The sequence below is a fragment of the Paenibacillus oralis genome (assembly GCF_003863965.1).
In the GTDB taxonomy this organism is placed as follows: Bacteria; Bacillota; Bacilli; order Paenibacillales; family Paenibacillaceae; genus Fontibacillus; species Fontibacillus oralis.
This window is the reverse complement of the sequence record NZ_RRCN01000001.1, coordinates 6,574,797-6,631,887: the sequence shown is the minus strand read 5'-3', so window position 1 is coordinate 6,631,887 and position 57,091 is coordinate 6,574,797. Positions and strand designations below refer to the sequence as shown.

Annotated in this window: 56 protein-coding genes and 4 tRNA genes (1 of these 60 running past the window's edge); 44 read left to right on the top strand and 16 right to left on the bottom strand. The window is 52.8% G+C overall.

The window, feature by feature from the left end; genetic code table 11:
* From EHV15_RS29650 to pyrE, 8 genes are all read left to right on the top strand, one after another.
* On the top strand, positions 1 to 1,143 hold the 3' portion of the coding sequence (locus EHV15_RS29650) for an LL-diaminopimelate aminotransferase (protein WP_128634416.1). 111 nt of this gene lie to the left of the window's left edge; 1,143 of the gene's 1,254 nt are visible here — the last part of the coding sequence; its start codon lies off the left edge, out of view; its stop codon occupies positions 1,141 to 1,143.
* A gap of 1,161 nt (positions 1,144 to 2,304) precedes the next feature.
* Positions 2,305 to 2,850 (top strand): bifunctional pyr operon transcriptional regulator/uracil phosphoribosyltransferase PyrR, encoded by a 546-nt coding sequence (gene pyrR / locus EHV15_RS29645; RefSeq protein WP_128634414.1) that lies wholly within the window; start codon positions 2,305 to 2,307, stop codon positions 2,848 to 2,850.
* Between the two features lies 1 nt (position 2,851).
* On the top strand, positions 2,852 to 3,763 hold the full coding sequence (locus tag EHV15_RS29640; protein WP_128634412.1) for an aspartate carbamoyltransferase catalytic subunit: 912 nt from the start codon (positions 2,852 to 2,854) through the stop codon (positions 3,761 to 3,763).
* Between the two features lie 76 nt (positions 3,764 to 3,839).
* Positions 3,840 to 5,132, top strand: coding sequence for a dihydroorotase (locus EHV15_RS29635; RefSeq protein ID WP_128634410.1), 1,293 nt, complete (start codon positions 3,840 to 3,842; stop codon positions 5,130 to 5,132).
* 167 nt (positions 5,133 to 5,299) lie between these two features.
* Complete coding sequence (carA, locus tag EHV15_RS29630) at positions 5,300 to 6,436, top strand: glutamine-hydrolyzing carbamoyl-phosphate synthase small subunit (RefSeq protein ID WP_128634409.1); 1,137 nt, start codon at positions 5,300 to 5,302, stop codon at positions 6,434 to 6,436.
* Positions 6,437 to 6,440: 4 nt separating this feature from the next.
* Positions 6,441 to 9,653: a carbamoyl-phosphate synthase large subunit gene (gene carB / locus EHV15_RS29625; RefSeq protein WP_128634407.1), complete on the top strand. Its 3,213-nt coding sequence runs from the start codon at positions 6,441 to 6,443 to the stop codon at positions 9,651 to 9,653.
* A 93-nt stretch (positions 9,654 to 9,746) separates the two neighbouring features.
* A complete protein-coding gene (gene pyrF, locus EHV15_RS29620; protein WP_128634405.1) occupies positions 9,747 to 10,475 on the top strand; it encodes an orotidine-5'-phosphate decarboxylase in 729 nt (242 codons plus the stop codon).
* A gap of 2 nt (positions 10,476 to 10,477) precedes the next feature.
* Positions 10,478 to 11,119, top strand: coding sequence for an orotate phosphoribosyltransferase (pyrE, locus tag EHV15_RS29615; protein ID WP_128634403.1), 642 nt, complete (start codon positions 10,478 to 10,480; stop codon positions 11,117 to 11,119).
* Positions 11,120 to 11,325: 206 nt separating this feature from the next.
* Here pyrE and EHV15_RS29610 read toward each other — a convergent pair whose 3' ends face one another.
* Entirely contained in the window at positions 11,326 to 12,924 is a 1,599-nt protein-coding gene (locus EHV15_RS29610; RefSeq protein ID WP_128634401.1) for an S-layer homology domain-containing protein, read from the bottom strand.
* Between the two features lie 239 nt (positions 12,925 to 13,163).
* Between EHV15_RS29610 and EHV15_RS29605 the strand changes: the two genes are divergently transcribed.
* The 10 genes from EHV15_RS29605 (at position 13,164) to EHV15_RS29565 (ending at position 23,624) form a co-directional block, all read left to right on the top strand.
* Entirely contained in the window at positions 13,164 to 14,012 is an 849-nt protein-coding gene (locus EHV15_RS29605) for an ABC transporter ATP-binding protein (RefSeq protein WP_128634400.1), read from the top strand.
* Positions 13,975 to 15,063 (top strand): efflux RND transporter periplasmic adaptor subunit, encoded by a 1,089-nt coding sequence (locus tag EHV15_RS29600; protein WP_128634398.1) that lies wholly within the window; start codon positions 13,975 to 13,977, stop codon positions 15,061 to 15,063. The genes EHV15_RS29605 and EHV15_RS29600 overlap by 38 nt, the downstream gene beginning before the upstream one ends.
* Entirely contained in the window at positions 15,063 to 17,966 is a 2,904-nt protein-coding gene (locus tag EHV15_RS29595; RefSeq protein ID WP_128634396.1) for an ABC transporter permease, read from the top strand. The genes EHV15_RS29600 and EHV15_RS29595 overlap by 1 nt, the downstream gene beginning before the upstream one ends.
* 3 nt (positions 17,967 to 17,969) lie before the next feature.
* A complete protein-coding gene (locus tag EHV15_RS29590) occupies positions 17,970 to 18,854 on the top strand; it encodes an ABC transporter ATP-binding protein (protein WP_128634395.1) in 885 nt (294 codons plus the stop codon).
* A gap of 1 nt (position 18,855) precedes the next feature.
* Entirely contained in the window at positions 18,856 to 20,370 is a 1,515-nt protein-coding gene (locus EHV15_RS29585; protein WP_425464455.1) for an ABC transporter substrate-binding protein, read from the top strand.
* A gap of 137 nt (positions 20,371 to 20,507) precedes the next feature.
* The gene (locus EHV15_RS36720; protein ID WP_170180026.1) at positions 20,508 to 20,672 is read left to right on the top strand and encodes a hypothetical protein; all 165 of its coding nucleotides are present in this window, start codon (positions 20,508 to 20,510) and stop codon (positions 20,670 to 20,672) included.
* Between the two features lie 104 nt (positions 20,673 to 20,776).
* Positions 20,777 to 22,216, top strand: coding sequence for an ABC transporter substrate-binding protein (locus tag EHV15_RS29580; RefSeq protein WP_128634394.1), 1,440 nt, complete (start codon positions 20,777 to 20,779; stop codon positions 22,214 to 22,216).
* Positions 22,217 to 22,314: 98 nt separating this feature from the next.
* Positions 22,315 to 22,388, top strand: a tRNA-Met gene (locus EHV15_RS29575).
* A 12-nt stretch (positions 22,389 to 22,400) separates the two neighbouring features.
* Positions 22,401 to 22,474, top strand: a tRNA-Ile gene (locus tag EHV15_RS29570).
* Positions 22,475 to 23,168: 694 nt separating this feature from the next.
* The gene (locus EHV15_RS29565) at positions 23,169 to 23,624 is read left to right on the top strand and encodes a GNAT family N-acetyltransferase (RefSeq protein WP_128634392.1); all 456 of its coding nucleotides are present in this window, start codon (positions 23,169 to 23,171) and stop codon (positions 23,622 to 23,624) included.
* A gap of 120 nt (positions 23,625 to 23,744) precedes the next feature.
* Here the strand turns inward: EHV15_RS29565 and EHV15_RS29560 are convergent, their stop codons facing one another.
* A complete protein-coding gene (locus EHV15_RS29560) occupies positions 23,745 to 23,903 on the bottom strand; it encodes an aspartyl-phosphate phosphatase Spo0E family protein (RefSeq protein ID WP_218571253.1) in 159 nt (52 codons plus the stop codon).
* Between the two features lie 190 nt (positions 23,904 to 24,093).
* Positions 24,094 to 24,288: a hypothetical protein gene (locus EHV15_RS29555; RefSeq protein WP_128634390.1), complete on the bottom strand. Its 195-nt coding sequence runs from the start codon at positions 24,286 to 24,288 to the stop codon at positions 24,094 to 24,096.
* A 178-nt stretch (positions 24,289 to 24,466) separates the two neighbouring features.
* Here EHV15_RS29555 and EHV15_RS29550 point away from each other — a divergent pair.
* The 5 genes from EHV15_RS29550 (at position 24,467) to EHV15_RS29530 (ending at position 29,053) form a co-directional block, all read left to right on the top strand.
* A tRNA-Leu gene (locus tag EHV15_RS29550) sits at positions 24,467 to 24,552 on the top strand.
* Positions 24,553 to 24,865: 313 nt separating this feature from the next.
* On the top strand, positions 24,866 to 27,145 hold the full coding sequence (locus tag EHV15_RS29545) for an Ig-like domain-containing protein (RefSeq protein WP_128634389.1): 2,280 nt from the start codon (positions 24,866 to 24,868) through the stop codon (positions 27,143 to 27,145).
* Positions 27,146 to 27,326: 181 nt separating this feature from the next.
* Positions 27,327 to 28,286 carry a ComEC/Rec2 family competence protein gene (locus EHV15_RS29540; protein ID WP_178075988.1) on the top strand — a complete coding sequence of 320 codons (960 nt, stop codon included), beginning with the start codon at positions 27,327 to 27,329 and terminating at the stop codon, positions 28,284 to 28,286.
* A gap of 6 nt (positions 28,287 to 28,292) precedes the next feature.
* On the top strand, positions 28,293 to 28,505 hold the full coding sequence (locus EHV15_RS29535; protein WP_128634388.1) for a DUF3006 domain-containing protein: 213 nt from the start codon (positions 28,293 to 28,295) through the stop codon (positions 28,503 to 28,505).
* Positions 28,506 to 28,531: 26 nt separating this feature from the next.
* Positions 28,532 to 29,053 carry a DinB family protein gene (locus tag EHV15_RS29530; protein ID WP_128634387.1) on the top strand — a complete coding sequence of 174 codons (522 nt, stop codon included), beginning with the start codon at positions 28,532 to 28,534 and terminating at the stop codon, positions 29,051 to 29,053.
* A 129-nt stretch (positions 29,054 to 29,182) separates the two neighbouring features.
* Here the strand turns inward: EHV15_RS29530 and manA are convergent, their stop codons facing one another.
* Entirely contained in the window at positions 29,183 to 30,124 is a 942-nt protein-coding gene (gene manA / locus EHV15_RS29525) for a mannose-6-phosphate isomerase, class I (protein WP_128634386.1), read from the bottom strand.
* Between the two features lie 116 nt (positions 30,125 to 30,240).
* On the opposite strand from manA, the gene EHV15_RS29520 reads away from it, so the two are divergent.
* A complete protein-coding gene (locus EHV15_RS29520) occupies positions 30,241 to 31,287 on the top strand; it encodes a LacI family DNA-binding transcriptional regulator (RefSeq protein WP_128634385.1) in 1,047 nt (348 codons plus the stop codon).
* A 54-nt stretch (positions 31,288 to 31,341) separates the two neighbouring features.
* Here EHV15_RS29520 and EHV15_RS29515 read toward each other — a convergent pair whose 3' ends face one another.
* On the bottom strand, positions 31,342 to 31,959 hold the full coding sequence (locus tag EHV15_RS29515; RefSeq protein ID WP_128634384.1) for a superoxide dismutase: 618 nt from the start codon (positions 31,957 to 31,959) through the stop codon (positions 31,342 to 31,344).
* Positions 31,960 to 32,150: 191 nt separating this feature from the next.
* Between EHV15_RS29515 and EHV15_RS29510 the strand changes: the two genes are divergently transcribed.
* The gene (locus EHV15_RS29510; protein ID WP_128634383.1) at positions 32,151 to 32,402 is read left to right on the top strand and encodes a YuzB family protein; all 252 of its coding nucleotides are present in this window, start codon (positions 32,151 to 32,153) and stop codon (positions 32,400 to 32,402) included.
* Positions 32,403 to 32,461: 59 nt separating this feature from the next.
* Here EHV15_RS29510 and EHV15_RS29505 read toward each other — a convergent pair whose 3' ends face one another.
* From EHV15_RS29505 to EHV15_RS29495, 3 genes are all read right to left on the bottom strand, one after another.
* On the bottom strand, positions 32,462 to 33,112 hold the full coding sequence (locus EHV15_RS29505) for a helix-turn-helix transcriptional regulator (protein ID WP_128634382.1): 651 nt from the start codon (positions 33,110 to 33,112) through the stop codon (positions 32,462 to 32,464).
* Between the two features lie 26 nt (positions 33,113 to 33,138).
* Positions 33,139 to 34,032 (bottom strand): oxygen-dependent tRNA uridine(34) hydroxylase TrhO, encoded by an 894-nt coding sequence (gene trhO / locus EHV15_RS29500; RefSeq protein WP_128634381.1) that lies wholly within the window; start codon positions 34,030 to 34,032, stop codon positions 33,139 to 33,141.
* Positions 34,033 to 34,346: 314 nt separating this feature from the next.
* The gene (locus EHV15_RS29495; protein WP_128635605.1) at positions 34,347 to 35,111 is read right to left on the bottom strand and encodes a polysaccharide deacetylase family protein; all 765 of its coding nucleotides are present in this window, start codon (positions 35,109 to 35,111) and stop codon (positions 34,347 to 34,349) included.
* Between the two features lie 121 nt (positions 35,112 to 35,232).
* Here EHV15_RS29495 and EHV15_RS29490 point away from each other — a divergent pair, with 121 nt between their 5' ends.
* Positions 35,233 to 35,664, top strand: coding sequence for a hypothetical protein (locus EHV15_RS29490; protein ID WP_128634380.1), 432 nt, complete (start codon positions 35,233 to 35,235; stop codon positions 35,662 to 35,664).
* A 57-nt stretch (positions 35,665 to 35,721) separates the two neighbouring features.
* On the top strand, positions 35,722 to 35,940 hold the full coding sequence (locus tag EHV15_RS29485; RefSeq protein ID WP_128634379.1) for a hypothetical protein: 219 nt from the start codon (positions 35,722 to 35,724) through the stop codon (positions 35,938 to 35,940).
* Positions 35,941 to 36,291: 351 nt separating this feature from the next.
* On the opposite strand, the gene EHV15_RS29480 is transcribed toward EHV15_RS29485, so the two are convergent.
* A complete protein-coding gene (locus tag EHV15_RS29480) occupies positions 36,292 to 36,588 on the bottom strand; it encodes a hypothetical protein (RefSeq protein WP_128634378.1) in 297 nt (98 codons plus the stop codon).
* 273 nt (positions 36,589 to 36,861) lie between these two features.
* Here EHV15_RS29480 and EHV15_RS29475 point away from each other — a divergent pair, with 273 nt between their 5' ends.
* On the top strand, positions 36,862 to 37,239 hold the full coding sequence (locus tag EHV15_RS29475) for a tyrosine-type recombinase/integrase (RefSeq protein WP_128634377.1): 378 nt from the start codon (positions 36,862 to 36,864) through the stop codon (positions 37,237 to 37,239).
* Positions 37,240 to 37,288: 49 nt separating this feature from the next.
* Here the strand turns inward: EHV15_RS29475 and EHV15_RS29470 are convergent.
* Positions 37,289 to 37,361: transfer RNA gene (locus tag EHV15_RS29470), tRNA-Val, on the bottom strand.
* 141 nt (positions 37,362 to 37,502) lie between these two features.
* Here EHV15_RS29470 and EHV15_RS29465 point away from each other — a divergent pair.
* From EHV15_RS29465 to EHV15_RS29455, 3 genes are all read left to right on the top strand, one after another.
* Positions 37,503 to 37,736, top strand: coding sequence for a hypothetical protein (locus EHV15_RS29465; RefSeq protein ID WP_128634376.1), 234 nt, complete (start codon positions 37,503 to 37,505; stop codon positions 37,734 to 37,736).
* A gap of 123 nt (positions 37,737 to 37,859) precedes the next feature.
* Positions 37,860 to 38,312 (top strand): GNAT family N-acetyltransferase, encoded by a 453-nt coding sequence (locus tag EHV15_RS29460; RefSeq protein ID WP_246061822.1) that lies wholly within the window; start codon positions 37,860 to 37,862, stop codon positions 38,310 to 38,312.
* A gap of 59 nt (positions 38,313 to 38,371) precedes the next feature.
* A complete protein-coding gene (locus EHV15_RS29455; RefSeq protein WP_128634374.1) occupies positions 38,372 to 38,611 on the top strand; it encodes a DUF3892 domain-containing protein in 240 nt (79 codons plus the stop codon).
* A 45-nt stretch (positions 38,612 to 38,656) separates the two neighbouring features.
* Here the strand turns inward: EHV15_RS29455 and EHV15_RS29450 are convergent, their stop codons facing one another.
* Positions 38,657 to 39,394 (bottom strand): MBL fold metallo-hydrolase, encoded by a 738-nt coding sequence (locus EHV15_RS29450; protein WP_128634373.1) that lies wholly within the window; start codon positions 39,392 to 39,394, stop codon positions 38,657 to 38,659.
* A 208-nt stretch (positions 39,395 to 39,602) separates the two neighbouring features.
* Between EHV15_RS29450 and EHV15_RS29445 the strand changes: the two genes are divergently transcribed.
* Both EHV15_RS29445 and EHV15_RS29440 read left to right on the top strand, forming a co-directional pair.
* On the top strand, positions 39,603 to 40,157 hold the full coding sequence (locus EHV15_RS29445) for a copper amine oxidase (protein WP_128635604.1): 555 nt from the start codon (positions 39,603 to 39,605) through the stop codon (positions 40,155 to 40,157).
* A 111-nt stretch (positions 40,158 to 40,268) separates the two neighbouring features.
* Positions 40,269 to 40,592, top strand: a complete 324-nt coding sequence (locus EHV15_RS29440; protein WP_128634372.1) for a DUF1292 domain-containing protein — start codon at positions 40,269 to 40,271, stop codon at positions 40,590 to 40,592.
* A 71-nt stretch (positions 40,593 to 40,663) separates the two neighbouring features.
* Here EHV15_RS29440 and EHV15_RS29435 read toward each other — a convergent pair whose 3' ends face one another.
* Positions 40,664 to 42,139, bottom strand: coding sequence for an aminotransferase class I/II-fold pyridoxal phosphate-dependent enzyme (locus EHV15_RS29435; protein ID WP_128634371.1), 1,476 nt, complete (start codon positions 42,137 to 42,139; stop codon positions 40,664 to 40,666).
* A 188-nt stretch (positions 42,140 to 42,327) separates the two neighbouring features.
* On the opposite strand from EHV15_RS29435, the gene EHV15_RS29430 reads away from it, so the two are divergent.
* Positions 42,328 to 43,590: an MFS transporter gene (locus EHV15_RS29430; RefSeq protein ID WP_128634370.1), complete on the top strand. Its 1,263-nt coding sequence runs from the start codon at positions 42,328 to 42,330 to the stop codon at positions 43,588 to 43,590.
* 35 nt (positions 43,591 to 43,625) lie between these two features.
* On the opposite strand, the gene EHV15_RS29425 is transcribed toward EHV15_RS29430, so the two are convergent.
* A complete protein-coding gene (locus tag EHV15_RS29425; RefSeq protein ID WP_128634369.1) occupies positions 43,626 to 44,249 on the bottom strand; it encodes a YktB family protein in 624 nt (207 codons plus the stop codon).
* Positions 44,250 to 44,552: 303 nt separating this feature from the next.
* Between EHV15_RS29425 and EHV15_RS29420 the strand changes: the two genes are divergently transcribed.
* The 6 genes from EHV15_RS29420 to ptsP all read left to right on the top strand — a co-directional run bounded on the left by EHV15_RS29420 (position 44,553) and on the right by ptsP (position 51,133).
* Positions 44,553 to 45,149, top strand: coding sequence for a hypothetical protein (locus tag EHV15_RS29420; protein WP_128634368.1), 597 nt, complete (start codon positions 44,553 to 44,555; stop codon positions 45,147 to 45,149).
* Positions 45,150 to 45,308: 159 nt separating this feature from the next.
* Positions 45,309 to 46,718: an NADP-dependent phosphogluconate dehydrogenase gene (gene gndA, locus EHV15_RS29415; protein WP_128634367.1), complete on the top strand. Its 1,410-nt coding sequence runs from the start codon at positions 45,309 to 45,311 to the stop codon at positions 46,716 to 46,718.
* 168 nt (positions 46,719 to 46,886) lie between these two features.
* Positions 46,887 to 47,402 (top strand): shikimate kinase, encoded by a 516-nt coding sequence (locus tag EHV15_RS29410; RefSeq protein ID WP_128634366.1) that lies wholly within the window; start codon positions 46,887 to 46,889, stop codon positions 47,400 to 47,402.
* Between the two features lie 28 nt (positions 47,403 to 47,430).
* Entirely contained in the window at positions 47,431 to 48,723 is a 1,293-nt protein-coding gene (aroA, locus tag EHV15_RS29405; protein ID WP_128634365.1) for a 3-phosphoshikimate 1-carboxyvinyltransferase, read from the top strand.
* 64 nt (positions 48,724 to 48,787) lie between these two features.
* Complete coding sequence (locus EHV15_RS29400) at positions 48,788 to 49,216, top strand: CoA-binding protein (protein WP_128634364.1); 429 nt, start codon at positions 48,788 to 48,790, stop codon at positions 49,214 to 49,216.
* A gap of 174 nt (positions 49,217 to 49,390) precedes the next feature.
* Positions 49,391 to 51,133 (top strand): phosphoenolpyruvate--protein phosphotransferase, encoded by a 1,743-nt coding sequence (ptsP, locus tag EHV15_RS29395; RefSeq protein ID WP_128634363.1) that lies wholly within the window; start codon positions 49,391 to 49,393, stop codon positions 51,131 to 51,133.
* A 276-nt stretch (positions 51,134 to 51,409) separates the two neighbouring features.
* Here ptsP and EHV15_RS29390 read toward each other — a convergent pair whose 3' ends face one another.
* Positions 51,410 to 51,937: a type 1 glutamine amidotransferase domain-containing protein gene (locus tag EHV15_RS29390; protein ID WP_128635603.1), complete on the bottom strand. Its 528-nt coding sequence runs from the start codon at positions 51,935 to 51,937 to the stop codon at positions 51,410 to 51,412.
* A 223-nt stretch (positions 51,938 to 52,160) separates the two neighbouring features.
* Here EHV15_RS29390 and EHV15_RS29385 point away from each other — a divergent pair, with 223 nt between their 5' ends.
* From EHV15_RS29385 to EHV15_RS29370, 4 genes are all read left to right on the top strand, one after another.
* Positions 52,161 to 52,595 carry a hypothetical protein gene (locus EHV15_RS29385; RefSeq protein WP_128634362.1) on the top strand — a complete coding sequence of 145 codons (435 nt, stop codon included), beginning with the start codon at positions 52,161 to 52,163 and terminating at the stop codon, positions 52,593 to 52,595.
* 117 nt (positions 52,596 to 52,712) lie between these two features.
* A complete protein-coding gene (gene ytxJ, locus EHV15_RS29380) occupies positions 52,713 to 53,057 on the top strand; it encodes a bacillithiol system redox-active protein YtxJ (protein WP_128634361.1) in 345 nt (114 codons plus the stop codon).
* 108 nt (positions 53,058 to 53,165) lie between these two features.
* Complete coding sequence (ccpA, locus tag EHV15_RS29375) at positions 53,166 to 54,170, top strand: catabolite control protein A (protein ID WP_128634360.1); 1,005 nt, start codon at positions 53,166 to 53,168, stop codon at positions 54,168 to 54,170.
* A 124-nt stretch (positions 54,171 to 54,294) separates the two neighbouring features.
* Positions 54,295 to 54,999, top strand: coding sequence for a 5'-methylthioadenosine/adenosylhomocysteine nucleosidase (locus EHV15_RS29370; protein ID WP_128634359.1), 705 nt, complete (start codon positions 54,295 to 54,297; stop codon positions 54,997 to 54,999).
* Here EHV15_RS29370 and EHV15_RS29365 read toward each other — a convergent pair.
* Complete coding sequence (locus EHV15_RS29365; protein ID WP_128634358.1) at positions 54,994 to 56,172, bottom strand: acetoin utilization protein AcuC; 1,179 nt, start codon at positions 56,170 to 56,172, stop codon at positions 54,994 to 54,996. The genes EHV15_RS29370 and EHV15_RS29365 overlap by 6 nt on opposite strands.
* Before the next feature lie 31 nt (positions 56,173 to 56,203).
* The gene (locus tag EHV15_RS29360; RefSeq protein WP_128634357.1) at positions 56,204 to 56,836 is read right to left on the bottom strand and encodes a GNAT family N-acetyltransferase; all 633 of its coding nucleotides are present in this window, start codon (positions 56,834 to 56,836) and stop codon (positions 56,204 to 56,206) included.
* Positions 56,837 to 57,091: the final 255 nt, after the last annotated feature.

The window sequence follows — 57,091 nt, the reverse complement described above, 5'->3', positions numbered from 1 at the left end:
CGCGCCAAAGCGGCGGCCAAAAAAGATTTTCCCGATGTTGAGCTGATTGACATGGGGGTCGGCGAACCCGACGATATGGCCGATTCCGGTATTGTCGCCAAACTGGCGGAAGAAGCGGCCAAACGCGAAAACCGCGGCTATGCGGACAACGGGATTCCTGAATTCAAGGAAGCCGCGGCGAAATATTTGCGCGATGTATTTGGCGTGGAAGGCATCGATCCGGCTACGGAGGTCGTGCATTCGATCGGCTCCAAGCCGGCAATCGCAATGCTGCCTTCCTGCTTTATCAACCCGGGGGATATTACGATTATGACCGTCCCGGGCTATCCGATCATCGGTACGCATACCAAATATTTGGGCGGCGAGGTATACACGGTACCTTTGACGGAAGAAAACCACTTTCTGCCGGATCTTGAGGCGATTCCGGAAGAGGTGGCCCGCAAGGCGAAGCTGTTGTATTTGAACTACCCGAACAACCCGACCGGAGCGAGCGCAACGCCGGAATTTTTTGCCAAAGTGGTGGAATGGGCGAAGAAATATCATGTGGTCGTCGTGCATGACGCTCCTTACGCAGCCTTGACTTATGACGGGCTCAAACCGTTTAGCTTCCTGTCCGTGCCGGGCGCGAAGGACGTAGGCGTGGAGCTGCACTCCTTGTCCAAGTCGTACAATATGACGGGCTGGAGAATCGGTTTTGTCGCCGGCAACCCGCTGGTCGTCAAAGCCTTCAGCGACGTGAAGGACAACAACGATTCCGGGCAGTTTATCGCCATTCAAAAGGCGGCGGCTTACGGTTTGGGGCATCCGGAAATCACCGAAAAAATCGCCGCGAAATATTCGCGCCGCCACAATCTGCTGGTTAACGCGCTGAATGAACTGGGCTTTAAAGCGAAGAAGCCGCAGGGTTCGTTCTTCCTGTACGTGCAGGCGCCGAAGGGCGTGGAAGGCGGTCCGACTTTTGCGACGGCGGAAGACTTCTCGCAATTTTTGATCCGCGAGAAGTTGATTTCGACGGTGCCTTGGGACGACGTCGGCCATTACATCCGTTTCTCGGTGACGTTTATCGCCGACGGCGAAGAGGAAGAGCGCCGCGTGATCTCGGAAATTAAACGCCGGTTGGGCGATTTGAAGTTTATTTTTTAAATTAATTTGAATTGTGCAGGGCTGGCCAAGAAATGTTCTTGGCCGGCCTTTTTTTATTAAATTTACGGTACGGTAGAGGAAAACTATGCAGGTAGAGAGGGAAGGAGAAGAGAATCTGAAGGCTAAGGGACACCAGAGCCGCTATTTGAGGAAAAACCGAGGATTGCAAAATGTAACGGACACAGATGACTCTATTTACCTCGAATCGGCCCGGGTAAACTGGTTTAGAGCGAGGGTATAGTGTGAAGAGTTTACGGCCTGCCTTTATTTCGCCCGTTCGGATAGCGGGCAACAGTGTACTCGACCGGCTTGGCGCTGACCATTAATTGCAAATCATACAACTAACTTCACATCCATTTACCCAATCATTCGTTTAATTGCATTTCGTACACTTATTTCCTCGTTTTTAGCCTCATTTTTCGAAATATAGCGGAGTAATTGCAGGTTTTACACTTATTCAAGTGCTATGGCAGCATTTCCGGATAAGTAACTGTACATTTTGCAACTATTCCATTCAACAGTGGACCAAGAAAGCTGGAACAGGAAGCAGGTGCCCCAGGTAAGGCGATCGCTGTCCCACAACTGCCGGATCTGTCCATGAAATCGCCTCGAATACCAGGAAAAACTTTCTCCTTTGATCCAATGTCAACTCCGGGTCGTGACAGCCGCTTCGCCCAGTTACATCAATGCTTATTTGCCAATTTCATGCTGCGAAAGTTGAGTTATAAGTTCTCAGCGGAGCTGGCGGCGGGAATGCCATCCCAAAAATTCGGTTGTATAAATATAAATAAGAATGTATAATTATTAACAGCGATATGCAGCCGTACTCCCGCTAAGGAAGATTCGGATGGCTCCATTGTGTGCAAGGTGTGAACGGTTTCCAGGCAGAGTGTCTTGACAGGCTAACCTCGTTCTGTCATAATTCATGTAAACCAATAGCACCTTTAATTCAGTCCCGTGAGGCTGGCAAGGTAACGTGAATGGGGAATTAGGGCCGACCTGCGCTCATTTTCATAAGGTCTGATATGCCCAAACCCCCGTGACAGTCATGGTTTAACTGTGGCTAAAAACTCCTTGCCTGAATCAGGCAAGGAGTTTTTTTATGCGCCGATCACGGAACGAACACGGGTGACCATCAATCGTCCCAAGGAGGTCAAAGCTGTGAGCATCGAAAGTCATATCATTATGGATGAGCAGGCGATTCGGAGGGCACTTACCAGAATTGCGCATGAAATTTTGGAACGAAACAAAGGGATCGAAGGTTTGGTGCTGGCCGGCATCAAAACGCGCGGGGTATATCTCGCCAAGCGGCTGGCCGAGCGGCTGGAAAGCATCGAAGGATCGGCGATTCAATGGGGTGAGCTTGACGTGACGTCCTACCGGGACGACAACACCGATACGGTGCGGGGAGCCAAACAAGCTACATTCCCGGTATCGATTCAAGGTAAAAAAGTCATTTTGTTCGACGATGTTCTCTATACGGGCCGCACGATCCGGGCCGCGATGGACGCGATCATGGACTGCGGACGGCCGGAGTCGATCCAACTGGCGGTTCTCGCCGACCGGGGTCATCGGGAGCTGCCGATCCGGGCCGATTATATCGGGAAAAACGTGCCTACATCGCGCACGGAAGAAATCGAAGTGCTGCTTCAAGAACACGACGGAAGCGATCTTGTCCGCATCCTGTACCAGCGGGAGGGGAACTGATATGACGCTGACGACGGCGGCGGTAAAGGAACGCAGCTTGCTGGGGCTCAAAAACCTGAGCGCTGCGGAGATTTCCTCGATTCTGGACCGGGCGGCCTACTGGGACGCCAAAGCAGAGAAAGTGATTCCGGCCCTGCAGGACCGTTTCATAGCCAATATGTTTTTTGAAAACAGCACGCGGACCCGCTTTTCCTTCGAAATGGCGGAGAAAAGACTGGGCGCGCAGGTGCTTAACTTCGCGGCGGCGGTCTCCAGCGTGGAAAAAGGCGAGTCGATCTACGACACCGTCCGCACGCTGGAATCGATGGGCATCGACGCTGGTGTCATCCGGCTCAAGCCGATCGGCATGCTCGAAGGGATCGCGGAAAAAATCGGGGTGCCGCTCGTCAATGCCGGCGACGGAAACAACGAGCACCCGACGCAAGCGCTGCTCGATCTTTATACGATGAAGGCCCATTTTAGGGAGTTGAAGGGGCTTAAGGTATCGATCATCGGCGACATCAAACATAGCCGGGTCGCCCGCTCCAACCTGTGGGCCTTGCAAAAATTCGGCGCCGAAGTGAAGCTGTGCGCGCCTGAAAATATGCAGGCTCCGGACCTTGAAGCCTACGCTCCTTACGTGTCGATGGAGGAAGCGCTCAGCGGCGACGTTGTCATGATGCTCCGGGTTCAGCTGGAGCGCCATGCGGACGGCATCTTGAATTCGGCCGCGGAGTACCGGCTCCATTACGGTTTGACGGAAGCGAGGGCGGCCAAACTGTCGCCGCACGCGCTGATCATGCACCCGGCTCCGGTGAACCGGGGCGTGGAAATCGACGATGCGGTCGTGGAGCATCCGCAGTCGCGCATCTTTAAGCAAATGCAAAACGGCGTGCCAATCCGTATGGCTGTCCTGGAACGGGCCTTGCGGTAAGGCCGTGCGGGTAAATAAAGCGCCGCAGCAGCTGTCCTATTCCAAAATCGTACGAAAGAGCGGAGGATGAACATTCATGCGACTTGTTATCATAAATGCCAATATCCTAAATGCCGATGGAGAGCTAAAGTTGTCCCGAATCACCGTCCGGAATGGAATGATCGAAAGTATTGCCGTTAACGAGGCCGGGGAGGCTGCAGCGGCCGATCCGGAAACGCGGGTGATCGACGCCGGCGGCAAGCTGGTTGCCCCGGGCTTTATCGACATGCACGTGCACTTGCGCGAACCGGGCTTCGAGCATAAAGAAACGATCGAAACGGGCTCCCGTTCGGCGGCCAAAGGCGGATTCACCACGATTGCCTGCATGCCGAACACGAGACCGGTGACCGACAATCCCGAAACGGTGAAGTTCGTGAAGCAAAAAGCGGGCGAAGCGGGACTGGTCAACGTGCTGCCGTATGCGGCGATCACCAAAAGCGAGCTGGGCCGCGAGCTGACCGACTTTGCCGCCCTGAAGGAAGCCGGCGCGATCGGCTTCACCGACGACGGCGTCGGCGTGCAGAGCGCGCAGATGATGAAGGACGCGATGAAGCTGGCGGCGTCGCTGGATATTCCGGTTATCGCCCACTGCGAGGATAACTCGCTGGTGGAAGGGGCGCCGGTCGCCGAAGGGGAGTTCGCCAAACGGCACGGCCTGAAAGGCATCCCGAACGAATCGGAGGCGATCCATGTCGGGCGCGATATTTTGCTGGCGGAAGCGACCGGTGTTCACTACCACGTCTGCCATGTCAGCACGGAGCAGTCGATCCGCCTGATCCGGCAGGCCAAAGAGATTGGCATCAACGTGACCGCCGAGGTATGCCCGCATCATCTGATCCTGTCGGACGATGACATTCCAGGGCTGGACGCCAACTGGAAAATGAATCCGCCGCTGCGCTCCCGCCGGGACGTGGAGGCTTGCATCGCCGCGCTGGAGGACGGAACGATCGACATCATCGTCACCGACCATGCGCCGCATAGCGAGGAAGAGAAGGCCAAGGGCATGCAGCTTGCGCCGTTTGGCATCGTCGGTTTTGAAACGGCGTTCCCGCTGCTGTACACCAAATTTGTGTCCGAGGGCCGCTGGACTTTGGGGATGCTGGTGCAGCGCATGACCGCAGGTCCGGCGAAGGTGTTCGGGCTTCAGGCCGGCCGCCTCGCTCCCGGCGCTCCCGCCGATCTGACGATCGTCGATTTGGAGGAGGAGCGGGCTGTCGACCCGTCCGCGTTCGCCTCGAAAGGGCGCAACACCCCGTTTGCCGGGTGGAAGCTGAAGGGCTGGCCGGTGGCAACGATCGTGGGCGGAAACCTGGTTTGGTCTGAGGCATAAGTCTGAGACACCAGCCCAATCATGGACGGTGTGTTGAATTCTAGTAATTAAGCTGGCTGTTAATGATAAATCAACATGATGAACTTCTAAAAGCGGTGTTCAAAAAGTCGGGATTTCAGCACTTTTTGAACCACCTCTAAAAGTTGAGCGTAAAGGAGTGCTACAGGATGCAGGCAAGATTGTTGTTGGAAGACGGCACGCTGTTTACCGGAACCTCATTCGGGGCGGAAGGCGAAAAAACGGGCGAGGTCGTTTTTAATACGGGAATTACGGGATATCAAGAGGTTTTGTCTGATCCGTCCTACTGCGGACAAATCGTCACCATGACCTATCCGCTGATCGGGAACTACGGCATCTCGCGGGATGATTTCGAATCGATCGTCCCGTCGATCCACGGGTTCGTGGTGCGCCGGTACGAGCCGACGCCAAGCAACTGGCGGGCGCAGTACAACCTGGGCGATTTGCTTAAGGAATACGGGATTCCCGGCATTGCCGACATCGATACCCGCATGCTGACGCGTATCATCCGCCATCAGGGGACGATGAGGGGGATACTGACCACCTCCTCGAAATCGGTGGAAGAGCTTAAGGAAATGATGCTGGCGACCAGCATCGACGAGCTGCGCAATCAGGTGGCACAAACCTCGACGAAGCATGTCTACAGCAGCCCGGGCTCGAAGGAACGTATCGTGCTCGTGGACTTCGGCGCCAAGAGCGGCATTTTGCGCGAGCTCAACAAACGGGATTGCGATGTGGTCATCGTGCCGCACGACACGACCGCGGAGGAAATCCGCCGCCTGCATCCCGACGGCATACAGCTGTCCAACGGTCCCGGGGACCCGAAAGACGTGCCTTACGCGGCGAAAATGATCTCCGAGCTGCTCGGCGAATACCCGATTTTCGGCATCTGCCTGGGCCATCAGCTGTTCGCCCTGGCGTGCGGAGCCGATACGGAAAAGCTGAAATTCGGCCATCGCGGCGGCAACCATCCGGTTAAAGAGCTGGAATCGGGCCGCTGCTACATCACCTCCCAAAACCACGGGTACACGGTAACGGAATCGTCCTTGAACGGAACAGACCTGGAAGTAACGCACATCAACAATAACGACAAAACGGTCGAAGGCTTGAAGCATAAACAATATCCGGCTTTTTCGGTGCAATACCATCCGGAGGCCGCTCCCGGACCGTACGACAACAGCTATCTGTTCGACCGCTTCATCGAAATGATCCGGGAGCATAAGCGCCTGCATCCGCAAAAGCCCCGTCAGGCCGAACTCATGGCCGCTGCGAAAGGAGAACTGTAATCCCATGCCGATCAACAAAGACCTCAAGAAGATACTCGTCATCGGTTCCGGCCCGATCGTCATCGGCCAGGCCGCGGAGTTTGACTACGCCGGGACGCAGGCCTGCCAGGCGCTGAAGGAAGAAGGCGTCGAGGTGGTGCTGATCAACAGCAACCCGGCGACGATCATGACGGACACCAATATGGCCGACAAAGTATACATCGAGCCGATCACGCTTGAATTCGTGACGCAAATCATCCGCCAGGAGCGCCCGGACGGCCTGCTGCCGACGCTGGGCGGCCAAACCGGCCTGAACATGGCCGTCGAACTGGCCCGGGCCGGCGTGCTGGAGCGTGAGAACGTCAAGCTGCTCGGCACGCAGCTGACTTCGATCGAAAAAGCGGAGGACCGCGACCTGTTCCGCGAGCTGATGCGTGAGCTGGAGCAGCCGGTGCCGGAAAGCACGATCATTACCTCGGTCGATGAGGCGCTGAAGTTTGCCGTGGAGATCGGCTATCCGGTCATCGTGCGTCCGGCTTATACGCTGGGCGGCACCGGCGGCGGCATCTGCGCCACGGAAGAGGAGCTTAAGGAAACGGTCGCTTCGGGGATCCGCTACAGCCCGATCGGCCAATGCTTGATCGAAAAATCGATCGCCGGCATGAAGGAAGTCGAATACGAAGTAATGCGGGATGCGAACGACAACTGCATCGTTGTCTGCAACATGGAGAACTTTGACCCGGTGGGCGTACATACCGGGGACAGCATCGTCGTAGCCCCGAGCCAGACGCTCTCCGACCGCGAGTATCAGATGCTGCGTTCGGCGTCGCTGAAGATCATCCGCGCGCTGAACATCGAAGGCGGCTGCAACGTCCAGTTCGCGCTTGATCCGCAAAGCTTCCAGTACTATGTCATCGAAGTGAACCCGCGGGTCAGCCGCTCCTCGGCGCTCGCCTCCAAAGCGACGGGCTACCCGATCGCCAAAATGGCGGCGAAAATCGCCCTCGGCTATACGCTCGACGAAATCGTCAACCCGGTAACGGGGCAGACCTATGCCTGCTTCGAACCGACGCTTGACTACATCGTCAGCAAAATCCCGCGCTGGCCGTTCGATAAATTCGTCAGCGCCAACCGCAAGCTGGGCACGCAGATGAAAGCGACCGGCGAAGTGATGGCGATCGGGCGGACGTTTGAAGAGTCGATTCACAAAGCGGTCCGCTCGCTGGAAATCGGCACGCACCGCTTATACCTGAAAGGAACGGAAAAGATCGACAACGAGACATTGGACGCCCGGTTGATCAAAGCCGACGACGAGCGGCTGTTCCTGGTCGCCGAAGCGTTCCGCCGCGGCTACAAGCTCCAGCAAATTCACGACCTGACGGGAATCGACTGGTGGTTCCTGGACAAAATCGAGCGTATGGTCGAGTTTGAGAAGCGGATCGCCAGCGAAGAGATTTTATCCTATGAAACCTTGTACGAAGCCAAGCGACTTGGTTTTACCGACCGGGCAATCGCCGAGCTGCGCGCGGCAGGGCAGCCGGCGGGCACGCATTTGTCCGAAGCCGAGGTCAGAAGTTTGCGCAATGAGCATGGCCTCCGGCCGGTATACAAAATGGTCGATACCTGCGCGGCGGAGTTTGAAGCTTCCACGCCATATTATTATTCGACCTACGAAACGGAAAACGAAGTCATCCAATCCGGCAAGGAGAAAATCGTCGTGCTTGGTTCCGGCCCGATCCGGATCGGCCAAGGCATCGAATTCGACTACTCCACGGTACATGCGGTTTGGGCGATCCAGAAGGCCGGCTATGAAGCGGTTATCATCAACAACAACCCGGAGACGGTGTCCACCGATTTCAACACCTCGGACCGGCTTTATTTCGAGCCGCTGTTTTTCGAGGACGTCATGAACGTCATCGAGCAGGAAAATCCGGTTGGCGTCATCGTCCAGTTCGGCGGTCAAACGGCGATCAACCTGGCGGCGCCGCTGGAGGCGGCCGGTGTGCGCATCCTCGGAACCTCCCTGGCGTCGATCGACGAGGCGGAGGACCGCAAGAAGTTCGAAGCGCTGCTCTCCAAGCTGCACATTGCCCAACCTAAGGGCAGCACGGTCACCTCGGTCGAGGAGGCGGTGGGAACCGCGCAAGCGCTCGGTTATCCGGTGCTGGTGCGTCCGTCGTACGTTCTGGGCGGCCGGGCGATGGAAATCGTCTATTCCGACCGGGAGCTGCTTAGATACATGGAGGAAGCGGTCAACATCAACCCGCAGCATCCGGTGCTGATCGACCGCTACATGCTGGGCAAAGAGGTGGAAGTCGACGCGATCTGCGATGGGGAAACGGTGCTGATTCCGGGAATCATGGAGCATATCGAACGCGCCGGCGTGCACTCCGGCGACTCGATCGCGGTGTATCCGCCGCAGCATCTGTCCGCCGGGCTGAAAGAGAAAATCGTCGAAATCACGATCAAAATCGCCAGAGAGCTGAAAACGATCGGTCTCGTCAATATCCAGTTCGTTATCTACAAGGACGAAGTGTATGTGATCGAGGTTAACCCACGGTCTTCGCGGACGGTGCCGTTCCTGAGCAAAGTGACGAACATTCCGATGGCGGGCGTGGCAACGCAGTGCATTCTTGGCACGAAGCTGAGCGATCTCGGCTACAAGGACGGCCTGTGGCCGGAAAGCGACCAGGTGGCCGTGAAGGTGCCGGTGTTCTCCTTCGCCAAGCTGCGCCGGGTTGAGCCGACGTTGGGACCGGAAATGAAATCGACCGGGGAAGTGATGGGCCGCGATCCGCAGTATGCCAAAGCGCTGTATAAAGGTCTCATCGGAGCCGGGATGAAAATCCCTTCGACCGGTGCGATCATCGCAACCGTCGCGGATAAAGATAAGCAGGAAGCGGTGGAGCTGCTGCGCGGTTTCTATCGCCTGGGCTACAAAATCATCGCCACGGACGGGACGGCTTCCGCGCTGATCGACGCGGGCATCCATGTGACGACGGTCTACAAGCTGTCGGAAGGCGTGCCGAACATTCTAGACCTGATCCGGGGCGGGGAAGCGCACTTCGTCATCAATACGCTGACAAAAGGCAAAGAACCCGAACGCGACGGATTCCGCATCCGCCGGGAAGCGGTGGAGAACGGCGTCGTCTGCATGACCTCGCTCGATACGGTGCGCGCACTGCTCGAAATGCTGGAGACGATCAACTTCTCCTCCCAAGCGATGCCTTCTCTATAAGGGATAAACGACGGATATTTCAATACAAAAAAATGCTGCGGCTCGGAAGCAACTTGCTTCGGAGCCGCAGGCATGACAGGAGGGTAAACGGTAATGCGTTCATTTGAACAAGCGGCGGGACGGCTGATCGTCGCCCTCGATTTTCCCGATGCCGAGCGGGCGAGAAAGCTGCTTCAAGCGCTGGTAGGCATTCCTTGCTATATGAAGGTTGGGCTGCAGCTTTTTTATGCGGCGGGCCCGGATTTGATCCGGGAATTGAAGCAAGCGGGTTACTCGGTTTTTTTGGATGTAAAAATGCACGACATTCCGAACACCGTAAAAGGCGGTGCGAACAGCGTCACCAAGTTGGGCGCGGATATGTTTAACGTCCATGCCGCAGGCGGGGTGAACATGATGAAAGCGGCCAGGGAAGGGGCGCTTGCCGCCCTGGAAAGCGACACGTCCCTGGCGATGCCGCGGATCATTGCGGTGACGCAGCTGACGAGCACAAACCAGGATATGCTCAACCGCGAAATCGGCATTCCCGGAACGGTGGAAGCGTCTGTGGTGCATTATGCGGCGCTGGCCCGGGAAGCCGGCTTGGACGGCGTCGTCGCTTCGCCATTGGAAGTGCCGGCGGTGAAGGAGCGGTGCGGTCAAGCGTTTCTCACCGTAACGCCGGGCATCCGGCCGGCAGGCAGCAAAGCCGATGATCAATCCCGCACCCTCACGCCGGGCGAAGCGATGTCCCAAGGGACGGATTACATCGTCGTCGGGCGTCCGATCATTGCAGCAGCTAATCCCCGCGAAGCGGCGGAGAAAATTATCGAGGAGATGATGTGATCATGGCAAACACAAATGAGGTGGCGGCCCAAATCGCCGAGAATTTGCTGGAGATCGGTGCGGTGGCGCTCCGTCCGCACCAGCCGTTTACATGGACCTCGGGCATCAAATCGCCGATTTACTGCGATAACCGCTTGACGATGTCCTACCCGGCGATCCGCGACCTGATCGCGGAGTCGTTTGCGGCCCTGATCCGCGAAGTTTACCCCGAGGCCGAGGTCATCGCCGGGACGGCGACGGCGGGCATTCCGCACGCCGCGTTTACGGCGCAGAAGCTGGGCCTGCCGATGGCGTATATCCGCGACAAGGCCAAGGGCCACGGCAAAGAAAATCAAATCGAAGGTCTGATCAAACCCGGTCAAAAGGTGGTCGTCATCGAGGATTTGATTTCCACCGGGGGCAGTTCGCTTAAGGCGGCCCTGGCTGTCCGTGAGGCAGGCGCCGAGCCGCTCGCCGTGCTGGCGATCTTCAGCTACCAGTTGGACAAGGCGGTAAACGCGTTTGCCGAAGCGGGCATCCCGCTTAAGACATTGTCCAACTATTCAGCGCTGATCGACGTAGCCGTCCGGCGCGGCAACATTAAAGCCGAAGACTTGGAGCTGTTGCAATCGTGGCGGCAGGACCCGGCTTCCTTCGGAGTTTAGAAGGGACACAAAAAGCGAAACTTTTGCCAAAATGCAAAAGTTTCGCTTTTTTAAGGGCTCAAACTAGAAAAGGCGCTTGACTAACGTGTTAATCTAGAATGATCAGCTTCCGGGAACAGTTTCTACGCTAACGGTTGCCACCCGCGCTTATTTAAGCGAAAAAGCAGAAGTTTCTCAGGCAGCGGTCTGTTGATGGGCCGAACGGCTTATTCAAACGTATACCTTTCGTACTTCTCCGTATTTTTCAAGCTCGTCCACACCTCCGGCGATTCGCCGCCGATATGCCAATAAGCGAAGCCGGCGACCCCGGATCTCATGCCCATCCGGAATTTTTCCGCCAGCGAGCGGGAATCTTCGAGCCAGATCCGGTGCAGCATGCCGGATTTCCGGTATTCGGCCGTATATTGGGCGGCCGTATCGTTCCATTTGAGCTTTGCCCCGTATTGACGAATCCGGCTGGTTTGCTCCGGTATCGTCAAGTCCTCCGAGGATACGGTCGTTCCACTGCCGTTGATGCTCCAGTCCCGGGTATAAAGCGGCATGCCCAAAATCATTTGGTCCGCCGGCACTTTGGCCAGCAGTTCGCCGAGCCGCTTTTGCACCCAATTCAAAGAAGCAACCGAACCGGCCGTATAGCCGCTCCAATGCTCGTCATAGGCCATCAGCACAATGTAATCCGCGCTTTTGGCCAGCTGCGCGTAATCGTAAGCATCCGACCAATCGTTGCCCAAATCGGGCGGCAGATCAACGGACAAGACGGCGGAGACGCTATCCAGCTCCTTGGCCAGCTTGGCGACAAAATTGGTAAACAACGCCCGGTCGGAAGCCTGCACATTTTCAAAATCAAGATTGATGCCTTGCAGCCCGTATTTGCTCACATACGATTTCAAATCCTGAATCGCTGCGGAGGACAAGGAAGAAGAAGAAAGCAGCTTATGCGTCGTTTCCTGATCAAAACGGTTGCCCGCCATGGCCCAAACCTGTTTTCCATTGTTTTTGGCCCACGTGACAAGGGAAGGATCTGTAGAATCGGAGATTTTTCCGGTGTTCTCCAAAAAGAACCATCTTGGCGACAGCACATTGACGCTGGATTTCTGCACGGACTTCCGATAGTCTTCGGTTGATTGGCCGAACTGCCAGCCGATTTGAATCGTCTGCTTTCCGGATGCGGCTATCGCTTCCGGGAACATTTTGCCCTCCAGCAACCGATCCAAAATGACGGCGGTTTCCTGGCGGGTCATCGCCCGATTTGGATAAAATTTCCCGTCGCTGCCTTCCATCAGACCAAGCAAAGAAACGGCGTTTATGTAAGGGCGGGCCCAAAGCGCGATGCTGGCGTCATCCTTATACCGGGAAGCTGGCGCCACACCGGTCTTTTGCTTCAGAGCCCTGACGAGCCAGGCTGCGGCCTCCTGCCGGGTAATCGGTTGGTTTGGCTTAAAGATGCCTCCTCCCAGCCCCTCCGTAAGCCCCAGTTCGGTTGCGGCCTGAATCGTGCCATAGTACCATGCCGAAGGATCAACGTCGGTATAAGCCGGAAGAGCCGAGGACACGGGTTCCAGTTGCAGGATGCGGGTCAGGGTGGTCATAAATTCCGCGCGGGTAATCGTCCGTACAGGAGAAAATTCGGTTGGGGATGTTCCTTTCATGGTATTGCTTTCATATAAACGCACGATCGCCTCTTTGGCGTAGCTGCCGTTTATGTCGTTATAGGGCAGCTTCTCGGCGGACGCCGGCAGCTGATCGACGCCGGGGGCGGTCAAGATCAGGGATGCCAGCAGGAGCATGGATAATACTTTTTTCACGAAGTAGGACTCCTTGCCTGAATTAGTAGAAATCCCCTTTATTTTAACAGACTAATAGAATGCGATCAGTGTAAAAAATATGGAAATCCGAGGACCAAAAATATCAAATTCGTAAAAAATGTTGTAACTTTTTGGCATAACATTTCGTTTATAATGCTAGACGTAATGTATGCATTGACAAGATCATTACGCGAGCCAAAGGGAGCGGCAAAATATGAAAAAATGGGAGAACGATACTAATGAAGCGTTGGCTTCGCAAGAGAGGGAAAATGGTAGATAAGCCGGAAGCAGAGGTGCAGATTCCGGCGGATAGCGAGGATTTGCGAGAGCTTCCCGAGGGGACGTCCGAACCGGGGAAGCTTGAGGCCGCGGCCGCTTTAGAGAAAAGCGATGCACCTGAGCAAGAGATGGAAAAGGGACCCCTGCTGACGGTAAAAGACGTTCGCAGGTCTTTTCCGGTTGGCGGCGGAGAAATTCAGGTGTTGAAAGGGATCAACATGGAAGTCCTTCCCGGCCAGCTCGTTATGCTCAAAGGAAGATCAGGTTCGGGGAAAACGACGCTGCTCAATATGCTGGGCGGGCTCGATCAGCCGACGTCGGGGGAAATTTTTTTCCGCGACAAGCCTTTGCACCGGTTGAGCGACGACAAGCGGACGGTGCTGCGGCGGGATCAAATCGGTTTCATATTTCAGGCCTACGCGCTGCTGCCGCTGCTTTCCGCGTGGGAGAACGTGGAGCTGTCTTTGCGTATGGCCGGGGTGCCGACGCAGGAATGGAAACCGCGCGTAACGCACTGCCTGGAGCTGGTTGGACTCGGAAAACGGATGTTTCACCGGCCGTTCGAAATGTCGGGCGGGGAGCAGCAGCGGGTGGCCATCGCCAAGGCGATCGCCCACCGGCCCAAGCTGCTGCTGGCGGACGAACCGACGGCGAACCTGGATTCACAAATGGGCGCGCAAATCATGGCCGTTTTTAAAAACATCATACATACGGAGCGAGTGACGATTTGCATGACGACACACGATCCTACAATTTTGGAGGTTGCAGACCATGTCTACGAAATGGTGGATGGAAAATTTATCGGATAAAGGAAGAAAGCTTTCCCGGACGCTGGGCTTGCTGGCGATTTGTGCGTCGCTGGTTGCCGCATCCGGATGCGCCTTGCTTCCGAACGAAGACGAGGAGGAGGATATTCCCGTCATTACGCCGCCGACGATTTCGAAGAAACCGGAGTACGAAGTGCGGAAGGGACCGATCGAACTTAAAGTAACCGCGGTCGGGAAAATCATGAGCCAGCGGGAGGAACCGCTGTTCTTCACGAAGGACGATCTGCACGTCAAAACCGTGCTCGTCAAAGCGGGAGATAAGGTGAAGCAGGGCGATCCGCTGATCGAGCTGGACGTGGAGAACCTGCAGAAAGACCTGCGCAAGAAAAAGCTGGAATTCCGCAAGCAGGAACTGCAAATGAAGGAGATGCTCCGCACGAAAGACGAAAAGGAGCCGATTGAATTCGAGGAGGCTTCGATCGTTTTTGAAGAAGCGCGGCAGGACCTCGCGGATTTGGAGAAGACGATTGCGGACGGAACGCTGAGAGCGCCGTTTAACGGCACGATCGTGTCCATCTCGGCAGAGAAAGGCAAAGCAATTGAAGCCTATAAAACCGCATTGGTGATTTCCGATACTTCGTCGCTGGTTGTCGCCGCTTCTTTTGCCAAGGAGGATCTGGAAAAAATCGCGGTCGGCATGGACGCCAAAGTTGAAATTAACGCCGCCGGGGAATATAACGGCAAAGTCAAAGTGATGCCGGTCAACACCGGGTCTTCGGATAACGATAACAATAATGGCAACCAGCCGGAAAAAGACTCGATCGACAAATACGTGATCGTACAGCTGGACAAATGGCCGCAAGGCATCGAGCGGGGCAGACCGCTCAGCGTTTCCATCGTCACCGAACGCAAGGAAAACGCCGTGCTCATTCCGATTTCCGCCCTGCGCACGATCGGTTCGCGCACCTATGTGCAGGTGGTTGAAAAGGACGGCACCAAACGCGAGGCCGATGTTGAAGTCGGCATGCAAACCTCGACCGACATGGAAATCGTGAAGGGACTTACGCCGGGGCAGAAAGTAGTGGGTCGTTAATGGGTGTACCTTTATTGCGCTTACTGTTCCGCAAAATGTGGAACACGAAATGGCTGACGCTCAGTACGCTGCTTGGCCTCATCGTCGCCGTCTCATTTACCGTAAGCATTCCGATGTACTCGGACGGTTCTTTGAAGCGGGTCGTTTCGAGCACGTTAAAAAGCGAAAGCGAAGGACTTCCCGCAGGCTCCTTGATCATGAGCTATCAGGCGCCGGGGGGAACGAAGACGGACATCGGCGGTTTAAAGGCCGTGGATGAATATATTGTGAACGAGGTGCCGAAGGCCATCGGCTTTCCTCATGAAACCTATGTTAATGCGCGTTCGATCCGGAGCACGGAGGTGTACCCGGTCGACCCGTCCAAGGTCGATGCGAGCCGTACGCGAACGATGACGGTCGCGTCGATGAGCGGGCTTCAGGATCATATCGAGCTGTCCGGAGGCAAGCCGTTTTCGGAGAAGGCCGATGGCGATACGCTTGAGGCGCTGATGCTGGAAGAGGCGATGTACCGTCAGGATCTGCACGTCGGCGACGTGCTAGAGTATCCTGTAAGCGGCGGTTCAAACGTAACGCTTAAAGTGAAAATCGTCGGCGCGTTTCAGGCGAAAAATGAAAGCGATCCGTATTGGTACCAGGGCTTTGAGGGGATGATGAACAGCTTCTACGTCCCTGAAAAAACGTTTAACGAAGATCTGCTTCAGCGCTTGTCGATACCGCTCCACAATTCAAGCTGGTATTATGCCTTCGATCTCCGGGAGATCAAAACAAGCCAGCTGTCGCCGCTGTCCGATACGCTGGATCGGTTGAATATCGAGCTGTACCAGAAGCTGAAGGATACGAAAGTCGATGTCTCGTTCGGCAGCCTGCTGAATGATTTCCGGAAGCAAAGCCTGCAAATGCAGACGCTGCTGTTCACACTGGCTGCGCCGATGATCGCCATGGTGTTCTATTATATCGTAATGAACGCCCGCCAGGCTCTCGACAAGCAGCAAAGCGACATCGCCGTTCTGCGCAGCCGGGGAGCCTCGACCAGGCAGATCATTTTCATTTATTTGCTGGAGAGTGTGATTCTCGGCGTTGTAGCGCTGGTCTTGGGACCGCTATTGGGCTGGTTTATGTCCAAATCGATCGGGTCGGCCGACGGGTTTTTGACGTTCGTGAACCGCAAATCAATTCCGGTCGGCTTCAATTTTGATGCGCTTGTGTTGGGAGCTTTGGCGGTCGTCATCGCCATTCTGGCAACGCTGCTGCCGGCGATATCCTTCGCGCGGGCTTCGATCGTCAAGGCGAAGCAAAAGCAGGCGCGCTCCGATCGGGCACCCTTCTGGCAGCGCTGGTTCCTGGACATCGTGCTGATGGGGATTTCCGCTTACGGCTATTATTTGTTCCAGGAGCGCCAAATGCTGACATTCCAAACCGGGATGACCACGGATGAGCTTCAGGTTCAACCGTTCCTGTTTTTCGTCCCGGCGCTGGCCATCTTTTCGATCGGTTTGTTTTTCCTGCGCGTTTTTCCGTGGCTGCTCAAGCTGATCGGCTGGCTCGGCAAAAAATGGCTGCCCGTACCTTATTATCTAAGTTTGACCCAACTGTCCCGTTCATCGTTGTCGTATTATCCGCTTATGATTTTGCTGGTGCTGACGCTCGGGCTGGGCGTATACAATGCTTCGGCCGCGCGGACGATCGATCTGAACTCGACGGAGCGCACGCTCTATAAATACGGAGCGGATGTAATCATGAAGACGGTATGGGAAGGATCGGCGGAAATTAAACGGCCAACGCAAGGCGGCTCAGGCCAGGGGCAAGGCCAAGGGCAGGGCGGCGGTTCCGGCCAGTCGGGGAATCCGGGGGCGCCGGGCGGAGGCGGTGCGGGCGGCGGACAAAACCAGAGACCGACCAAGGTGATCTATGCGTCGGAGCCGCCGTTTGAAATTTTCCGGCAGCTGGATGGCGTCGAACATGCGGCGCGTGTCCTGCAAACGAAAGGCAACATCATCATTTCCGGGAGATCGGCAGGGCAAGGCAACATCATGGGGATCGACAATGCCGATTTTGCCAAGGTTGCCTGGTTCCGGGACGATCTGTTCCCGACGCATCCGTACAATTATTTGAATTTTTTGGGCATGAACGAAAGCGCGGCTTTGGTGCCGTCCAATCTTGCCGAGAAATACAAGCTGAAGCTGGGGGATGTATTCACCGTTTCGCTTAACGATCAGACGGTGGAATTCGCCGTATACGGCATCATCCCGTATTGGCCCAGCCAATACCCGGATCAGACGCCGTTTATCATCGCCAACCTCGATTATATTTACGACCAGGTTCCGCTCATTCCTTACGAGGTTTGGCTGAAGATGAAGCCGGGCGCCAAGGTGGCGCCGCTCATTACAAAGCTGGCCGAAAAGAATATCGAATTGTATGAGGTGAACGATGTGCGCAGCGAATTGGCGGCGCAGAGCAAGCATCCGACCCGCGGCGGGGTGTTCGGCATTTTGAGCCTGGGCTTCCTCGTTTCGGTCATCGTCTCGCTGATCGGATACGTGCTGTACTGGTTCTTTAATCTGTCCGGCCGGGTTGTGCAGTTCGGGATATTGCGGGCGATGGGCTTATCGCGCAAGCAATTGACGTTTATGCTGCTGACCGAGCAAATTTTGACGGCGGGTTTGTCGATCGTGCTCGGTATCGTCATCGGGAAATTCGCCGGCAGGCTGTACCTGCCGTTCCTGCAAACCGCCGACAACGTGACCACCCAGGTTCCGCCGTTCCGGATCGTGTTTGACTCGCAGGATACGCTGCAGCTATACGTAGTCGTACTGGTGATGCTGCTGCTCGGAGCCGGCTTGCTGCTGTGGCAAATCCGGCGGCTGCGCGTGCATCAAGCCGTGAAAATGGGAGAGGAGCGGTAGCCGATGATACACTGCGAGGGATTGGTCAAAATTTTTAAATCCGAGGACATCGAAGTCGTGGCGCTTCAGGGTCTTAACTTGACCGTGGAACAGGGCGAAATGATGGCCATTATCGGGAACAGCGGCAGCGGCAAATCGACTCTGCTGAACATGCTGGGCGGCCTTGACCGGCCTTCGGCCGGCCAGGTGTCGGTCGGAGGCTGGGATCTGCTGAAGATCCGCGACGACCAGCTGGTGGAGTACAAGCGCAGTACGGTAGGTTTCGTATGGCAAAACAATGCGCGCAATCTGCTGCCTTATTTAACGGCGCTGGAAAACGTCGAGATGCCGATGTTGCTGACCGGCAAGCTGGACCGCAACTATGCCAAGGAACTGCTGGAACGAGTCGGATTAAAGGAGCGGATGCACAACAAGCTCCACCAGCTTTCCGGCGGGGAGCAGCAGCGGGTGGCGATCGCCATCTCGCTTTCGAACCGTCCGAAGCTGCTGCTTGCCGACGAACCGACCGGGTCGGTCGATACGGCGACGTCCGATCAAATCATGCAGATTTTTCGTCAGGTAAACCGGGAGCTTGGGATCACGGTCGTTATCGTTACGCATGATTTGACGCTGGCGGGCAAAGTGGACCGCGTTGTCGCGATCCGCGACGGTTTAACGAGCACTGAGTTTTTGAAACGGAATCCAAACCTCGATTTGGCCGCTGCGGAAGGCTTGGGCGGCGGACTGCAGGAGGTGCACGAAGCGTTTGTGGTGGTCGACCGCGTCGGGCGTCTTCAGGTGCCAAAGGAATATCTGGAGGCCGTCGGCATCGGCGGGCGAGCCAGCATGGAATTTGACGGAGAAAAAATCATCATCACGGCACCAAAATCATTAGAGGGGGATCAATAAAATGGGCATGAAGAGAAGGAGTTTTCGCAAAATTACGACGGTGCTGCTGGCCGCAACGCTTACGCTTGGATTGCTCGCCGGCTGCAATGGAAGCAAACCTGCCGACAACAAGCAGGAGAAGGTGCTGCGTATCGGCGTGCTGTCCGGGGGATACGACGATTCGTATTTCCGCCAGCAGTATACCGACGTCTATGAATATACGCATCAGAATATCCGGATCGAGGTCGTTCCGGCCATCGATCAGAGCCAATACCGCTATTCCGACGGCTCGGAAGGGTATCAGCAGCCGGATTACCTGGAAAGCATGAAAAAGATTATGACCGGCGGCAATCCGGTTGATATCGTCGTTACGGATACAAGCGTGCTGAATCAGTTGATCCAGGAAAACATGCTCAAGCAGTTGGATCCGTTGATGCAGGAAGATAAATTCGACACGTCGGACTTCGTTCCGGCGGTCATCGACGGAATCAAGGATTTGGGGGACGGAAAATTGTACGGGTTAACCCCTTCCTTCTCTTCTTCAGCCCTTTTTTACAATAAAAAAATATTCACCGATGCCGGCGTCGAACCGCCAACGGATAAAATGACATGGGACGATATTTTCAACCTGGCCCGCCGCGTTTCCAAAGGGGAAGGTAAAGACCGGGTCTACGGTTTCGCCTTCAGCCGTTACCAGGGCAGTGATCCGTTTTATGATATGCAGTACAACTACGTGAATGCCTTGCAGCTTAAAACGTATGACGACAAGGCGGAAACGATGACGGTTAGCTCGCCGCAGTGGATCAAGGTTTGGGAAACGATGACAAAGCTGGTCAAGGATAAAATCATTCCGGATTCCTCGGTGGGGATGTCGGATGGCGCCATGGATCAATGGACACCGATTAGCGGCGACCTGTTCCTCTCCGGCAAAGTTGCGATGACGATCGGGGAAAACTATTACATTAACGAAATTGTCGATGCGAACAACAATGCTGCTAAAATCAAAAATTACAAAGCGGTGGACTGGGATGTCGTTACCGTGCCGGTGCATCCCGAAAAACCGGATGTCGGCGGCAATATTTGGCTGAGCAATACCTTCGCCATTAACAGCGCGGCGCCGAATCCGGAAACCGCCTGGGATTTTATTAAATTTATCAACAGCGAGGATTGGGCGAAACTGAGATCCCGCGGCAATTCCTACGAGATGGTGGCGCGGAAATCGTATATTGAGCCGAAACAAGGATTGGATTACAACATTCAGGCGTTTTATTTGCTTAAGCCCACGCCGCCAACGGATCCGAAAGACGATAAAATGCTCATCGAAAAACCGGGTCTTTACAGCGTGACCAATGTCGGGCGCAATTACTACCAGGAAGTGCTAGAGAACAAAAAAACGCCGGAGGAAGCGCTCAAGGAATGGGAAGAGAAGGGCAACAAGATGCTGCTGGAGATCAAAAACAATCCGAAAACCCAATTCCAGGAGGACGGCACGCCGTTCGTACCGGACGAAAGCGGAGCCTCCGGAGTCAAATATTAAGCAGGCGTATAAACAAAATTTACTAAATGCAAAAGGAGCTGCCGGGGACGATCCCGGCGGCTTTTTTTGGCCGTTTCTGGGCAATCTATAGGCAGGGGAAAGATTTACGAAAAAACGAAAGGATGGACCGACAAGCCATGCGTTGGGTATATTTCAATAAGTTGTACAGAACGAAGTTCCAAGCCGGTTGCCTGGCTCGCAGGCTCGAGCAGGACGGCTGGATTTACGGCTTCGACGACATGCGCGAAATTGAAATTTTCCGCTCTCGGAAAGGAAAATACGGCGTCCGTTTTATCCCGTGATTTAGACCTGTCACAAAAAGGCCGTGGGAACTCGTTATAGTGAATAGGTGCGGATTTTTGCAAGACGAAGTTAGAAGTTAATGATAAGGGAGAGGAGTTTGCAATTGAATAGCGGTTTTTGGGGAAAAAGGTTGTGGGCTGTTATAGCCATGTTAAGTCTGATCGCATCTCTTTCCGTGGGCTGTACTTTGGCTAGGCCCGTTTATGATGAAGAGAGGGTGCTGCGAATCGGGAAGATCTACGGAAGCGCGGATGAGTCCAATTTCCGTCAGCAATATGTGGATGCCTTTGAGGTGACTCATCCTGGCCTTACCATAGAAGTGGTTCCGGCCATATATGAAGGTTCTTATGGGAGAAATGCGGCTCGGGAAGAAAGCCAGGATATTGTAGAGAGCCTGAAAAAAATCATGACCGGCGACAACCCGGTCGATGTGGTTATCGTAAGCGACGAGGTCCTTGCGAGATTGGTGCGGGAAAACCTGGTTAAACCGCTGGATCCGCTCATTCAAAAAGATAAATTCGATACCTCCGGCATCGTTCCCGCCGTGTTGGAAGGAGCCAAGGCTATTGGAGACCAGCACATTTACGGATTAAGTCCAACGTTTTCGGCTTCGGCGCTGTTTTATAATAAGATAATTTTTCAGGAAGCCGGGGTGGAACCGCCGACCGACAATATGACCTGGGATGAGGTGTTTAATCTTGCCCGCCGTGTAGCTAGAAGTGAGGGACAGGATCGGATCTATGGCTTATCCTTTACGCAATGGCGTGACTTCCAAGGGCCGTTTAATTATATGGTCTCGGATTACGTTGCCCCGCTTCAACTCAAGTTGATTGATGAGAAAACGAAGACGATGGCCGTCAATTCGCCACAGTGGGAAAAGATTTGGACCACCATCAGTGAGTTGGTGGCCGATAAGGTGTTATTTGGGGGCTTCGACGGTCAGTATGTTGAACAGACGCCTACATATGATACAGACCTTTTTATCTCGGGCGATACGGCCATGCTGGTGGCCGATTACAGCTATGTGGGCCAATTGAGAGACGCGAAAGAAAATGTGGAGAAAAATAACGGTTTTTCTAAAATTGATTGGGACGTGGCGGCTTATCCTACGCATCCGAAGGTGCCGGAAATCGGCGGCATAGAGTTGAACAGTCTTACGGCGATTAACAGCGCCGCTCCAAATTTAGAGGACGCTTGGGAATTTGTCAAATTTCTAAACGGCGATGACTACGCCAAGATCAGATCGCATAGCGGCTCCGAACTCGTCGCCCGGAAGAAATATATTCGTCCCCAAGGCGGATTGGACTATCATATCGAGGCCTTTTACGCGCGGAAACCGGTTCCGCCGGCCGTTTCGGATGAGCTCCTGATGCATAGCAAAGAGCTTTCGTTGCTGCTCTTTGATGTGGAGATGTCAGGCGAGACTTTTTTCCAGAAAGTCTTGGAGAACCAAACGACGCCAAAAGAAGCGCTGGCGGAATGGGAACAGGCGGGGAATGACATGCTGGCCAAATTAAAAAAGGAACCTCAGAGCGGAGAATGAATGTAGAAACAGGGGATGATGGGCGGTTTTTTCCTCCCATTCCCCCTTGACATCGGCCTGACTTATATTGTATATTAATTAAGTCGCTATTTTAATGACGCGGGGTGGAGCAGCCCGGTAGCTCGTCGGGCTCATAACCCGAAGGCCGCAGGTTCAAATCCTGCCCCCGCAATTTATGTGGTCCGGGCCCTTAGCTCAGTTGGTTAGAGCGGTCGGCTCATAACCGATTGGTCACAGGTTCGAGTCCTGTAGGGCCCATATGAAGCAACCCTCTTGCGCTGCAAGGGGGTTTGTTGTTTTTAGATTAAGCCCCGGAGTGCTCCAGGGCCACAATCCTATATCCAATTAACGTACCGTACGGTTTAGAGGTATGTCTGACCATTAATGGTTATCTCGGCGTTTACCGGTTTCTACTTCTTTTGGCACTTCCGATAAAAAGATTACGGTGCCGGAACTAAGCGGGTCAATCGGGTAATATTTGTATAGTTGAAGTAGACGATTCTGGAAATAACGTTAGCATGATGGCAAGTGAAGACTTGAGAAAACGGCAAAATTAGTCTATTGAAAATCTCGGTGACAACATAAAGGAAAAAAAGGGCGCTATTTCAGTGATACCCCCCCATGTTGCGTGCAATAGAGGAATTTTATGGCGCTATTTTCATGATTTAGTGGCGAAAGTCCGCCTTCCGACGTGTTCATCGAAAAATAAGACCCAAAAGTTCCCCTATGGTGATGAATAGGCTCAAATTCAGAAAATAAGACCCTAAAGTTCCGCTATTTTATGGGGACGATACTGAGCACAAGACTAATATAGAACAAAGCGATCCATGGCCTCTGTCCGCAGATAAGCCATATTATTTCCGGAACTGACACCCCAATTGGCGTTATCCCAGCCACAATGCTAGTATATATCCTATAAAAAATATTTATTTGGATGGGAGAGACGATAGCAGTGGAAATTAAGCTGGACGATTTAAACGGGCTGGAAATCAAAGCTTTGATTGGGGAGCATCTGGCGAATATGGCTGAAACCTCACCTCCGGAAAGTATTCATGCCCTTGATCTGGATGGCCTGAAAAAGCCGGATATTACCTTCTGGAGCGTGTGGGAACATGGGGCATTGGTGGGCTGCGGCGCATTAAAGGAGCTTGACCGGGGGCATGGGGAAGTAAAGTCGATGCGAACGGCATCGTCTCACCGGAGAAAAGGCGTCGCCAGGGCAATGCTGGCTCATATCGTGGAAGAGGCCAGGCGGCGAGGCTACCGGCGGTTAAGCCTGGAGACGGGCTCGATGGACGCTTTTAAGCCGGCCAGAACCATGTATGAAAGCTTCGGATTTGAATACTGCAGTCCATTTGCGGATTACAAAGAGGATCCGAATAGCGTTTTTATGACCAAAGAATTGTAACCTACATTGAATTAATGCGATTAACACCGCTTCGGCCATCTGCCGGCTTAGTGGTGTTTTTTTGCGTTTTTATGAAAAAAAGAAAAATAAAGGGAGCCGCCGAAAGCGACTCCCCCTGAATCATTTGCTTTGCTGTTCTAAGATCAATCGATGATACTCGTTCAACAGCTCATCCAGTCGTTGGCTTACGATGATAAGCTCCCGGTCGGCCAGACGTTTGCACGCCGCAAGTTTGTTTAATTCCAACCGGAGTTCTTCAATTTTTAGAATCAGCTCCAAAGCGAACAACTCCTAGAACTTAAATATCTATGTAATACGTCCGCTGTGCACTGGCGACCGTTATGCGGAATCCCACTTTATATCTGTTCCGCACCAGGGTAAAGTGGTAGTAATACATTCTATGTCTGAAATTGCAAATCCTCCCTCTTTCGTGAGATCTGTTGCAAAAAAATGTCGAGCAGTTGTTTTTTTATTTCTCAAAAGGAATAATCCGGGTAACGTGCGAAATTTCGTCCAGCTTGACCCACACGGCCCCTTCCATGGTGCGGAGTTGAACTCTGTCGGGGGCCGACCCCCATTTTGGCATACCGGTCATCATATGTCCGTTTTCCAGTTTCACGACGACTTGGTGCCCCAGCGTGACGGCGATTTTCAGTTCATGCATACTTACACCTTCCTCTTGTAATGACAGCTGGAAATCCATCAAATTTAACTAACAATAAATGTCCTTATAATTGTTTATCGGTTGAAAGGCGTAACATGTTGAATTTATACGAAAATCTGTTTATAATTTGATATGCGGGATTTTCAGGTTGACGTGAACTTACACATCCTGATTATTTGCCGGGGTGGCGGAATAGGCAGACGCACAGGACTTAAAATCCTGCGGTAGGTGACTACCGTACCGGTTCGAGCCCGGTCCTCGGCATGGCTTATATTAAGAAACACGCAAGGCTTTTGCGCGCAGCGCGGATACCATGCGTTTTTTTGTCGGCTCGGTAAGTAAAAGGCAGCTTATTTTCTCGTAGAGAATGGGCTGCTTTTTCAATATGAGGATGCCGTTTTTTCTCCTGAGGTCGTCGAATTTTGTCGTAAGGGAAAAAGTGCTCTTTTTTTTAATAGGACAAAGGGCTTATTTTCGCTGAAAAACGTTACGAAATATCTCCCAAAAGTCGATATAAAATACATAGGCCTGGAAAAAGGTTCCTCTAATGAAGAACAAGATTAAAGGAGAGAAATGCATGGTTGTTAAAAGGAAGATGACGAAGTGGTTCCTCGTTTTGGCGCTGCTCCTGACCGCGGTATTTCCGACCGGTGTTTTTGCAGCCACCGGCGATGTCAACTCTATCTCCATTGACGGGGAGAATACGACGGTTGAGCTGAAAGTCGGAAGTTCCAAGCAACTGAAGGTATGGGCTTCGATCGAGGGTTCGACGACCAAAAAAGATGTAACCGGAGTTGTCACCTGGACATCTTCGGAAAATATCCTGAGCTTGAACAACGGGATGGTAACTCCGTTCAAGAGCGGGACGACGATCGTTCAAGCCAGCTATCAGGGCTCGGTTTCGATGATTACGATTAAAGCGGTAGATACATATTCAAAATTATCGCTGGAATATAAACAGGATGGAAAATACAGCCTCGATAGCGAAGGGGACGATCTCAAGGTCAAAGCGCTGGCGCTTAACGACAACAGCTCCGTCGATCCGAAGGATGTGACCGAAGATGCGGATTGGAGCTCCTCCAATACGAGCGTGCTGACCATCGAGAAAGGCGTTATTACGATCGTCGGCGAAGGGAAAGCGACGATCAAGGCGCAGTATTCCGGCATGACCGCTTCCTTCGAAGCGACGGTAAGTTCCCCTTATGCCGGCCTGAAGCTGTATCGGGCTGGGGATGGAACTGAAATCGGGGAACACGAAGATCTGGAACTGATCCTGGCCGATAGCAAAATCGAGCTGTTGGCGAAAACGGTGCTGGCCAGCGACAAGTCGGCGTCCGATGTATCGACGAAAGCGACCTGGTCCTCCTCGGACACCAGCGTGGCCACCGTGGACGATGGAACCGTTGAGATCATTTCTATGGGCAAAACGACAATTACGGCTAGCTATATGGGACAAACGGCCGCTGTGGACATTTATGTCCGGGCGCCGCATGAAGCGATCTTGTTCACTCCTTCGTCCGATCCGCTCCTGTTTGTCGGCGAAACGCTGCAGATAACCGCCGGAGTAAGGGTAGCGGCCAACGAAACGACGGATGTCAGCAACTCAGCTGAGTGGAGTTCCTCCAATAAATTGATCGCCACCGTGGACAGTAACGGTCAGGTTACGGCCAAGTCGGCCGGTTCGACCACGATCAAAGCGAAATATCAAGGCATTAGCAAAAGCTTGACGGTAACGGTTCATTCAACCATTACTAAGCTGGAAGCCGAGAAGACCGAAATGGAACTGCTGCGGGGCGAATCCGCGAGTTTGCCGGACGTGAAGGCGACGAAGATCGACGGGGACAAAGTGAGTTTCAACGATAAAATCGTCTGGTCTTCCGATAATGATGAGGTCGTAACCATTGAAGACGGCAAAATCGTCGCCAAAGACAGCAATGATTTGAAGCTGTCCGCAACGGCTACGATTACGGGAAAACTCAAGGAAATCGGATCGGGCTTAACTCCGAACGCGGCATTCCCGATCCGCGATTCACAGAATAGCGTAGTTACAGTGAAGGTTACGGTAAAGGAAAAGGTGCTTACACTGATTTCGGAAGAAGAGAAGATGAGCATCGTAATGGGCGAGGAAACAAGCCTTCCTAAGATAACGGCCGTTTTTGAAAACGGGGAAGAAGTGGTCGATCCGTCCGAAATCGACTGGAGCGTGACGGGTACAAACGCAGTGCTCAAAACGGCGGGCAGCGGCAAGAAAATCAAAGGCCTGACGAAAGGCTCGGCTACGTTAAAAGGAACTTATTCCAACAAAACGGTTAGCATTCCGATAACGATCGAGAAGAAGATTTCGAAAATCGTGGTTGAGCCGCAAACGATCGAATTGAACCTGAAGAAATCGAAATCGATTAAAGTAACAGGCTATTATACGGACGGCACGAAAGTTACCCTGTCGAGCAAAATGGGCTGGAAATCCTCGGACGAAAAAGTGGCGACGATCACCACCAGCTCGGTAAAAGCGGTCGGTGTCGGTGCGGCAACGTTGACCGGCTCTTACCAAGGCAAAGATGTCAGCGTCAAAGTTAGTGTCGTACCGAAGCTGAAGAAGCTTTACGTGGACGAGAAGCGACTGGTGATGTCCCCAGGAGGGGTGAAATCGGTTGTTGTCACGGCGGAATACGATACAGGTGAAACGGCTGTGGTCACTTCAAGCGCAACCTGGACTAGTTCCAAGTCTTCCGTCGCCAAAGTGACGGCAGGGAAAATCGAAGCCATAGCCAAAGGCAGCTCTTCGATCAAAGCGAAGTATGGCGGCAAAACGGTGACGGTTTCCGTGTCCGTTAAAGTCGAGAAAGCCAAAAAATAATTTGGATTATTGTGCAATTGCGAGAGACCGCCTGGCATGTTTGATGCAGGGCGGTCTCTTTTTTAATTAAAATCTTTCATTTTTAGATTGATTTCCGGTTGCGCATTAACGTATAATTGGAACAAATGTTCTGATAAACTTTACATACGGCTTCTAGGCTGAAGAGAAAAGGACGACATCGATGATCAGACTTAAAAGGTTACTATTGCAACGTAAGAAAAGCGTCTTTGGTGGCGGAGTGGTTAGGGCGTTCATCGGTTTGGTGTCTCTCGGCGTGATTTGCGCCTTGCTTTCCGGCTGCGCGTTAAACGGATTTGAACCGGCCGGAACGATGGGACAGCAAAATGAGGAGCTGCTTTATTCTTCCGCTGACGGGGATTCCGCCCATTCGCTGCGGGTTATTTTTCTGGATGTGGGACAAGGGGCTTCGCAGCTGCTGATTAGCCCGTCCGGCAAAACGATGCTGATCGATGCCGGAAACAACAGCGAGGAGCAGCACATGCTCGATTATTTGCGGGAATACGGTGTCACCCGGCTGGATATCGTCATCGGCTCCCATCCGGACGCGGATCATATCGGCGGTTTGGACCGCGTCATTGAGAACGTTGACGTTGGACAGATCTATATGCCAAAGATTTCGTCCAACACAAAAACCTTCGAATCTTTGCTGCGGGCGATCCGCGGAAAAGGACTCAAGGTCAAAACCGCCAAGGCCGGGCTGGTGCTGGACTGGGATGAACAAGTTCGCGTGGACATGATCGCTCCCGTCACGACGACGGACGACAACAACAATATGAGCGCGGTCGTTAAGGTAAGCTACGGCGATACTTCTTTTTTGCTGACGGCGGATGCGGAGCGGAAAAGCGAGGAGGCAATGATCGACTCCGGGGCCGATCTTCGTGCCGATGTTTTGCTGGTGGGACACCATGGCTCCAAATCGTCCACTTCGCAGCGTTTTCTGGATCGGGTCCGGCCGGAATACGCGGTGATTCAGGTGGGAGACAACTCCTATGGGCACCCGACCAAAACCGTGCTTGACCGGTTGGCCAAACAGCGGATTCGCGTGTATCGCAACGATCTTCAGGGGACCGTGGAGATCGATTCCGACGGGCAGGAGCTACAAATCTTCACGGAAAGGTGAGCAGGCATGCTGCATGTTGTGGACCGTTTTGAAGGAGAATTTTGTATTATTGAAAGTGACGGGGTGACCCGGGACGTTCCGCGCAAGCTGGTCGATCCCGGCGTCAAACCGGGCGATGTCGTGGAATGGGCCGGCGGGAAATGGGTGGCGAACCGGGAGAAAACCGCCTCCCGCAGCAAAGAGATCAAGTCGCTGATGGATGAGCTGTGGGAAGATTAAATGAAACGAAAAAGCGAGGAGGAATCATGATGTTAACGAGACCGCAAGCGGGGGAATACGCGAAGCATTTTGCCGTATATATCGATAAGGTGCCGGAAGGGGAACTGCTGGAGCTGCTGAAGACGCAGCCCGCGCTCGCTACGGAAGAATGGGGTTCCCTAACCGAAGAGCAGGGGAATTACCGTTACGCGGAAGGCAAATGGAGCCTGAAGGAAGTGCTGGGCCATATCAGCGATACGGAACGGGTGATGAGCTATCGGCTGCTTAGGATATCGCGCGGTGATACGACGCCGCTTCCGGGATTTGACGAGGAGCTGTTCGTCAACAGTTCGACTTTTGGCCGGCAGACCGTCTCCGCGTTGCTGCATGATTTTTCCGTCGTACGCGAAGCCACGCTGTCGTTGATCCGCCAACTGGATGACGAGGCTTGGCTGCACCAAGGCACCGCCAGCGGGGTAACGGTATCGGCGAGGGCGCTGGCGTATGTGATTGCCGGCCACGCTCATCACCATCTAAGCATGATCCGGGAACGTTATTTGCAAGGGTAACGGTTCTACAGGAATGCGATTATTGAATTGTTCAGCTCCGCTGAAAACTTTTAATTCTATAATCTTCAAAAAAGGGACGGAGCCTTCCTGATCAGGAAGCAGCTCTGTCCCTTTTATGTATGCTGCGGATTATTCGTGCGACATGATGATTTGAAGCTCTCCGCTTAAACGATAGGGGCCAAATCCGGCCGGAAGGATAAAATGATCTCCTTTCGCCAAAGCATAGCTTTGATCGCCTGCAGTGAGCGAACCGCTGCCTTCAAGCACGCTGAAGATCGTATATTTCTCGTTCCCCGCGAGCGAAACGTCGCCGGACACCTCCCATTTCTGCACCGTGAAAAACGGGTTGGAAACAAAAGACGTTACCGTAAGCCCTTCCTGCTTCGTGGTATCGTGCGTGATCGGCTGATAGGCTTGCGGCACGCTCGTCACGTCGATGGCTTTTTCCAGGTGGAGCTCCCGGGTATTGCCGTTTTTATCCTTACGGTCGTAATCATATACGCGATACGTCGTGTCTGAGCTTTGCTGCGTTTCCAGCACGACGATGCCTTTGCCGAGGGCGTGGATCGTACCGCTGGGAACGTAAAAGAAGTCGCCCGCTTTGACCGGTACTTTCGTCAGCAGCCCGTCCCAATCGCCGTTTTCGATCATCTGCACTAGCTGTTCCTTCGTATTGGCTTCATGGCCGTAAATAATCGCCGCTCCCGGCTCGGCGTCTACGATGTACCAGCATTCCGTTTTGCCGAGCTCGCCGTTTTCATGCTTGCCGGCATATTCGTCATCCGGATGGACCTGCACCGACAAATCGTCGGAGGCGTCGAGAATCTTCGTCAGCAGCGGGAAAACGGCCGATTTCGAGTTGAACAGTTCGGGATGCGCCGACCATAGATCCCCCAGCTTCATCCCCTGATAAGGGCCGTTTTTGACGACGCTTTGCCCGTTCGGATGCGCTGAAACCGCCCAGCATTCGCCGGTGTGATCGTTCGGGATCTCATAGCCGAACAAATCCAGCTTCGTTCCGCCCCAAATGCGTTCTTGAAAAATCGGCTGCAAAAAAATCGGTTCACTCATCTTATCTTTCTCCTTCTAATGCATAATTCAATTATAGCTTGACAAACTTGACAAATTCGATTTTTGTAAAGTAATATGCGAGTTAAGTGTATCATGTTTCGAAAGGAATGAAAAGAATGGGCCGTAAAAAGAAAGTGTCGATGCAGGATATCGCCGACAAGCTGGGAATATCGAAAAATGCGGTATCGCTCGCGCTGATGAACAAAAGGGGCGTCAGCGAGGACATGCGCAGCCGGGTGCTGCAGGCGGCCAAGGATCTGGGATACGGCGCATTTGCCGTGAAGGAAGCGGGGAACGCCAATATTTTGGTCGTTGTCCCGGAGCGGATTATGAGTTATCAAGACAACGATCATTTTCAATTTTTTCACGATATGATTTGGGGGCTGGAGAAAAGCGCGCGCAAAAAAGGCTTTAATGCCGTCATCACACCCGTTGATGAGGAAATGGAATCGGAGCGGACGCTGCCGGGGCAATTTGCGGACATTCCGTATCGCGGCGTTATTTTGTTTGGGATTGTCGCTCAGGAATACGCCAGGCTGATTTGGGAGATGGACATCCCGCTGGTGCTGATGGATTCGTATTACCGTGATTTGCCGTGTCCCGCAGTGACTTCAGCGAATGTGGAAGGGGCGTACGCGGTGGTTTCCCATTTGATCGCCTCCGGCCATCGGGAGATCGGGCTGATCGCTCCGATGAATCTCTCTGCCAGCCATGAGGAACGGGGCTACGGATACTGGAAGGCGATGCAGGATCACGGGTTGCCCGTTCGTCCCGAGCATACGTTAACCCGGTCGGAGGGGTACGACTGCACGGACCGGGAAATCGGTGCTTTTTTGGACGGTATGGGATCATGGCCGCCGGCTTTCTTTTGCGGCAACGACCGGATTGCCCATCTCCTTGCCGGGCAGCTTACGAAACGGCGGATCAAACTGCCGGACCAGGTGTCTATCGCCGGCTTTGACGACTTGAATTACATCGGTCCCGCCGGCCTTAACATGACGACGATGCGGGTAGAGAAGGAGAAAATGTGCGATGCGGCGGTTTCTCTGCTGCTCTCGGAGTTCGGCAGAAGCCGGGAGGCGGTTCGCTGGCAGGTGAAGCCAACGCTGGTCATTCGCGATTCGGTGAAAGAAAGAAGGGGTGTCCCGAAAGCCAATGGCTGATCGGGAACACCCCTTCTAATTTGCCGCAAGGCTTGTTAAGCCCTGCAAAAGCGTTTATTTGCTGACAGCAGCTTCGTAACGTTTCTCAACGGCAGACCAGTTGATTACGTTAAAGAAAGCGGCGATGTAGTCAGGACGTTTGTTTTGATATTTCAGGTAGTAAGCATGCTCCCATACGTCGAGACCGAGGATCGGCGTTTTGCCTTCCATCAGCGGGGAATCTTGATTCGGCAGGCTGTATACGGACAATTTGCCGCTGCCGTCTACCGCGAGGAATGCCCAGCCGCTGCCAAAACGGGTCGTAGCCGCTTTGCTGAAATCCTCTTTGAATTTGTCGAAGCCGCCAAGCTCGTTGTTGATGGCATCAGCCAGTTTGCCGGACGGTTGACCGCCGCCGGTCGGGCCGATCGTTTCCCAGAATAACGAGTGGTTGGCATGACCGCCGCCGTTGTTGCGAACCGCGGTGCGGATGCTTTCAGGAACGCTGTCCAGATTGGAAATCAGTTCTTCCACGGATTTGGATTGCAGCTCCGAAGCGGACTCCAGAGCGGCGTTCAGGTTCGTTACGTACGTATTATGGTGACGATCGTGGTGAATCATCATCGTTGTTTCATCGATATGAGGTTCCAGTGCGTTGTTAGGGTAAGGCAAAGCAGGTAATTGATGTGCCATGCTAAATCCTTCCTTTCTCCTTATAATATGTAGTTCACTTCCGACAAACCTTATTATAAATCTCTGTTCTAACTTAGTCAACATAAATGTATGTTAAGTATGTTAAATCTTTTGCAGGCATTGACAAACCTGACGGCTTTGGTCATAATGAGTGATCAAGCTATATTTTGCAAAGTTTGGGGTGATCCTGCGTGGGACTTGGCATCGTCATCGTCGAAGTATGCGACAGCAACCTAATGAGCGCGCTCGATCTGGAAAATCTGGAGCAGGAGTATCCCGAGATTGCCGTCATGCGGGCGGAATGTCTCAGTTTATGCGGATTATGCCGGCTTAGACCTTATGCCCTGGTCAACGGGAAAAGGGTAGTCGGCAAAACGACGGAAGAGTGCGTTCAATCGGTCAAGCAAGCGATCGAAGATGAATTAAAAGCTTATGATATATAGCAAAGGCAGCCGTGAGGCTGCCTTTATCTTCATGGGGGAGCAGACGGAGGTATATAAGGTTAGTCCCCGGATGTAGCCGATTTGCGCTGGCGGATGACGTAAACGCATTTTTTGCCGTTTTGGGCCAGGCATTCCGTACGCTCGACTTCAGCGTCCAGCAGCGATTCAAACAAATTCAGTTCGCAATCGCAGGCATGGTTGTACCGGGAGGCGATTTGCGAGATCGGGCAATTATGCTCCATCAGCACGAATTCGCCGCTTTCGTTTCGTTCAAGCTCCGTCATATAGCCGTTGTCGTTTTGAATTTCCGACAGTTTTTGCACCTTTTCCGGAAGCGTTTTTCCATCCATCGCGGCCAGGTATTTGCGGTTTAATTTGTCCCGCCGGCGTTCAAACAGCCGGTCTACCAGGTGCCCGCCGCTCTCCTCTTCAAGTTCTTCCAGCAAGTCGAGCGTGAGCGTATGATATTTTTTCGGGAAAAGACCTTCGGCCATTTCGGTCAAGCCGTATACCGCCGTCGGACGGCCCAGCGTTTGCCGGATCATTTTGGATTCGATCAATCCATCCCGCTCCATCGTCCCGAGATGGCGGCGTACCGCCATTTCGGTTATTTGCAGTTCGGTTGTGATTTCTTTGGCGCTGAGCGGTCCGGACGTTTTCATCATATGAAGAATCCGCTCGCGAGTGGTAAGCTCCTTGATCTGGTTCACAAAGACACTCCCTTTCGGGTAAATGATCAGCCGCGCTTCACGGCCATGGCCGATTCTTTGCAAGCGTCGGAACAGTAGCCATGGTGCTCCGTCTCGCATTCCTCGCAGCAAACGTGCTGCAAGTTGCAGACCGGACAGTTGATGTAACGGTCATGCGAAGTTCCGCAGTGGTAGCAATGGCCGATGACGACATCTTCCGCGGTCCGGTTGATCGGCACGGAGATCCGTTCGTCGAACACGTAACATTTGCCGTCGAACAGACGGCCCTGCGCTTCAGGGTCTTTTCCGTAGGTGACGATGCCGCCTTCCAGTTGGGACACGTCGCCGAAACCTTCGCTTAGCAGGAAGCCGGTCAGCTTCTCGCAACGGATGCCGCCGGTGCAGTACGTCAATATCTTTTTGTCCTTGTAGTCGCTCAGGTTGTTGCGGATCCATTCCGGAAACTCACGGAAAGACTCGACCTCCGGGCGGATTGCTCCGCGGAAATGGCCGATATCGTATTCATAATCGTTGCGTCCGTCGAGGACGATGACATCCTCGTTTTGCAGTTGCTCGTAAAATTCGGCGGGCGAGAGCCGTTTGCCGCTGATCCGGTTCGGATCGAGTTCCTTTTCGTAACGGAACGTGACCAGTTCCTTTTTGTGGCGGACGAACATTTTTTTGAAGGCATGGCCGTCTACTTCATCGATTTTGAACACAATATCCGAAAATAACGGATTGGCCCGCAAATCCCGCATGTAGCGCTCGGTTTGCTGGGTTGTGCCGGACAGCGTGCCGTTAATACCCTCCGATGCGATCAGGATGCGCCCCTTGACTCCGAGGTCCTTGCAGTACTGCAGGTGCTCGGCGGTAAATTGCTCGGGATCTTCAATGCGAACGAATTTATAAAACAATAAAACACGGTAAACGTGCTGTTCCATGAGTAATCACCTATCTATGTGGATTCTACTGCATTGTAGTTGAATTTTATAAGCTTAGTCAATATTAAAGTATAGTAAGTATATTAATACGAGTCCAGTGGATATTGTATCCTGTGCGGCTTTTTCGTGTTTTCAGGCCTTTGGGAGCTTGATCAAGGCGGCGATAATAACGGAAACGGAGGTCTCTCCCTGAAGAGAGGCCTCCGTTTTTTGTGTAACCTTTTGCCGGATGTTCATGTAAAAACCTATTTACGCGGTTCTTTTTCCATGCCGTCCTCCCTGGATGATGTTTCCGTCCCTTCGTTCCCCTAACTTTAGTGGTTGACCTTTATGTGGTGATCGGGGGTCACTTTATGGGTAAGCAGCTCGGATACCGTCACAAAGGAATAGCCCCTGCTTTTGAGCTCGGGCAAAATGATTTTGAGCGCCTGGGCCGTTTGTTTGCTGTTATGGACATAATCATGCATCAGAATGATATCTCCGTTGCGAGCATTGTTAACGACTTTACGTACGATTTTGTAAACACCTGGCGAAGTCCAGTCCAACGTATCTTGATGCCATGACCAGAGGATCAGTTGCAGCCCGTTATTTTTCGAAGCTTCTACGATTTTTTCGTTATAATGCCCTCCCGGAGGACGGAACAGTACCGGTTTTTGTCCGGTTGTTTCAAAAACCGCTTGTTGGGTCTGACTTAGTTCGGACATGATGGAGCTTGTCGTTATGTTATGAAAGGACGGATGGTGAAAAGAATGGTTTCCGATTTCATGACCTTTCGCCAGCTCCAATTTCACGATTTCAGGAAAACGCCGCACCCTGTCGCCTACCACGAAAAAGGTCGCCTTTGCCTGGTATTGATCCAAAATGTTCAGAATTTCTTGGGTCGACCGATCATCCGGTCCATCGTCAAAAGTGAAAGCGATAAATTTTTCGTGCGTCGGAACCTCCCAAACGATGTCCCCTCGCTCCTCATAATAGCTTCTTCCTTTGGCTAGAGTATGGGGGGAAGCCTCCGTATAGGGGCACAAGAGAGAGGTCGTTAAGGCTAAAGCCAAGACAACGCCCAGTTTGTTTTTTAGCATCAGCACTTTGTTCCTCCATTGTTGTCACTTGATATGCAGACCAAGTTATGCTGCATTTGTACATTATTCGCTTAGTTTGGCTAAAAACAGCAGTTTTATCCTTTAACGGGGCGGGGCTTTTTTGAACATGCAGGGGGGAGATACCATCAAACTTTGCCCAAAAAAGAAGATCCGAATGCGCGGGCACCGGATCATTTTACTTGATTCTTTTCAGTTCAGCTTCCTGTTGGATGGAGCGGGCGGAAAGCAGTTCGATAATTTTGTGCTGGTTTTCGAGAATGGTTTCCACATTTTTGAGACGATCATTCGTTTCAAGCACGGCGTAGATGAGGTATATTATTTAAAAAGCGGAGAGATCATTGAAGTTAAGGTAGAAACAAATGATGATCTCAAAACTTACCATACGAAAATAGCAAACGTTCTTTTTAATCCTTACGCTGTACCAAGTGGTCAGAAAGTTGCCACTATCAGTATTCCATCTGCAAATAAACAGGAGATCATTACAATAAAAACAGGGGAAATAGCAGCGTATAAGTTTAAAGAGGCAGATTAAGCACCCTAACCGGAGCTTTTTCTTAAATAAGTTAGATTTTTAATGCAGGAGGGTAGCGTGGATATTTTTTCGGGAATTGATTTATGGGAATCAATCGGACCCCTTATCATTACCGGTATAGCTGTTGCTTTTATTGGAGTATTTTTCTATTTCGTCATAAAAAATGTTGAAAACAGCACTTTACGGAGCTTGCTATCAATTGCTGCGGTGGTTCTGATAATTGCAACACTTCTTGTCGTCATACTATATACAAGTGCGTCATGGGGAAGTCGCTAATATTAGCGGCTTTTTCTTTTAGAGGGGAGAGAGGTGGCAACACATCGAGTATCATCTCTATACGACACCATAGCTGAGATAATGGTAAAGCAGGCTATAAGAGAATCAAGGCTTCAAAAACAGGTGATACGCGGGGAACCTTCTTGTCAGCAAGTGCCAGACGACCAACACACTGACCAGCAGCACATTGTAGACGTGATCGATTCTTACTCACCTTCAGCTTCATGAGATTGCTCAAAAGACTTTTAAGAATAACAAGAAAGTAACCCCGTTATCTTACTTAGTCGGAACGTCAACAGTCTTTCATGCCATATAGAAAAAGAAAATCCGATGCGCAGGCACCGAATCGGTTTATTTGATTCTTTTCAGTTCAGCTTCCTGCTGTATGGAGCGCGTAGATAGCAACTCGATGATTCTGTGCTGGTTCTCCAGAACTTCTTCCATTCTAATTACCCGCTCATTAGTATCTAGCACAGCTCTTTTAATTAAGTGTTGATCTTCTTCAATACGGCTAAGACGTTGATCCATTGATTTAAGATGCTGATTTACTTCCTGGAACTGTTCGTCATTCCGATCCAAATGTTCATTAACTGCCTTTAATTCTTCACGGACAACTGATTGCAATAATTGCTTTAACTCATTATCCATTAATACCGCTCCTTCAAACTTTATGTTGCTATTTTATCAAAAATTAATACTTAGCGCTATCGAGATTTTGAGCATATTCAGGGGAATTTATTAAGGAGGTAGATGGTTGTGGTGGCGATTTTCGCAATTTTAAAAAAATTACATAGTTCTAGAAATGCTGCTATGACAAAATTGGTAATGCCCCTTACCCATTTCGTTTAATCCAACGAAATGGTGATGGAGTGATAGTGTCCTGCCTTATTACAAAAATAATGGAGGTATGAAGACCGCGACATATACGAGGATAACAGTCTGCTGATCTGTACGTCTCTTGGAACGCCTCTTTTCCCGCGGAACTTAAATCGATCGTTCTACAGAATCATTGAGAAGGTGAATACAGATATTGAGCAGCGCCGGGCAAATGGAGAGCAGATTGAGCCGCTGAAGAAAATCCGGTTCCACGATCTCCGGCATACTCATGTGGTGATGCTGCTGAAGATGCGGGAAAACAGCAAGCGGATCGCGGAGAGAATGGGATGGTCCAGTATCAAGATGCTCGACCGATATTCTCACATCACGCCGCACATGCAGCAGGAGACAGCGGACGCATTCGGAGAAATGTTTTTCTCGGCACCAGATGCATGTTTTGGAGGCTTATTTGAGTGCGAATAATAGCCTTTAAAACGCCGAAAACCCTTGATATACAAGGGTTTTCTCTCTATGATCTGCAGTGGGCTCGAACCACTGACCCCCACCCTGTCAAGATGGTGCTCTCCCAGCTGAGCTAGCAGATCAAAATATTGTGAAGACAAAATTTATAATAACAGGCTGAGACGACTCTGTCAAATGTTTTTTTGCGTATATCCGGAGCGGCATGAGACAACACTGGAATATGCCAGCTTTGGCAAGGTTATTACCAGGAAAGGATGTTTCAGATGCGGCGATACTTCAATAAATCCCCGGTAGGACAGAACCGGAAAAAAGGCGCCGGATGGGCGGTCATTTTGGCTGCGGCCGTCCTGCTTGCGCTGGTTAGCGCCTGCAGCCTGGCACCGGATCGGGCGACGATGGACAAGCAGGCGAAGGGTTGGCCATGGTCGTTTGGCGCATCCGTTTCGGACGAAGTATACTCACCGACGATCACGGAAGATGTGTACTCTACGGAATAAGCTTCATAGGCCCGGAGTATTCCTCGTCCCATTTGCGGAACTATACATAAAAACTATTTTTTTGTATAATAATGCAATCCAAAATAACAGATGAACGAGAGAAACCGTGGGAGGGGAAGCCTGGTGTCAGCCGCTACGATTATACAAGCCAAAACAGAGGAACAATTGGAGAAATGCCTGGACATCCGCAAGGAAGTGTTTGTGGAGGAGCAACAGGTGCCGATCGATTTGGAAATTGACGAGTACGACAAAATCGGTCCTGATGTTCATCATGTGCTGATCGAGTTGAACGGGGAATACGCCGCCACCGGACGGCTTACTTACTATCAGGATAATTCGGCGAAAATGCAGCGGATTGCCGTACGCAAACACTTTCGTTCGCAAGGCGTCGGAAAAATACTGCTGATCGCCCTGGAAGAACTGGCGCGCGAGCTTGGACTTGAGAAATCGGTGCTTGATGCGCAGTGCCAAGCCGAGGGCTTCTATGCGAGGCTGGGCTACGAGACGATTTCGGACGAGCCGTTTGATGACGCCGGCATCCCGCATGTGCGTATGGTCAAATCGTTGAAGTCATAGTTTTCGGGTTTTGGGGCAATCTATAATCATACTTCTTGATAAGGAGATGTGATCATAAGATGGCCCTGAATACCAGAGAAACGTTTATCGCAGTCCGCAAAAACGGCGACGGTGACCTGGAGGCGTTTAAAACGTCGGGCGGGCGGGTGCTCGATTACGAGCAGGCGCTTCAGGAAGTTAATGCCGGCGCCATCGCCGGTGTCAACGTATTTAAAGGCCGGGACGGCGAAATGTATATCCGCGGCGACGCCGACGGAGATCCGTCGAACAACCTGGACAACCTGCCAAGCTTTGAATAGGAAAACCTCCGGCCGAAGAGCCGGAGGTTGTTTTTTTATTACCCTCTAAAGCGTATAAATTTCGTGCTGGCGCAGAAAATCCATCTCCCCGGTTTTCCCGATAAACGACTCCATTTCGTCTCCATAATGCATCAGCAAAATTTTGGTTTGAATCTCCGGCGGCAAGGAGAGCAGCTCCTGAAGTGTTGTATGTACTTCGCCCGGGCCGGTAAGCTGGACCTCGTGCAAAATTTTCCGGCAGTTTCTTTCCCTTACGAGCCGGGTCAGCAGCTCCGGCTGAAATGTTTTATCCGCACTGTAAAAAATCTCGCCGTTAAAATAAAGCGAATAGCTTGCTCTACCCGGAATATGCGGCGTCTGGATAATTTCCACCGAAAGGCCCGGCGACACTCGCTCGATTTGTCCTTCCGTGAGGAGTCGGACCTCAAAGGCGTCGTCAAGCGAGTCGATAATCCCATCCTGGCTAAGTCCGCCTTTTAACGTGTTTTCCCATAACGGGCGTACCAACTTGTCGGCGATGTAGAGAACCGGTTTCTTCCCGAAACCGTATTTCATGCGAAAGGCGAATTCTTCGAGACCTCCAACATGGTCGCCATGGATATGCGTGATGAGAATCGCGTCGATTTCATCCAGCGGTTTGCCAAGCGTATGCAGGGCGAGTGGTGCGGTAATGCCGCAGTCGATCAGCAGCGTATAGTCCTCCGCATAGAGGAGACCGTTGTTGTTAAAGTACTTTTTGGCGAATGCCCCGCCCGTGCCAAGCATCTGCAGACGAAGTGTCATAAATATCCCCCTTGTGAAAGTTGCATCCTTCCCTTTAATGTACTCCAATTCTCTTCAAATCGAAAGCCCCGGAGCCGGGACCGAAGCGAAGCAGGCGGACAGGACGGAAAAAATATCCGGCTTTTACCGGTAACACCGCAACTTGCCCGTACAGGCGGAGTATAAATTTATATCAACATGAATCAAATGGAGGGTTCATACAATGAAATTGAAATGGAGAAGAGTTGCTTTCCTTGTCATAGCTTTCTCTCTGATGGGAGGTTCCATGCTGTTTGCCGACGCGACCAGTCAGAAAGTGAAACTGCTGCTGAACGGACGCGAACTGGAAGACGGCGGATATATTGTTGACGGAAAAACCTACGTTCCTTTGCGAAATCTCGAGGGCTTGGCCGAATATAACGACGGAACGAAAACGGTGAACTACTATAAACCAAACGTTCATATGTTTTTGTTTACGGATGACGGAGTGTTTGGGGATATCAAAAAGACGGGCAAGCTTAAATTTTACGTGTTTTCGCAAATCGATAATTTGAAGACGAATATTTCGGCGGTCCGCGTCTCGATTACGGCGCCAGACGGTACCGTCAAGGAGATCCAAACCGATGAAATCAAGGAGCAGCGGGATAATTTCTGGTTCCGCACCAAAGACTACACGTATGACTTCAAAGCAACCGGGCAGTACACTGTCGGATTTTATATGAAACCGGCCGGAGGAACGGATTTTGTGCTGGTATCGGAGAAAGGAATCAAAGTCCTGGAATAGGAGCAGAATAATCTACATTGCAAGGCTGGGAAAATTGACCTGTCCTTCCGAAAATGTTACGATACGGGGGATAAGGCAACACTATTAAAACCATTAAAGCGAGGTAATTCAATGAGCGACCACAATCACGAACACGGCGAAGCGTGCGGATGTGGACATGACCATGATCACGATCATGAGCACGAAGAGTTTGTGTTGACGCTGACGGACGAACAGGGCAACGACGTAGAAATGGTTCTCGTCGAAACGTTTGACGTAGGCGAAAAATTGTACGCACTTCTGTTGGAACGGAACAATCCGGGAGCGGACGGCATCATTCTCCGCATGGAAGAAGAAAACGAAGAAATGGTGCTTTACAATATCGAAGACGAAGAAGAATGGAAGCAAGTGGAGGAAGCATATAACGAACTTGTCTCCCAGCTTGATGAAGCTTAATAACGGTTTGCAAACAATCAAAGCTCCCCGGATTTTCCGGGGAGCTTTGATTGTTGCGGCATAAACTCCGATCAGAAGATCGGATCCGCCTCCACAATAACCTTTACGTTTTCGATCTTCCGGTCTTCCGGTCCTTTCACCGGCAATCCGACCTCCACATGATCGACGATATAGTCGATATTATCCTGGGAGATGACTTCGCCGGGGAGCAAAATCGGAATACCTGGCGGATATACATAAATAAACTCGGCAATGATCCGGCCGGCCGATTCCTTGAACGGTATCACTTCGGTATCGGCGTAAAAGGCGTCCCGCGGAATCAGGGATAGCTGCGGGATTTCCGGCACTTTAACGATAAGCTCGTTTGCATTGCCTTCTTTGTAGTAAATGCCGGACAGCTCACGCAGCGCAGTCAGCAAAATGTCGGCGGTTTCCCGCGTATCCCCCGGTGTAATCAGACAGAGGATATTATACATATCGCTGAGCTCAACCTCGATATTATAATGCTCGCGCAGCCAATTTTCCGTCTCGTAGCCGGTGATGCCCAAATGTCGGACATGGATCGTAATTTTGGTCGGGTCATGGTCGTAGGCCGCTTCACTGCCTAAAATTTCCCGCCCAAAACAGTATAGCCCTTCGATTTGGTTAACCGCTTCACGGACGTATTGCGCCAGCTCCATCGATTGCTCGGCCAGTTCGCGGCCATAGAGCGCCAGATTTCTCCGGGCGGTATCCAGGGAAGCCAGCAGCAAATAGGATGTTGACGTCGTTGTCAGCATACTGATGATCGTTTGAACGCGCTGCGGATTTACATAACCGTTTTTCGTGTTAACGTTTAGAATCGAGCTCTGCGTCATGGAACCGCCGAGCTTGTGAACGCTTGTCGCCGCCATATCCGCACCGGCCTGCATGGCCGACATCGGCAGCTTCTCGTGAAAATGGATGTGCACGCCGTGCGCCTCGTCCACAAGCACGGGGACATGAAAGCTGTGGGCAAGGTCGACGATTTCTTTCAGGTTGGCGCATACGCCGAAATACGTCGGATTAATGACCACAACCGCTTTGGCGTCGGGATGACGCTGCAAAGCGCGGCGCACCGAGGACGTCGTAATGCCATGATCGATGCCGAGATTGAAATCCTGGGACGGCGATACGAAGACCGGCTTGGCCCCGGCGAAAATAATCGCCGACATAACCGATTTGTGGATGTTTCTTGGAACGATAATTTTTTCGCCCGGCGAACAAACGGATAATATCATGGTCATGATGGCACCGCTCGTGCCTTGAACGGAAAAAAACGTATGGTCCGCGCCAAACGCATCGGCGGCGAGCTTTTGCGCTTCCTCGATCACGCCGGTCGGCTGATGAAGATCGTCCAGCGGCGCGATGTTGATCAAATCGATCGACAAGGCGTTGTCGCCAATAAATTCGCGAAATTCTTTATCGGTGCCGAGCCCCTTTTTATGCCCGGGAATGTGAAATTGAACGGGATTGCCGGCCGCGTGTTTTTTGAGTGCGGTAAAGAGCGGCGTGCTTTGATGATCCATATGGGCCATCCCTGCCTTTCATCGATAAAATGTAAACAAGCTTGAGTATAACAAAAACGGTTCGGAATGCAAGTGAACATTGGCGAGGGATAGGGAAATAGGGTGACATCGGGTTAGAACGCTCCCCAAAAGGGACAAACTAAAACGGAGAAATCATATTTGGAGAAATCGCGGAGGGGATTTTTGCCATGGAATTAACTTCAGGAATCGCGCGCAAAAAACTGCTTAATCCTACGTTCGCCTGCCTTTGGATCATTATGTTTTTGGTAGAATTCGTGAAGGGTGCGCTGATCGTTGCGGTACTGCCCGTGTATATGGGGGATGTGCTGAAGCTCAGCGCCTTTGCGATCGGTTTGTCTTTTTCGCTCCAATATATCGGAGACAATGTGTTTCGCAGCCCGTCGGGCTGGCTGATCGAACGGATCGGCTTTCGCGTGACGATGACGCTTGGCCTTTGCCTTACGCTCGGGGCGGTGGCGATGATCGCTTTTCTGCAGACGATGGGATTTCTCGTGCTCGGCTGCACGCTGCTGGGAATCGGGACGGCGCCGCTGCGGCCGTGCGTTATGATGGGCATTACGGCGGTGACGGAAGAAAACAAAAACTTTGCCACGGCGATGGGGGTTATGCAAATTTCCAGCCTGGGCGGAACCGGATTGGGTCCGGTGCTGATCAATTTTTTCGTGGACGGTTCCTATCGTCCCGTGTTTTGGTTCCTATTGGCCTGCGTCGCGCTGGTGGTGATCGTATCGCTGTTTCTTCCCGGAAAAACCGGCAAAACACCCGGGGGCAAACCGGGGGAAGCCGGTCCCGGGACCTTTGGCAAGACGCTGTGGCAGGGAGGGTTGTGGCGCCATATTCGCGCGACGCTCCGTGAGGTCAGGAGCAATTTGCATGTCAGCCCGCTGCTTTATCCGGCGCTGTTTCTGCAGTCTTTTGCCGTGGGGCTGCTGACGCCCGTCATTACGTTATATGTTCGGTCCGAGCTCGGTTTGACGCCGGAAACGTTCAGCGCCATGCTGGTGGTCGGCGGGGGCATCACGGTGGCGGGGCTGATCCCGATCGGGAAGCTGGTGGACCGCTTTGGGACACGTTGGTTTTTGCACGTCGGATTTGCTCTTGCGGCCGTATCGGTTGGCATTTTCGCGGTAACGAAATCCGTATCCCTGGTATGGTTGCTCGTCATGTTGATCGGGGCAAGCTACGCCTTCATTCTTCCGACCTGGGATACAATGCTCTCGCATTTGCTGCCGGAAGGGGAGAGAGGCACAGTATGGGGGCTGTTTCTCACGATACAAGGCTCCGGAATGGTTGTGGGGCCAATCATATCGGGCAAAATGTGGGATGTTTTGGGACCCTCCGCTCCATTTCTCGCCAGCTCGGCGGTGATGGCCTTGCTGTTTTTTCTCCATATCGGAATCGCCAGAAACACAAAAAGCCTCCGGGGGTAACCCCGAAGGCTGGCCATCGTTCACCGGCGGCCGTTTCAAAATGCGTTTTTGTAGAGCGGAAGCAGCGTCTGGAACGTTTCTTCGATCGTTTGGACCAGCTTGCTCCCGTCCCCAAGCAGAGGGTTGTCCTGTTCCAGGCGCAGTCCGCACATGATCTCGGCTTTTTTCACCTTTTTCAACTGTCCGGCCCATTGCTTAAGCAGCTTGCTGTCCGCCTCCTGATGCGGCGTGCCGCCGGGATCCATGTGATCGAGCGACCAGTAGAAGCCGCCCGGAATCGTTTTTTTCACCTGTGCCGCATGCTTGTCCAGGTAATTGGCGAACACTAACTTGTTTGGGCTTTCGTAGATGATGGCAAAAATGATGAACAAGTGGGTGGAGAACATGCCGACTTGAAAATGAGGCAGCGCTTTATAACCTCGTTTGCTCGCGGCCCAGGCCACCCATGTATCGTTTGGCGGATTGACCGTGCGCCGGGCGTGCTTGGCGACATGCGGGTGCATCTCTTCTCCGCAAAGTGCGGACAAGTATGGCGCAAGCTCCGCTCCGAGCGTTTCCAGCTTCGGTCTGATCCGGTTAATAATCGCTTCCATCCGGGGCTCTAGTCCCGGAACGGTCAACGCTTGAAAATCCTGCTGCGCAAAACCGGGAAATGTCATGTGCTTGATACCTCCAGCTTTATCAAATCAGAAATACATTATGGTGTTTTTTGCCTGCCATCAGTATAACATACCACCCCCAAGGATGCGTCAACCGGGGCCCGAAACGGGTAAAAATAATCAATAAACCAAGTTCCGTTACATAAGATGGAGTATAAGATAAGGTAAGCCGCAGCGAGTTTTTGTTCGAAGCGCAACCAAGAAGTAACGCTCACAAAAACTTAGCGTATGCTTTCGAAGGGAGTTTTTGTACGAAGCGCAACCAAGAAGTAACACTCACAAAAACTTTGAGGAGGGAGTGCCGTGAATAAAAGCTATGAGGTTGAGTATTGTAATCTGGAACTCCGATTTGACCGCCGGCACATTCAACAATTGATCCGCGATTTGATCCAAGACGGGTATTCTTTATATTGGAGCGAAAACGAATCCGTATTCATCATTTCCGTCCGCACCGGACGCAAGCTGACGAAGCTGAAGTTTCAACGTCTCGCCAAAGGATACAAGCTGGTTGGCGATTACGTGATCCGTGACGCCAAGCTGGCCGAATGGCTGGAGAAACTGATCGGCGAGCTGCGCGGTCACGCCGTGGTCAAACGGTTCAAGGACAGGCAAATTGTGATCGAAAATATTTTGTTCGGCGAAGTCATCCGATTAGTGGAAATCTCCGGGATGGAGCACCGGGTCATTTTTCAAAAAGGCCCGACTTTGAACACGGAGCAGCTTGCCGAAATGTTCGCTTCCGACAAAGCGGAGCGGCAGCTGGCCGATTTGCAGCAGGAGCTGGACGCCGAACTCGACAGACTGTATGAAGCGCTGCAAAACGGCGACGAAGCCGCCTCGGAAGCCTGCAAGGAAAAACTCCGCAAGCTTCGCCTGGAGCTGATCCGCCTTGAATGGTAGCGGTTCGTTTGGCCCAGAATAGAATAAATATATTTATGCGGTTCCCCCCAATTCATGTCGGGGGATGTTTTTTGAAGGCAGACCAGGGTTCACTTCTGTACACAAAACTGTTAAAATGATATTATTGAACAAAAATATAGTGTGCAAAGGATGGAGACCATGTCAAAACAACAGATTGGCGTTATCGGCCTTGCCGTCATGGGCAAAAACTTGGCCCTGAATATTGAGAGCCGGGGCTTCACCGTTTCGGTGTTTAACCGTTCTCCCGAAAAAACGCATGACCTTCTGGCGAACGAAGGCAAAGGGAAAAACCTTGTCGGCACGTTCTCCGTGGAAGAGTTCGTCAATTCGCTCGAAGCTCCGCGCAAAATTTTAATTATGGTACAAGCCGGTCCGGCTACGGACGCGACGATTGAACAGCTGCTTCCTTACCTGGATCAAGGCGATATCATCATTGATGGAGGCAACGCCCACTTCCCGGATACGCAGCGCCGCAGCAAAGAGCTTGAGGCCAAAGGCTTCCGCTTTATCGGCACCGGGGTATCCGGCGGCGAAGAAGGCGCGCTGAAAGGTCCTTCCATCATGCCGGGCGGACAAGAAGACGCCTACAAACTGGTTGAACCGATTTTGACGGCCATTTCCGCCAAAGTAAATGGTGATCCTTGCTGTACATATATCGGACCGGACGGTGCTGGACACTATGTAAAAATGGTGCACAACGGCATTGAGTACGGCGATATGCAGCTGATCGGCGAAGCTTATCATTTGCTGAAGGATGTACTCGGCGTTGACGCCAAGGAATTGCACGAAATTTTCTCCGAGTGGAACAAAGGGGAGCTTGACAGCTACCTGATCGAAATTACAGCTGATATTTTCTCCCAATATGATCAAGAAACCGGCAAACCGATGGTGGACGTGATTCTCGACGCCGCCGGGCAAAAAGGAACCGGCAAATGGACAAGCCAAAGTGCGCTGGATCTCGGCGTGCCGCTGTCGATGATTACGGAATCCGTGTTCTCCCGCTTCCTGTCGGCGATGAAGGAAGAGCGCGTGGCGGCCAGCAAAATTTTGAACGGCCCGGCCCAAAAGCCGTTTGCCGGCGACAAACAGGCATTTATCGAAAATGTGCGCAAAGCGCTGTTCGCCAGCAAAATCGTCTCTTACGCTCAAGGTTTTGCCCAAATGCGCGCCGCTTCCGACGAATACGGCTGGAATTTGAAATACGGCAACATCGCGATGATTTTCCGCGGCGGCTGCATTATCCGTTCCCAGTTCCTGCACAACATCAAGGAAGCCTACGACCGCGATCCTGCGCTCAAAAACCTGCTGCTTGACCCGTACTTCAAAAACGTGGTCGAAAGCTACCAGGACGCGTGGCGCAAAGTCATTGCCGCTGCCGTGGAGAACGGAATTCCGGTTCCGGGCTTCGCCAGCGCCTTGTCCTACTACGACAGCTACCGTACGGAGCGTCTGCCGGCGAACCTGCTGCAGGCGCAACGCGATTACTTCGGCGCGCATACATTCAAACGGGTCGACAAGGAAGGCGTCTTCCACCATCAATGGTTCTAAGAAGGACGTAAAGTGGATAGAGCGATACGCCCAGCCGCCGGAGAGACGTCATGTCTCTTCGGCGGCTTTTTTGCACCCAGAGATGGAATGATGCGGAGCAAGTTCGTATTGAAAATATGCCGGCCTGTGTTATGATATGGGAAAGTTGCAAGTAGGTGAAGAAAACATATGCGTACTGCCAAAAATAATATCGTGCTGATCGGTATGATGGGCACGGGCAAATCGACCGTCGGGTCATTGCTTGCGGCCGAAGCCGGCCTCCGCCTTGTTGATCTCGATCAGATGATCGTCATGGAAACAGGGCGGTCGATCCCGGAAATTTTTGCGGAAAAAGGGGAAACGTTCTTTAGAGACACGGAATCGCGGCTGCTTGGTCAAGTTCTCGCGGACGACGAAGGCATCGTGCTGGCGACCGGCGGCGGCGTCGTGCTGCGTGAGCAAAATTGCCGCGCGATGCTGAAGAACGGGCTGGTCATCGCTTTGAAAGCGTCGGCGGATGACATTATCGCCCGCGTCGGCGAGGACGAAAACCGCCCCTTGCTGGCCGGCGGCGCCAAAGAGCGGGTAACCGCGCTGCTGGAGGAACGGAAAAGCGCCTACGATTTCGCGCATCATACCGTGGATACGACGGGGAAAACCGCAGAGCAGGTAGCACTTGAGATTTTAACGCGTTGCCGCGGTTAACGATCAACAACGAAAAGGGGAATGTAACATGGACGTAATCGTAAGGCCTACGCCTGAACTGACTGGAGACATTGGAGCCCTGTCTTCCAAAAACTATACGACCCGGTATTTGCTCGTCGCCGCTTTGGCGGAGGGCACAAGTACCGTATATTATCCCGCACACAGCGAAGACAGCGACGCGATGCGCCGCTGCATCGCAGATTTGGGCGCGGTGCTGAACGAGGACGAGGAGAAAATCGTCATCACCGGCTTCGGACGCCGGCCGAAGGACGTCAAGGAGCTGAACGTCGGCAACGCGGGCGCGGTGCTCCGTTTCCTGATGGCGATCGCTTCGCTTTGCCCGGATGTGACGTTCGTCAATACGTACCCCGATTCGCTGGGCAAACGCCCGCATGACGACCTGATCAAAGCGCTTGGCCAGCTTGGGGTAGAGGTCGAACACAACGAGGGCCGCCTGCCGATCCGCATCCGCGGCGGAGCACCTAAAGGCGGGAAGATCCGCGTGTCCGGCGCGGTCAGCTCGCAATATTTGAGCGCTCTGCTGTTTTTGACCCCGCTGCTGGACGAGGACAGCGAAATCGAAGTGCTGGACGATCTTAAATCGAAGGTGGTCGTAGGGCAAACGCTGGAGGTGCTGGAGCAGGCGGGCATCGTCATCCATGCGAGCGACGATTACATGCATTTCCGCGTGCCGGGACGGCAAAGCTACCAGGCGAAAACCTACACGGTGCAGGGCGATTACCCCGGGTCGGCGGCGATTTTGGCGGCGGCCGCAATCACGAAATCGGACGTTAAGGTTCATCGGCTGGCCGAGCGCAGCAAGCAGGGGGAACGCGCCGTCGTGGACGTGCTGCAGATGATGGACGTGCCGCTCACCCATAGTGACGGAATCGTGCACGTACGCGGCAACGGCCGGCTGCGTCCGGTCGAGTTCGACGGCGACGCCGCTACCGACGCGGTGCTGGCCATGGTCGCGGCCGCAGTATTCGCCGACGGCACCTCGCGTTTTTACAATGTGGAAAACCTGCGTTACAAAGAGTGCGACCGCATTACGGACTTTTTGCAAGAGCTGAAAAAAGCGGGGGCTAACGTGGAGGAACGCCGGGCCGAAATCATCGTACACGGCCGTCCGGCCGGACTGGAAGGCGGCGTGGAGATCAACGCGCATTACGATCACCGGGTGATCATGGCGCTGACCGTCGTAGGTCTGCGCTGCCGGCAGCCGCTGGTCATTAAGGATGCGCATCATGTGGCCAAATCGTATCCGCAGTTTTTCGACCATATCACCTCGCTTGGCGCATCCGTGGAACGGGTAGAATAAACTTTTAGAGGTAGTTTTGAACTCGCATTTTTTGAATTATCCTTTGAAAGGGAGGAAGCTTAAAATGTCATTTGAAAATCCAAGCCGTGAAGAGATCAAGCAAATTTTGCTGAACGCTGGAAATATCGCCGTCGTCGGCCTGTCGGATAAAACCGACCGGACCTCCTACATGGTCGCGCAGGCGTTGCAAAGCAACGGCTACCGCATTATCCCGGTAAACCCTACTGTAAGCGGGGAAATCCTCGGCGAAAAGGTGTATGCTTCCCTGTCGGACATCCCTGAACCGGTCGACATCGTCAACGTATTCCGCCGCAGCGAACAGACGCCTCCGGTTGCCGAGGAAGCGGTGAAGATCGGGGCGCGCGTGCTGTGGCTGCAGCTCGGAATTTTTAATGAGGAAGCGTATGAAATCGCCGCAAAAGGCGGACTTACAGTCATTATGGACCGGTGCATCAAGGTGGAGGACAGCATTTTGATCGGAAAACGAAGCTGATAAGCTTTTTTGCCGGAGGCCCGTCTGCAAAGAGGGGCCTTTTGGACTGTGGCTTTTTCCTTTGACAAATTTGTCGGGCTGGGCTTACCATAATGGAATAGAGAGAGGGTATCCTATAAAGGAACCGCGGTTTCGAAAACCGGAACTTCAAAGCAGGACATAGGGGGTCACTACATGATACAGGGGATCGGAGCAGCAGCGGGGGTTGCTATCGGCAAAGCTTTTGTGCTGCCCGCCTGGGAATGGGATGTGCCGGATCGACGGATGGAAAAGGTGGATCTCGCCAAGGAATTCGAGCGTTTGTACGAAGGCATACGGACGTCCAAAACCGAGATCGAGGTCATGAAGAATGAAATAAAGGAAACGGTCGGCGCGGAGGAATCGGGCATTTTCGATGCCCATTTGGCCATTCTGGAGGATCCCGTTTTTATGAGTGAAATCCGGGGGATCATCGAACGGCAATACAAGGCGGCGGAGGTGGCCGTCAAGGAAGCGATCGATCATTTTGTCACGATGTTTGATCTGCTGGACGATGAGTATATGAAAGAACGGGCGCTCGACATCAAGGACGTCGGGAACCGGCTGCTTAAGCATTTGCTCGGAACGCCGGATATTACGCTGCCCGCGGATACGCAGCCGTATATCCTGGTCGCCAAGGAATTGTCTCCTTCCCAGCTCGTGCACCTTAACCCGGACAACGTCCTGGGGATGGTCACGATGGCCGGCGGCAAAACGTCCCATTCCGCCATTATGGCCCGGGCTCTGGGCATCCCGCTTGTATCCGGACTCGAGCATAAACTGACGGAACCGGTGCAAACGGGTGATCTGTTGGTCATCGACGGCGACGAGGGGCAGGTATATCTCAATCCTGGTCCGGAAATCATCAAGCGTTACACCGAAGTCGCCGAGAAGCAGCGGCGCCGAAAGGAACAGCTGCAGCTGCTGGCGGCGGTGGAAGCGGTAACGAAGGACGGCGTCCGCCTGCGCCTGGCCGGGAATATCAGCTCGGTCAAAGATTTGGAGCTGGCGGTGAAATACGGGGCCGAAGGCGTAGGGCTGTTCCGCACGGAGTTTTTGTACATGGACCGGACCACGTTCCCGGGAGAAGACGAGCAATTTGAAGTATACCGGCAGGTGGCGGAAAAAGCCGGCGCGTATTCCGTTGTGATCCGGACGCTGGATATCGGCGGCGATAAACAGCTCGAATATTTCGAACTGCCGGAAGAAGACAATCCGGTGCTCGGGTATCGGGCGATCCGCATCAGCCTTGACAGCAAGGAGCTTTTTCAAACCCAACTGACGGCGATTTTGCGCGCCAGCGCTTACGGCAACGTGAAAATCCTGTATCCGATGATCTCCTCCCTGGAGGAAATTCGGGCCGCAAACCGGATTTTGGAGGACGCCAAACAGGATTTGCGCGCCCGCGGCCTTAGTTTTGATCCCGGCGTTCAGGTTGGGGTCATGATCGAGGTTCCGGCGGCGGCGGCCATTGCCGATCTGCTGGCCCAGGAAGCGGACTTTTTCAGCATCGGCACCAATGATCTGGTTCAGTACGTTCTGGCCGTTGACCGGATGAACGAGAAAATCGCGCACATGTATCACCCGTATCACCCTGCCGTTCTCCGCATGTTGAAGCAGACCGTCCAGGCTGCGAAGGAGGCGGGGATTCCGGTAAGCGTCTGCGGCGAAATGGCCGGGGACGAGAGGGCGGTTCCGCTGTGGCTCCATCTGGGGGTCAGCGATTTGAGCATGTCGCCGCAGTCGCTGCTCCGGGTAAAACACCGGATTTTAAATAGTTATGCAGGGGAAAGCCGGGAGGCCGGCGCCGCATGCTACCGCTTGCCGACCAGCAACCAAATCGAAGCCGAGCTCGATCGTTTCGGTTACGAGATGGAGCAGGAGCGGCTTGGCAAATAAGCTCTTTTAAGCCCAAAAAGACCAGTAAAGCGCAGGTAGCTTTACTGGTCTTTTTTAGCAAGTCGGCATCGTCATTGGATATATCCAATAGAATTGGAAAAACACTGGTAAATACAATCGCTTGATTGGATATTTTCCAATAGACGGTGCTCAGTGGGAGGCAAAACAGGCGGTTTGAGCAAAATCTATTGGATATTTTCCAATGAGAGTTCAAAATGACGTGCGATTTCCGTCAATCTATTGGATTCTTTCCAATTGAACTGCCATTCTCACATTTTATCGCGCGGCCAGCGCATCAACGAAAGCTTTCCCGTACTCCGGCAAATCCGGCGGACGGCGGGCGGATACGATATGTCCGTCAACGACGACCGGTTCATCTTTCCAGATGGCTCCGGCGTTCTCCATATCATCGCGGATCCCCGGCGTGGAGGTCACGGTCGCGCCCTTTAAAATCCCGGCGGAGACAAGCACCCAGCCGGCGTGGCAGATTTGGCCGATCGGTTTTCTCGCTTCATGCATCTCGCGGACGATTTGCAGCACTTTCCCGTACCTGCGCAGCTTGTCCGGAGCCCATCCTCCGGGGACAAGGATGCCGTCATAGTCGCTGGAATCGATTTCCTCAAAGGAAAGTTCGGCTTCGGCCGGTACCCCGTACTTCCCTATGTATTTTTTGCCTTTCTCCGCACCAACAAGCCGGACTTCCGCACCTTCCTCGCGAACGCGATAGACCGGGTACCAAAGCTCCAAATCCTCAAAATCTTCGTCTACCAAAGCGATAATCTTTTTACCAGTAAGTCTCAAAATCATCTCCTCCTATCATTTGGCGCCCTTGACGAAATTCCCATTCAATATTTTAATTGTATCAAAAATGATGAGTATTTGCATGCCCTGAGGCTCCAGGACTATTTCCATGGATGGTAAAAATAAGTGTTATCTGCTAATGGAAGGAGATACCTCGGGAAGGTCGAATATATATAGTATTCATCGCGGCAACTAAAATGTAGTAGATTAAGATGAGGTGGGTACCGTGCGAAAGCACTGTCATTGCGGGCAAATGATGAATCTAGGCTTCAGGCTGGTTATTTTTGAAGGAATCTATGAGATCGACCGGGTTCCGATTTATGAATGCGAGGATTGCAATTATTATGAAGTGCTGCCGGAAGTGAAAACGGATTTAACCGACATGCTGGCCAAGCTTAAGCGGGAGAGGACGGAAGAGCGGATCGTTTTTACCGAGCGGAATGAACTGGCCGATTTGATTTTCGGAATTTACCGCCAGTGGAACCGGATGGAGACGTCTTCCTTTGAAGCGCTGCTCGAGCAGCACTGCGAGGAGAGAATCAACCTTCTGCTCGATTTATTCGGATGCGCGAAGAACCTGGGCGATACGGAGTGGATGGATGACATCTCCAAACGTTTGGCCCAATTGTCCAAATTTATCAAAAATCGTCAGCTTTCTTAAGTAAATTCATTGACATTTTCACGTTTTTTTCATTTCAGGTTGTATTTTTATTTCCCTTTTTGATAATATATCAAAAGAACCTATGGTGAGTGTTATTGAAAAGGGGATGGAACGATCATGTCCAAATGGATCAGAATAACTTCGACTGAGCAGCTCCATGAGGCGCTTGAGGCTTCAGCAAGCAGGCCGCTTCTGCTCTTCAAACATAGTACACGCTGTCCGATCAGCGCGGGAGCGCACCGGGAAGCGGAAGCCTATTTGAACGGCCATCCGCGTGAAGACGTTACATACGGGCTGATATATGTCATTGAAGATCGAGCTGTGTCGAACGAGGCCGCGGAGCGTCTTGGCGTCAAACACGAATCCCCACAGGCTATATTGGTCAAGGATGGACAAGCCGTCTGGCACACCTCCCATTCAAGCATTACACAGGCAGCGCTGCAGGGAATTCTGAAGGTTTGAAGCGTTGTCATTGCATAAAGTAGTATTTTGTCGTATCATAAATTTAATTGAAGCTCCGGAACTTTACCGGATGAACGAGTGAAAATCTATGGCAATGGAGAGAAGAATGTGACGGTTACCATTTACGATGTGGCACGTGAAGCAGGCGTCTCGATGGCCACGGTTTCCCGGGTTGTCAACAACAACCCCAATGTGAAGCCGCAGACCCGGAAAAAGGTATACGAAGCGATCGAACGGTTGGGCTACCGTCCAAACGCGGTCGCGCGGGGTCTTGCCAGCAAGAAGACCACCACGGTAGGCGTGGTGATCCCCGATATCTCGAATTCGATTTTTGCGGAAATCGCCCGGGGTATCGAAGATATTGCGAACATGTATCACTATAACATTATTTTATGTAACGCCGACAAGCGGAAGGAGAAGGAAATCCGCGTCATCAATACGCTGCTTGAGAAGCAAGTGGACGGGCTCCTGTTTATGGGCGGCACTGTGACGGACGAGCATATTCAGGCGTTCCAGACGTCATCGGTTCCGATCGTGCTTTGCGCGACGAGCGATGAGAAAGGACAGTATCCGTCGGTGGACATCGACCACGAAGCGGCTGCGTTTGATGCGGTCAGTACGCTGATTCGCCATGGTCACCGGGATATCGCGATGATCAGCGGAACGCTGCAGGATCCGGCGAACGGTTATGCCCGTTTCCAGGGCTACAAGCGCGCGTTGGAAACAGCGGAGATTCAGTACCAGGAAGATTTGGTGCGGATCGGCAACTACCGTTACGAATCCGGCGTGGAAGCGATGAAGTACTTCCTGGGGCTTAAGAAACGTCCTACGGCCATCTTTGCGGCAACGGACGAAATGGCTATCGGCGCGATTCACAGCATTCAGGATGAGGGACTCAAGGTTCCTGACGACTTTTCGATCATCAGCGTTGACAACATCCGCATGGCTTCGATGGTGCGTCCGCAGCTCACGACCGTTGCCCAGCCGATGTATGATTTGGGTGCGGTGGCGATGCGTTTGCTGACCAAACTGATGAAGAAAGAGAACGTGGAGAATCCTCGCGTGATTTTGCCGCATGAGACGATTTTGCGATTGTCGGTCAGCCACGTGTAGTGCGTTTTCTTTGTAGAAAGAGATATCAGACACAGAAAAATATATATGAAAAAGGTTATACGACGGAAAAAGCTCCTTTTTAGGAGCTTTTTTGAGTATTTAGGAAATCAAAGGAGTGATAAGCATGGCTAAAACGATTGGCCTGATGGGCGCCATGGATGAAGAAATCGCCCTGCTGCTGGAGCGGGTGGAAAACCAGGAATCGGCCGTTATGGCGGGCATCCGCTTTGTGAAAGGACGGTTGCACGAAAAAGACGTCGTCGTCTGCAAATCCGGGGTCGGGAAGGTCAACGCGGCGTTAGCGGCCCAATTGTTGATCGACCGCTTTGAGGCCGGTACCATATGGTTTACGGGCGTAGCCGGAGCGGTTCATCCGGATCTGGACGTTGGCGACATCGTTATCTCGTCTTCCTGCCAGCAGCATGATATGGATGTAAGACCGCTTGGGTACCCGCGCGGAACGGTGCCTTATCAGGAAGTGTCCGACTACCCCGCGGACCCGGCGTTCATCCGTTTGGCCGAACAGGCCTGCGCCCGATTGTGCCGGGATCACAAATACATTGCCGGCCGGGTGCTGTCCGGCGATCAATTTATCGCCGACCGCGACTTCGTCAGCTCGGTGTTGTACACGGAGATGGGGGGAGCCTGCGTGGAAATGGAAGGCGCCGCGCTTGCGCAGGTCTGCTATATGAACAAAGTGCCGTTTGTCGTCCTGCGTTCCATCTCCGATAAAGCGGACGGTTCGGCGGATATGAGCTTCGCCGAATTCACGAAGTTGGCCGCGCGGCGTTCGTTTGAAATTCTGAACGATATGCTGCGGCAGCTATAAATAATCCTGCAATGCAACCGCGAGCGTCTCGCGGTTTTTGGCCGTGATTTCCGCCCGGCGGGGAATGCCGTCCCAATGCGACAGGTCGTCCAGCCAGGTGTCCGGGAGCGAAAAGGACGTTTGGTTTTGCCACCGTTTTATCCAGGCTTCCGGGAGTTTGGCGTCCGGCAGCCGCGCTAAGGTTTCTTTTAGCGGGTGGCCGCTCATCTCAAGCCAGAGCAGGCTCCAGGCGCGCGGAACGACCCGCCAGAAATCGTAGCCGCCTCCGCCGACCGCGACCCAACGCCCTTCGCAGTACGTATGGGCAAGCTCGTGCAGGATTCCGGGCATTTGCCGGTAAATCTCCATGCTGCAGTGGATATGGGACAACGGGTCCAGGGCATGGGCGTCGCAGCCGTGCAGGCTGACGATCAGATCCGGACGAAAATAATCTGCCAGGCGCCGAACGGACTGCTCAAAGCACTCCATCCATGAATCGTCCTCGGTATACGGCTGCAGAGGAAGGTTCATGCAGGCGCCGTAGCCTTGATGCTCCCCGCGCTCCGGCAAAAATCCGGTCCCCGGAAACAGATATTTGCCTGTTTCGTGAATCGAATAAGTGCATACATCCGGGTCCGAATAAAAACTCCACTGCACCCCGTCCCCGTGGTGGACGTCCGTGTCCACGTAAAGCACGCGCGCGCCGTAACGGCGGCGGGCGTAGTCAATTGCCACGGCGGCGTCGTTGTAAACGCAGAAGCCCGCGGCTTTGGAGGGCAGGGCGTGATGCAGCCCGCCGCCCAAATGGAGGGCGTGCGTGCTCGCGCCCGACAGCACCGATTCGACCGCCGCTACGGTGCCGCCAACGATGCAGGAGGCCGCCTCGTGCATCCCGGCAAAGTACGGCGTGTCTTCATCCAGCAGGCCGTATTGCTCGGCGCGGCTGACCCAGGCCGGCTCCGGCGGAGTCCGGCTTAAGTTTTTTACGGCTTCCACATAAGCGGGCTGGTGAATCCACAGCAGTTCTTCCTCTGTCGCCGGACGCTGCCGGAGCAAATGATCCGGCTTCAAGGCGCCAACCTCTTTTAACAAATCCATCGTTAATTCCAGCCGGATCGGATGGAACGGGTGCTGATCATGGAACCGGTATTTCCGCTCTTCTTCGTGATGAATAAATAAAGCGCTTCCAGGCATGGAATCACACGCCTTCCTTATTGATGCTTGCTTAATACATGAAACGCTGCTGAAAACGGATGCGGTCGAACTGTTCCTCGGAGGAAAGTGGGACCTCTTTGCCGATCCGGACCATCAGGCAATTCGCCGGATGGGAGCAAATTTCCGGATCATCGGTCGCGTACCAGACCATGTTGACCGTCTTCATGAGCCGTTCCATCATGTTGCGGTAATCCCAAACGCTGAGGCCGCTGTTCTTCAAATCCCAATGCCAGTAATATTCGGTCGTAAACACGATATACCGCTCCATTTGCCCATCCTCGAAAGCGGTCCGGATCATTTTCGAGCCGAGCCCTGCGCTGCGGTATTCATCGGCCACTTCGACGGCCCCCAGCTCGATCAGGTCGGGCATACGCCCCTGAGACCAGCGCTCCAGCTCGTCGGGATAATGGAAAGTGACGTACCCGATAATCGTCGCTTCGCTCCGGGCCAAAATGATCCGCCCTTCCGGGAGAGAGGCGATTTCAACCAAAGCGGCGTGCTGATCCCCAGGCTTCCGAAAGGCGTCCAGATCCGGATGCATTTGCAATGTTTGGAGATGGGACGGGGTAACGGGACCTTCCACGATAATTTCGCGTTCATGGTAGGGCAGGGTGTGGCGGATATAGGTTTTTTGGTGTTCCATTTTGCCGCCTCCTTTGCTCGTTCCCCTAACTTATAACAGAAAAATGAAAAAATGAAAAGTGTAGCCTGCGCCGAAAAACCTGTGATATAATGTTCTCCGACATAAAATTTTCACATTTCAAAGCTTTTAACGTGGCGAATGATCTTGACAAATGGTACGGAAGTCTTATTTTTCGTTTCTTTCAATCAGAACGGATGCCTACCCGCTAACGAATGCTGTAGCAAAAGATTTACCTCACGCTCCAATGTATCCGTT

What these genes read in the sequence shown, in the direction of transcription:
- EHV15_RS29440 (WP_128634372.1), top strand. Translation starts at nt 40,269, where the DNA reads ATGAGCGACCACAATCACGAACACGGCGAAGCGTGCGGATGTGGACAT.
- EHV15_RS29515 (WP_128634384.1), bottom strand. Translation starts at nt 31,959, where the DNA reads ATGGCACATCAATTACCTGCTTTGCCTTACCCTAACAACGCACTGGAA.
- EHV15_RS29430 (WP_128634370.1), top strand. Translation starts at nt 42,328, where the DNA reads ATGGAATTAACTTCAGGAATCGCGCGCAAAAAACTGCTTAATCCTACG.
- EHV15_RS29520 (WP_128634385.1), top strand. Translation starts at nt 30,241, where the DNA reads ATGGGCCGTAAAAAGAAAGTGTCGATGCAGGATATCGCCGACAAGCTG.
- EHV15_RS29495 (WP_128635605.1), bottom strand. Translation starts at nt 35,111, where the DNA reads ATGCTAAAAAACAAACTGGGCGTTGTCTTGGCTTTAGCCTTAACGACC.
- EHV15_RS29540 (WP_178075988.1), top strand. Translation starts at nt 27,327, where the DNA reads ATGATCAGACTTAAAAGGTTACTATTGCAACGTAAGAAAAGCGTCTTT.
- EHV15_RS29450 (WP_128634373.1), bottom strand. Translation starts at nt 39,394, where the DNA reads ATGACACTTCGTCTGCAGATGCTTGGCACGGGCGGGGCATTCGCCAAA.
- trhO (WP_128634381.1), bottom strand. Translation starts at nt 34,032, where the DNA reads ATGGAACAGCACGTTTACCGTGTTTTATTGTTTTATAAATTCGTTCGC.
- EHV15_RS29410 (WP_128634366.1), top strand. Translation starts at nt 46,887, where the DNA reads ATGCGTACTGCCAAAAATAATATCGTGCTGATCGGTATGATGGGCACG.
- pyrF (WP_128634405.1), top strand. Translation starts at nt 9,747, where the DNA reads ATGCGTTCATTTGAACAAGCGGCGGGACGGCTGATCGTCGCCCTCGAT.
- EHV15_RS29435 (WP_128634371.1), bottom strand. Translation starts at nt 42,139, where the DNA reads ATGGATCATCAAAGCACGCCGCTCTTTACCGCACTCAAAAAACACGCG.
- manA (WP_128634386.1), bottom strand. Translation starts at nt 30,124, where the DNA reads ATGAGTGAACCGATTTTTTTGCAGCCGATTTTTCAAGAACGCATTTGG.
- EHV15_RS29535 (WP_128634388.1), top strand. Translation starts at nt 28,293, where the DNA reads ATGCTGCATGTTGTGGACCGTTTTGAAGGAGAATTTTGTATTATTGAA.
- carA (WP_128634409.1), top strand. Translation starts at nt 5,300, where the DNA reads ATGCAGGCAAGATTGTTGTTGGAAGACGGCACGCTGTTTACCGGAACC.
- EHV15_RS29370 (WP_128634359.1), top strand. Translation starts at nt 54,295, where the DNA reads ATGGCTAAAACGATTGGCCTGATGGGCGCCATGGATGAAGAAATCGCC.
- EHV15_RS29605 (WP_128634400.1), top strand. Translation starts at nt 13,164, where the DNA reads ATGAAGCGTTGGCTTCGCAAGAGAGGGAAAATGGTAGATAAGCCGGAA.
- EHV15_RS29635 (WP_128634410.1), top strand. Translation starts at nt 3,840, where the DNA reads ATGCGACTTGTTATCATAAATGCCAATATCCTAAATGCCGATGGAGAG.
- EHV15_RS29545 (WP_128634389.1), top strand. Translation starts at nt 24,866, where the DNA reads ATGGTTGTTAAAAGGAAGATGACGAAGTGGTTCCTCGTTTTGGCGCTG.
- pyrE (WP_128634403.1), top strand. Translation starts at nt 10,478, where the DNA reads ATGGCAAACACAAATGAGGTGGCGGCCCAAATCGCCGAGAATTTGCTG.
- EHV15_RS29585 (WP_425464455.1), top strand. Translation starts at nt 18,856, where the DNA reads ATGGGCATGAAGAGAAGGAGTTTTCGCAAAATTACGACGGTGCTGCTG.
- EHV15_RS29480 (WP_128634378.1), bottom strand. Translation starts at nt 36,588, where the DNA reads ATGGATAATGAGTTAAAGCAATTATTGCAATCAGTTGTCCGTGAAGAA.
- EHV15_RS29555 (WP_128634390.1), bottom strand. Translation starts at nt 24,288, where the DNA reads ATGCATGAACTGAAAATCGCCGTCACGCTGGGGCACCAAGTCGTCGTG.
- EHV15_RS29360 (WP_128634357.1), bottom strand. Translation starts at nt 56,836, where the DNA reads ATGGAACACCAAAAAACCTATATCCGCCACACCCTGCCCTACCATGAA.
- EHV15_RS29590 (WP_128634395.1), top strand. Translation starts at nt 17,970, where the DNA reads ATGATACACTGCGAGGGATTGGTCAAAATTTTTAAATCCGAGGACATC.
- EHV15_RS29465 (WP_128634376.1), top strand. Translation starts at nt 37,503, where the DNA reads ATGCGGCGATACTTCAATAAATCCCCGGTAGGACAGAACCGGAAAAAA.
- EHV15_RS29400 (WP_128634364.1), top strand. Translation starts at nt 48,788, where the DNA reads ATGTCATTTGAAAATCCAAGCCGTGAAGAGATCAAGCAAATTTTGCTG.
- EHV15_RS29640 (WP_128634412.1), top strand. Translation starts at nt 2,852, where the DNA reads ATGACGCTGACGACGGCGGCGGTAAAGGAACGCAGCTTGCTGGGGCTC.
- ytxJ (WP_128634361.1), top strand. Translation starts at nt 52,713, where the DNA reads ATGTCCAAATGGATCAGAATAACTTCGACTGAGCAGCTCCATGAGGCG.
- EHV15_RS29455 (WP_128634374.1), top strand. Translation starts at nt 38,372, where the DNA reads ATGGCCCTGAATACCAGAGAAACGTTTATCGCAGTCCGCAAAAACGGC.
- gndA (WP_128634367.1), top strand. Translation starts at nt 45,309, where the DNA reads ATGTCAAAACAACAGATTGGCGTTATCGGCCTTGCCGTCATGGGCAAA.
- EHV15_RS29365 (WP_128634358.1), bottom strand. Translation starts at nt 56,172, where the DNA reads ATGCCTGGAAGCGCTTTATTTATTCATCACGAAGAAGAGCGGAAATAC.
- EHV15_RS36720 (WP_170180026.1), top strand. Translation starts at nt 20,508, where the DNA reads ATGCGTTGGGTATATTTCAATAAGTTGTACAGAACGAAGTTCCAAGCC.
- carB (WP_128634407.1), top strand. Translation starts at nt 6,441, where the DNA reads ATGCCGATCAACAAAGACCTCAAGAAGATACTCGTCATCGGTTCCGGC.
- EHV15_RS29600 (WP_128634398.1), top strand. Translation starts at nt 13,975, where the DNA reads ATGTCTACGAAATGGTGGATGGAAAATTTATCGGATAAAGGAAGAAAG.
- EHV15_RS29425 (WP_128634369.1), bottom strand. Translation starts at nt 44,249, where the DNA reads ATGACATTTCCCGGTTTTGCGCAGCAGGATTTTCAAGCGTTGACCGTT.
- ptsP (WP_128634363.1), top strand. Translation starts at nt 49,391, where the DNA reads ATGATACAGGGGATCGGAGCAGCAGCGGGGGTTGCTATCGGCAAAGCT.
- aroA (WP_128634365.1), top strand. Translation starts at nt 47,431, where the DNA reads ATGGACGTAATCGTAAGGCCTACGCCTGAACTGACTGGAGACATTGGA.
- EHV15_RS29530 (WP_128634387.1), top strand. Translation starts at nt 28,532, where the DNA reads ATGATGTTAACGAGACCGCAAGCGGGGGAATACGCGAAGCATTTTGCC.
- EHV15_RS29595 (WP_128634396.1), top strand. Translation starts at nt 15,063, where the DNA reads ATGGGTGTACCTTTATTGCGCTTACTGTTCCGCAAAATGTGGAACACG.